The sequence below is a fragment of the Campylobacter lari genome, from assembly GCF_004357905.1.
GTDB classification, from domain to species: domain Bacteria; phylum Campylobacterota; class Campylobacteria; order Campylobacterales; family Campylobacteraceae; genus Campylobacter_D; species Campylobacter_D lari_D.
In genome coordinates this window covers 57,672-112,857 of sequence record NZ_SMTT01000007.1, presented here as the reverse complement: position 1 = coordinate 112,857, position 55,186 = coordinate 57,672, and the positions used below count along the sequence as shown (strand labels likewise).

General features: G+C 28.5%; 59 protein-coding genes, 1 tRNA gene and 1 other RNA gene (1 of these 61 running past the window's edge). 28 read left to right on the top strand and 33 right to left on the bottom strand.

Annotated features, from left to right (window positions below):
• The first annotated feature begins 61 nt into the window (after positions 1–61).
• The gene (locus tag E2O22_RS06610; protein WP_133319784.1) at positions 62–1,282 is read left to right on the top strand and encodes a DUF2920 family protein; all 1,221 of its coding nucleotides are present in this window, start codon (positions 62–64) and stop codon (positions 1,280–1,282) included.
• Positions 1,283–1,293: 11 nt separating this feature from the next.
• Here the strand turns inward: E2O22_RS06610 and E2O22_RS06605 are convergent, their stop codons facing one another.
• The 11 genes from E2O22_RS06605 to dcd are packed head-to-tail and all read right to left on the bottom strand — an operon-like array spanning position 1,294 to position 11,382.
• A complete protein-coding gene (locus E2O22_RS06605; RefSeq protein WP_133319783.1) occupies positions 1,294–1,512 on the bottom strand; it encodes an acyl carrier protein in 219 nt (72 codons plus the stop codon).
• A complete protein-coding gene (locus tag E2O22_RS06600) occupies positions 1,505–2,572 on the bottom strand; it encodes a beta-ketoacyl-ACP synthase III (protein WP_133319782.1) in 1,068 nt (355 codons plus the stop codon). Before E2O22_RS06600 ends, E2O22_RS06605 begins: the two co-directional genes overlap by 8 nt.
• Positions 2,562–4,085 carry an HAD-IIIC family phosphatase gene (locus E2O22_RS06595; RefSeq protein WP_133319781.1) on the bottom strand — a complete coding sequence of 508 codons (1,524 nt, stop codon included), beginning with the start codon at positions 4,083–4,085 and terminating at the stop codon, positions 2,562–2,564. The genes E2O22_RS06600 and E2O22_RS06595 overlap by 11 nt, the downstream gene beginning before the upstream one ends.
• 1 nt (position 4,086) lies before the next feature.
• On the bottom strand, positions 4,087–5,448 hold the full coding sequence (locus E2O22_RS06590; RefSeq protein ID WP_165955279.1) for a MaoC/PaaZ C-terminal domain-containing protein: 1,362 nt from the start codon (positions 5,446–5,448) through the stop codon (positions 4,087–4,089).
• A complete protein-coding gene (locus E2O22_RS06585; protein ID WP_133319780.1) occupies positions 5,441–5,668 on the bottom strand; it encodes an acyl carrier protein in 228 nt (75 codons plus the stop codon). Before E2O22_RS06585 ends, E2O22_RS06590 begins: the two co-directional genes overlap by 8 nt.
• A 10-nt stretch (positions 5,669–5,678) precedes the next feature.
• Positions 5,679–6,581 carry a class I SAM-dependent methyltransferase gene (locus E2O22_RS06580; protein ID WP_133319779.1) on the bottom strand — a complete coding sequence of 301 codons (903 nt, stop codon included), beginning with the start codon at positions 6,579–6,581 and terminating at the stop codon, positions 5,679–5,681.
• A gap of 18 nt (positions 6,582–6,599) precedes the next feature.
• A complete protein-coding gene (locus E2O22_RS06575; protein ID WP_133319778.1) occupies positions 6,600–7,373 on the bottom strand; it encodes an AAC(3) family N-acetyltransferase in 774 nt (257 codons plus the stop codon).
• On the bottom strand, positions 7,370–8,632 hold the full coding sequence (locus tag E2O22_RS06570; RefSeq protein WP_133319789.1) for a DUF4910 domain-containing protein: 1,263 nt from the start codon (positions 8,630–8,632) through the stop codon (positions 7,370–7,372). Before E2O22_RS06570 ends, E2O22_RS06575 begins: the two co-directional genes overlap by 4 nt.
• Positions 8,633–8,636: 4 nt before the next feature.
• Positions 8,637–9,767 (bottom strand): UDP-4-amino-4,6-dideoxy-N-acetyl-beta-L-altrosamine transaminase, encoded by a 1,131-nt coding sequence (gene pseC, locus E2O22_RS06565; RefSeq protein ID WP_133319777.1) that lies wholly within the window; start codon positions 9,765–9,767, stop codon positions 8,637–8,639.
• On the bottom strand, positions 9,764–10,771 hold the full coding sequence (gene pseB, locus E2O22_RS06560; RefSeq protein ID WP_133319776.1) for a UDP-N-acetylglucosamine 4,6-dehydratase (inverting): 1,008 nt from the start codon (positions 10,769–10,771) through the stop codon (positions 9,764–9,766). Before pseB ends, pseC begins: the two co-directional genes overlap by 4 nt.
• Before the next feature lie 50 nt (positions 10,772–10,821).
• Complete coding sequence (gene dcd, locus E2O22_RS06555; RefSeq protein ID WP_012661997.1) at positions 10,822–11,382, bottom strand: dCTP deaminase; 561 nt, start codon at positions 11,380–11,382, stop codon at positions 10,822–10,824.
• A gap of 131 nt (positions 11,383–11,513) precedes the next feature.
• On the opposite strand from dcd, the gene accB reads away from it, so the two are divergent.
• Both accB and E2O22_RS06545 read left to right on the top strand, forming a co-directional pair.
• Positions 11,514–11,963 carry an acetyl-CoA carboxylase biotin carboxyl carrier protein gene (accB, locus tag E2O22_RS06550; RefSeq protein WP_039626958.1) on the top strand — a complete coding sequence of 150 codons (450 nt, stop codon included), beginning with the start codon at positions 11,514–11,516 and terminating at the stop codon, positions 11,961–11,963.
• A gap of 1 nt (position 11,964) precedes the next feature.
• A complete protein-coding gene (locus E2O22_RS06545) occupies positions 11,965–13,296 on the top strand; it encodes an acetyl-CoA carboxylase biotin carboxylase subunit (RefSeq protein WP_039619123.1) in 1,332 nt (443 codons plus the stop codon).
• A gap of 18 nt (positions 13,297–13,314) precedes the next feature.
• Here the strand turns inward: E2O22_RS06545 and E2O22_RS06540 are convergent, their stop codons facing one another.
• Positions 13,315–14,142, bottom strand: coding sequence for a peptidylprolyl isomerase (locus E2O22_RS06540; protein ID WP_133319775.1), 828 nt, complete (start codon positions 14,140–14,142; stop codon positions 13,315–13,317).
• A 64-nt stretch (positions 14,143–14,206) separates the two neighbouring features.
• Between E2O22_RS06540 and gltX the strand changes: the two genes are divergently transcribed.
• The 4 genes from gltX (at position 14,207) to gdhA (ending at position 19,126) form a co-directional block, all read left to right on the top strand.
• Positions 14,207–15,598 (top strand): glutamate--tRNA ligase, encoded by a 1,392-nt coding sequence (gene gltX, locus E2O22_RS06535; RefSeq protein ID WP_133319774.1) that lies wholly within the window; start codon positions 14,207–14,209, stop codon positions 15,596–15,598.
• Entirely contained in the window at positions 15,598–16,833 is a 1,236-nt protein-coding gene (locus E2O22_RS06530; protein ID WP_133319773.1) for a malic enzyme-like NAD(P)-binding protein, read from the top strand. The genes gltX and E2O22_RS06530 overlap by 1 nt, the downstream gene beginning before the upstream one ends.
• A gap of 247 nt (positions 16,834–17,080) precedes the next feature.
• The gene (locus E2O22_RS06525) at positions 17,081–17,746 is read left to right on the top strand and encodes an MqnA/MqnD/SBP family protein (RefSeq protein WP_133319772.1); all 666 of its coding nucleotides are present in this window, start codon (positions 17,081–17,083) and stop codon (positions 17,744–17,746) included.
• A gap of 12 nt (positions 17,747–17,758) precedes the next feature.
• On the top strand, positions 17,759–19,126 hold the full coding sequence (gene gdhA / locus E2O22_RS06520; RefSeq protein ID WP_133319771.1) for an NADP-specific glutamate dehydrogenase: 1,368 nt from the start codon (positions 17,759–17,761) through the stop codon (positions 19,124–19,126).
• Between the two features lie 22 nt (positions 19,127–19,148).
• Here the strand turns inward: gdhA and E2O22_RS06515 are convergent, their stop codons facing one another.
• From E2O22_RS06515 to selA, 4 genes are read right to left on the bottom strand one after another with little or no spacing between them, the layout of a single operon-like run.
• On the bottom strand, positions 19,149–19,676 hold the full coding sequence (locus E2O22_RS06515; RefSeq protein ID WP_133319770.1) for a hypothetical protein: 528 nt from the start codon (positions 19,674–19,676) through the stop codon (positions 19,149–19,151).
• Positions 19,663–20,376 (bottom strand): bifunctional thiol oxidoreductase, encoded by a 714-nt coding sequence (locus tag E2O22_RS06510; protein WP_133319769.1) that lies wholly within the window; start codon positions 20,374–20,376, stop codon positions 19,663–19,665. Before E2O22_RS06510 ends, E2O22_RS06515 begins: the two co-directional genes overlap by 14 nt.
• 53 nt (positions 20,377–20,429) lie before the next feature.
• The gene (selB, locus tag E2O22_RS06505; RefSeq protein ID WP_133319768.1) at positions 20,430–22,235 is read right to left on the bottom strand and encodes a selenocysteine-specific translation elongation factor; all 1,806 of its coding nucleotides are present in this window, start codon (positions 22,233–22,235) and stop codon (positions 20,430–20,432) included.
• Complete coding sequence (gene selA / locus E2O22_RS06500) at positions 22,228–23,559, bottom strand: L-seryl-tRNA(Sec) selenium transferase (protein WP_133319767.1); 1,332 nt, start codon at positions 23,557–23,559, stop codon at positions 22,228–22,230. Before selA ends, selB begins: the two co-directional genes overlap by 8 nt.
• Positions 23,560–23,648: 89 nt before the next feature.
• On the opposite strand from selA, the gene E2O22_RS06495 reads away from it, so the two are divergent.
• On the top strand, positions 23,649–25,301 hold the full coding sequence (locus E2O22_RS06495) for a 4Fe-4S dicluster domain-containing protein (protein WP_133319766.1): 1,653 nt from the start codon (positions 23,649–23,651) through the stop codon (positions 25,299–25,301).
• Positions 25,302–25,387: 86 nt separating this feature from the next.
• Here E2O22_RS06495 and E2O22_RS06490 read toward each other — a convergent pair whose 3' ends face one another.
• Genes E2O22_RS06490 through modA form a run of 3 tightly spaced genes read right to left on the bottom strand, consistent with a single transcriptional unit; the run spans position 25,388 to position 27,368 of the window.
• Complete coding sequence (locus tag E2O22_RS06490) at positions 25,388–26,242, bottom strand: ABC transporter ATP-binding protein (RefSeq protein ID WP_133319765.1); 855 nt, start codon at positions 26,240–26,242, stop codon at positions 25,388–25,390.
• Positions 26,236–26,625 carry a hypothetical protein gene (locus tag E2O22_RS06485; protein WP_133319764.1) on the bottom strand — a complete coding sequence of 130 codons (390 nt, stop codon included), beginning with the start codon at positions 26,623–26,625 and terminating at the stop codon, positions 26,236–26,238. The genes E2O22_RS06490 and E2O22_RS06485 overlap by 7 nt, the downstream gene beginning before the upstream one ends.
• The gene (gene modA / locus E2O22_RS06480) at positions 26,622–27,368 is read right to left on the bottom strand and encodes a molybdate ABC transporter substrate-binding protein (protein ID WP_133319763.1); all 747 of its coding nucleotides are present in this window, start codon (positions 27,366–27,368) and stop codon (positions 26,622–26,624) included. The genes E2O22_RS06485 and modA overlap by 4 nt, the downstream gene beginning before the upstream one ends.
• Before the next feature lie 211 nt (positions 27,369–27,579).
• On the opposite strand from modA, the gene E2O22_RS06475 reads away from it, so the two are divergent.
• From E2O22_RS06475 to E2O22_RS06465, 3 genes are read left to right on the top strand one after another with little or no spacing between them, the layout of a single operon-like run.
• Positions 27,580–28,266, top strand: a complete 687-nt coding sequence (locus E2O22_RS06475; RefSeq protein ID WP_133319762.1) for an MlaA family lipoprotein — start codon at positions 27,580–27,582, stop codon at positions 28,264–28,266.
• Between the two features lie 9 nt (positions 28,267–28,275).
• Complete coding sequence (locus E2O22_RS06470) at positions 28,276–28,845, top strand: Tgt2/MlaC family protein (RefSeq protein ID WP_133319761.1); 570 nt, start codon at positions 28,276–28,278, stop codon at positions 28,843–28,845.
• Positions 28,845–31,274 carry an efflux RND transporter permease subunit gene (locus E2O22_RS06465; protein ID WP_133319760.1) on the top strand — a complete coding sequence of 810 codons (2,430 nt, stop codon included), beginning with the start codon at positions 28,845–28,847 and terminating at the stop codon, positions 31,272–31,274. The genes E2O22_RS06470 and E2O22_RS06465 overlap by 1 nt, the downstream gene beginning before the upstream one ends.
• A gap of 61 nt (positions 31,275–31,335) precedes the next feature.
• Here E2O22_RS06465 and rdgB read toward each other — a convergent pair whose 3' ends face one another.
• A complete protein-coding gene (gene rdgB / locus E2O22_RS06460) occupies positions 31,336–31,953 on the bottom strand; it encodes an RdgB/HAM1 family non-canonical purine NTP pyrophosphatase (RefSeq protein ID WP_133319759.1) in 618 nt (205 codons plus the stop codon).
• A gap of 76 nt (positions 31,954–32,029) precedes the next feature.
• Between rdgB and E2O22_RS06455 the strand changes: the two genes are divergently transcribed.
• Positions 32,030–33,331 (top strand): MFS transporter, encoded by a 1,302-nt coding sequence (locus E2O22_RS06455; protein WP_133319758.1) that lies wholly within the window; start codon positions 32,030–32,032, stop codon positions 33,329–33,331.
• Positions 33,332–33,337: 6 nt separating this feature from the next.
• Here the strand turns inward: E2O22_RS06455 and E2O22_RS06450 are convergent, their stop codons facing one another.
• Positions 33,338–34,381, bottom strand: a complete 1,044-nt coding sequence (locus E2O22_RS06450; protein ID WP_133319757.1) for an AI-2E family transporter — start codon at positions 34,379–34,381, stop codon at positions 33,338–33,340.
• Complete coding sequence (gene ruvB, locus E2O22_RS06445) at positions 34,371–35,381, bottom strand: Holliday junction branch migration DNA helicase RuvB (protein ID WP_039619088.1); 1,011 nt, start codon at positions 35,379–35,381, stop codon at positions 34,371–34,373. The genes E2O22_RS06450 and ruvB overlap by 11 nt, the downstream gene beginning before the upstream one ends.
• Positions 35,382–35,469: 88 nt before the next feature.
• Here ruvB and E2O22_RS06440 point away from each other — a divergent pair, with 88 nt between their 5' ends.
• Positions 35,470–35,880: a hypothetical protein gene (locus tag E2O22_RS06440; protein ID WP_039619086.1), complete on the top strand. Its 411-nt coding sequence runs from the start codon at positions 35,470–35,472 to the stop codon at positions 35,878–35,880.
• 1 nt (position 35,881) lies between these two features.
• Positions 35,882–36,240, top strand: a transfer-messenger RNA (tmRNA) gene (ssrA, locus tag E2O22_RS06435).
• 4 nt (positions 36,241–36,244) lie between these two features.
• Here the strand turns inward: ssrA and E2O22_RS06430 are convergent.
• The 3 genes from E2O22_RS06430 to E2O22_RS06420 all read right to left on the bottom strand — a co-directional run bounded on the left by E2O22_RS06430 (position 36,245) and on the right by E2O22_RS06420 (position 37,984).
• Positions 36,245–36,466, bottom strand: coding sequence for a hypothetical protein (locus E2O22_RS06430; RefSeq protein ID WP_133319756.1), 222 nt, complete (start codon positions 36,464–36,466; stop codon positions 36,245–36,247).
• Positions 36,467–36,585: 119 nt separating this feature from the next.
• Positions 36,586–37,515: a ribose-phosphate pyrophosphokinase gene (locus E2O22_RS06425; protein ID WP_039619082.1), complete on the bottom strand. Its 930-nt coding sequence runs from the start codon at positions 37,513–37,515 to the stop codon at positions 36,586–36,588.
• Between the two features lie 64 nt (positions 37,516–37,579).
• Complete coding sequence (locus E2O22_RS06420; RefSeq protein ID WP_133319755.1) at positions 37,580–37,984, bottom strand: acyl-CoA thioesterase; 405 nt, start codon at positions 37,982–37,984, stop codon at positions 37,580–37,582.
• Between the two features lie 64 nt (positions 37,985–38,048).
• On the opposite strand from E2O22_RS06420, the gene ciaB reads away from it, so the two are divergent.
• A complete protein-coding gene (gene ciaB, locus E2O22_RS06415) occupies positions 38,049–39,884 on the top strand; it encodes an invasion protein CiaB (protein ID WP_133319754.1) in 1,836 nt (611 codons plus the stop codon).
• An 18-nt stretch (positions 39,885–39,902) separates the two neighbouring features.
• Here ciaB and E2O22_RS06410 read toward each other — a convergent pair whose 3' ends face one another.
• On the bottom strand, positions 39,903–40,097 hold the full coding sequence (locus tag E2O22_RS06410) for a hypothetical protein (RefSeq protein ID WP_039668753.1): 195 nt from the start codon (positions 40,095–40,097) through the stop codon (positions 39,903–39,905).
• Positions 40,090–41,559 carry a Y-family DNA polymerase gene (locus E2O22_RS06405; protein ID WP_133319753.1) on the bottom strand — a complete coding sequence of 490 codons (1,470 nt, stop codon included), beginning with the start codon at positions 41,557–41,559 and terminating at the stop codon, positions 40,090–40,092. The genes E2O22_RS06410 and E2O22_RS06405 overlap by 8 nt, the downstream gene beginning before the upstream one ends.
• 205 nt (positions 41,560–41,764) lie before the next feature.
• On the opposite strand from E2O22_RS06405, the gene E2O22_RS06400 reads away from it, so the two are divergent.
• Positions 41,765–42,001: a hypothetical protein gene (locus tag E2O22_RS06400; protein WP_133319752.1), complete on the top strand. Its 237-nt coding sequence runs from the start codon at positions 41,765–41,767 to the stop codon at positions 41,999–42,001.
• Positions 41,982–42,263, top strand: a complete 282-nt coding sequence (locus E2O22_RS06395; RefSeq protein WP_133319751.1) for a type II toxin-antitoxin system RelE/ParE family toxin — start codon at positions 41,982–41,984, stop codon at positions 42,261–42,263. Before E2O22_RS06400 ends, E2O22_RS06395 begins: the two co-directional genes overlap by 20 nt.
• 337 nt (positions 42,264–42,600) lie before the next feature.
• Here the strand turns inward: E2O22_RS06395 and E2O22_RS06385 are convergent, their stop codons facing one another.
• Entirely contained in the window at positions 42,601–42,864 is a 264-nt protein-coding gene (locus E2O22_RS06385) for a TetR/AcrR family transcriptional regulator (RefSeq protein ID WP_243705656.1), read from the bottom strand.
• Positions 42,865–43,090: 226 nt separating this feature from the next.
• Here E2O22_RS06385 and E2O22_RS06380 point away from each other — a divergent pair, with 226 nt between their 5' ends.
• The 11 genes from E2O22_RS06380 to E2O22_RS06345 all read left to right on the top strand — a co-directional run bounded on the left by E2O22_RS06380 (position 43,091) and on the right by E2O22_RS06345 (position 51,163).
• Positions 43,091–43,462: a hypothetical protein gene (locus E2O22_RS06380; protein ID WP_133319750.1), complete on the top strand. Its 372-nt coding sequence runs from the start codon at positions 43,091–43,093 to the stop codon at positions 43,460–43,462.
• A gap of 114 nt (positions 43,463–43,576) precedes the next feature.
• Entirely contained in the window at positions 43,577–43,795 is a 219-nt protein-coding gene (locus E2O22_RS06375; protein ID WP_133319749.1) for a hypothetical protein, read from the top strand.
• A 9-nt stretch (positions 43,796–43,804) separates the two neighbouring features.
• On the top strand, positions 43,805–43,948 hold the full coding sequence (locus E2O22_RS07945) for a hypothetical protein (protein WP_165955278.1): 144 nt from the start codon (positions 43,805–43,807) through the stop codon (positions 43,946–43,948).
• A 122-nt stretch (positions 43,949–44,070) separates the two neighbouring features.
• Positions 44,071–44,211 carry a hypothetical protein gene (locus tag E2O22_RS07940; RefSeq protein ID WP_165955277.1) on the top strand — a complete coding sequence of 47 codons (141 nt, stop codon included), beginning with the start codon at positions 44,071–44,073 and terminating at the stop codon, positions 44,209–44,211.
• 11 nt (positions 44,212–44,222) lie between these two features.
• Entirely contained in the window at positions 44,223–44,354 is a 132-nt protein-coding gene (locus E2O22_RS08130; protein ID WP_263662597.1) for a hypothetical protein, read from the top strand.
• Positions 44,355–46,166: a hypothetical protein gene (locus E2O22_RS06370; protein ID WP_133319748.1), complete on the top strand. Its 1,812-nt coding sequence runs from the start codon at positions 44,355–44,357 to the stop codon at positions 46,164–46,166.
• A 9-nt stretch (positions 46,167–46,175) separates the two neighbouring features.
• Positions 46,176–46,595 (top strand): hypothetical protein, encoded by a 420-nt coding sequence (locus E2O22_RS06365; RefSeq protein WP_133319747.1) that lies wholly within the window; start codon positions 46,176–46,178, stop codon positions 46,593–46,595.
• 2 nt (positions 46,596–46,597) lie between these two features.
• Positions 46,598–47,743: a zonular occludens toxin domain-containing protein gene (locus tag E2O22_RS06360; RefSeq protein WP_133319746.1), complete on the top strand. Its 1,146-nt coding sequence runs from the start codon at positions 46,598–46,600 to the stop codon at positions 47,741–47,743.
• Positions 47,706–48,878 (top strand): type II secretion system protein GspD, encoded by a 1,173-nt coding sequence (locus E2O22_RS06355; protein ID WP_133319787.1) that lies wholly within the window; start codon positions 47,706–47,708, stop codon positions 48,876–48,878. Before E2O22_RS06360 ends, E2O22_RS06355 begins: the two co-directional genes overlap by 38 nt.
• Positions 48,879–48,897: 19 nt before the next feature.
• The gene (locus E2O22_RS06350) at positions 48,898–50,292 is read left to right on the top strand and encodes a rolling circle replication-associated protein (protein WP_165955276.1); all 1,395 of its coding nucleotides are present in this window, start codon (positions 48,898–48,900) and stop codon (positions 50,290–50,292) included.
• A complete protein-coding gene (locus tag E2O22_RS06345) occupies positions 50,282–51,163 on the top strand; it encodes a tyrosine-type recombinase/integrase (RefSeq protein ID WP_133319745.1) in 882 nt (293 codons plus the stop codon). The genes E2O22_RS06350 and E2O22_RS06345 overlap by 11 nt, the downstream gene beginning before the upstream one ends.
• A gap of 92 nt (positions 51,164–51,255) precedes the next feature.
• On the opposite strand, the gene E2O22_RS06340 is transcribed toward E2O22_RS06345, so the two are convergent.
• From E2O22_RS06340 to ftsH, 5 genes are all read right to left on the bottom strand, one after another.
• Positions 51,256–51,345: transfer RNA gene (locus E2O22_RS06340), tRNA-Ser, on the bottom strand.
• Positions 51,346–51,394: 49 nt separating this feature from the next.
• Positions 51,395–51,949, bottom strand: a complete 555-nt coding sequence (locus E2O22_RS06335; protein ID WP_133319744.1) for a hypothetical protein — start codon at positions 51,947–51,949, stop codon at positions 51,395–51,397.
• Positions 51,950–52,010: 61 nt separating this feature from the next.
• The gene (gene pssA, locus E2O22_RS06330) at positions 52,011–52,721 is read right to left on the bottom strand and encodes a CDP-diacylglycerol--serine O-phosphatidyltransferase (RefSeq protein ID WP_133319743.1); all 711 of its coding nucleotides are present in this window, start codon (positions 52,719–52,721) and stop codon (positions 52,011–52,013) included.
• The gene (locus E2O22_RS06325) at positions 52,718–53,335 is read right to left on the bottom strand and encodes a phosphatidylserine decarboxylase (protein WP_133319742.1); all 618 of its coding nucleotides are present in this window, start codon (positions 53,333–53,335) and stop codon (positions 52,718–52,720) included. The genes pssA and E2O22_RS06325 overlap by 4 nt, the downstream gene beginning before the upstream one ends.
• On the bottom strand, positions 53,335–55,186 hold the 3' portion of the coding sequence (ftsH, locus tag E2O22_RS06320; RefSeq protein ID WP_133319741.1) for an ATP-dependent zinc metalloprotease FtsH. Its footprint extends 71 nt past the window's final position; the window shows 1,852 of its 1,923 coding nt (coding positions 72–1,923); the start codon falls outside the window, past its right edge; its stop codon occupies positions 53,335–53,337. Before ftsH ends, E2O22_RS06325 begins: the two co-directional genes overlap by 1 nt.

Here is a 55,186-nt window from a genome sequence, read left to right as displayed (position 1 = left end):
GAGCTTCCTTGATTTTTTTAGTTATAATAGCATATAAATTATAATATCAAGAAAGAAAAATATGCTCATAAATGAAACTTATTTCATAGACTCTTGTGATGATGTGGAATTAAATATAAAAAGAGAAAGTAAATTAGAATATAGAATCGCTTATGATGATAGTAAGCAAATGAAAGCTATTGTTTTTATCATAGGTGGATATGGAGCAAATGCAAATATATATTTTCTAGAAAGTTATAGAAATTTTATAGCTAAAAAATTTGATGTAGTAGCTGTAAATGTATTTTATCATTGTTTTTGCCAAAGAGTTTCTGATGTGGACAAATATAGTGCTGAAATGACTTTTTTATTAGACGATATAAGAACATTTGAAAAGGCTTTCAGGGATTTTGAAATAGAATTTGAAGTGCTAGATAATACAAAAAATATAGAAAAATATTATCAAATTCTTGATCAAAAAATGAGTATATTAAAAGAACAAGGAATTTTAAATCAAGACTATAAGGTTGAGTTATCTGTGACTTTTATCCCGCCTAACAATGAGTATAATAATTTTGCCATTATGTCTGCTATCGATCATATCAATGCTTTAAAAGATATAATGAAAAATTATCCTCAATTTAAATCTTTACCTAAAATTTACGGGGGGGGGTCATACGGTGGCTTAGTGGCATTAATGTGTGCTAAAATAGCTCCTTGGTATGTTGATGGAGTGATAGATAATTCAGGTGCTGCATTGCCTCCGTTAAGATATATCATAGGAAGGGATTTAAATAAAGGTGATGCTATTTTAAACGAAGATGAGTTAAATAGTAAAGTTCATTGTTATGTGGAAACTTATTGGACACGCAAAAACCCAAACTCACCTTATTATTTTGCTGATGAAAATTATTTAATAAGAGCTTTACTTAATAAAGATCATTTGATTTTACAAGCTCAAAAGAATAAAAATATTATTTATACAAGTTATCATAGCGCTAAAGATGACTTAACTCCAGCTGATCATAAAATTTCTATGATAGAAATTTTAAAAGCCTTAAACTATGAAGTAGATTTTCATCTAATAGATGAAAAAGATATAGATGGCAAATTTATTAAAAATTTAACTCATGGCTGTGGAATTCCTGATAAGGCATTATTTAATAAAGAATTACCTATTATGCTTGAAAAATTAAAAGATAAAACATTTAGTATGAAAAAAGATAGTATATCTTATCCTTGTAAAAATAAAGTTTTTACCTTTAAAGATGAAAATGATAAATTTGTTTTAGAGATTGTTTAAGGCTTTTCACCTTAAACACCAGCTAAAGTTAAAAGATCGCTTACTTTTTCACATTTTTTAAGATCATCACCGCTAATTTGCCTGCCAAGTGAGTTTTTAAATAATACCATGATAGATACAAAAGCTAAGCTATCCCATTCATCAATATCATCTAAAATCATATCTTCTTTTAGTGTTTCATCCATATGCATAGCTTCGCTAATAGCTTCTAATAATTCTTCTTTAGTCATTTTTTTCTCCTTTATAAATTGAAATTGTATCAGTTTTAAAGTTTTTATCAAAATTTATATAAGCACTCCCCCAGGCATATCCAGCACCAAAAGCACTTAAAATGGCATTAAAATCATTTTTTTGTATTTCACAAAGTAAAGCAGGTAAAGAGCAAGCACTTAAATTAGCATATTTTGACATCAAAAAATTTGGTGCTTTAGAGCTATCAATACCCAAGTCATTTATAATAGAATCAACTAAAAATTGATTGGATTGATGTAATAAAAAATAATCCACTTTATCTTTACTTTTTTCACAAAAATCAAGCATTTCTTTTATGCTTTGACTCTCAAGATTAAGTGCTTGGTTAAAAATTTCAGCCCCATCCATGTAAAGATTATCTAAGCTCCTATGCTTATTGGTTTGAAATATTTCTTTATTGGAGCTTTTACTCTCATCAAGTTTAGCAAAAGCTCTATTGGGTATGATGAGTTTGTCAAAACCTTCTCCATTAGAATGAAGCTTAAAAAACGATTTTTCATTTGCACTGCTTATGAGTGTTGCACTTACTCCATCGCCAAAAATTGGAGCTAAATTTGCATTTAAAGGGTTTATGGTTTTGCTTAAAGTATCACCACAAATTAATAAAATATTTTTTGCATTTTGATTTTCTAAAAAAGAAAAAGCTATAAATAAGCCGTATAAATACCCCGAACACGCTTGATTTACATCAAAAGCTATGGTTTGAGGTTTTAAATTTAATCGTTTGTGAAGATAGTTTGCGCATGATGGCATAAAAAAATCAGGAGTTTGTGTAACAAAAATCACCATATCAAGCTTATTTTTATCAAAATCGAGCATTTTAAATAAATTTATACTTGCTTCATAGGCTAAATCTGTTGTGCTAATATTTTCATCAGCGATAAATCTTTCTTGTATGCCTGAAATTTTTTTCATTCTTTTTAGCATTTTGACATCATTTTGAAAAACATCTTCTAGGCAATCATCTATATTTATGCATTTATTAGGCACGCAAACGCTTATACCTGCTATTTTGGCTTTATTAAAACTAGCTTTCAATTATAAGTCCTTCGTAATTTATTATTTCTTTTTGGATTAGAGTAAAATTTTCTTTTATATTTGCATTTAAACTATATAAAAATTCTAAAAATGGCATATTTCTTTCGCCCTTTTGAAAGTATAAAATACATTCTTTTGTATTAAAATGCACATGTAATAACTCTATAGCCTTATATAGCATAATTTTTTCAAGCTTTCTTCCTAAGGCTCTGCAACTTATGCAAAGATCTTTTATGATTAAATTTGTTTCATCTTTATAAGCTAAAAAAATTGCTATAATGCCACTATCACTTAATTTATCACTCATGCTTATAGTCAAAATAGCATGTTTTTGCATAAATTCTTCACACTCTTTTAAGCTTAATCTTAAGTAATTTGATATAAATTGATTAGTTTTATTAAGTAGTTGTGAAATTCTTTCAAGTTCATCTGCGTGGTTGATATGAAATTTCAAACAAATTTGTAATTTTTCAAAATACTCTTTAGGGCTAAGCTTGCCAAGCTCTTGTCTTTGTAAATTTGCTTTAATATCAGCACTTCTTAACTCATCTTCTTTACTAAAGCTTGTTTTTAAAAGTCTAGGATAGAGCTTTAAACTATAAGCACTATTTTCATCAGCTAGTAAGGTGTTAATATAAAGGTGTGATACATTTTCAATTTCGGCTATATTATCATCAATAAATAGCACACTATCAAAAGCTATATTAAAAAAATTTACAATTTCTTTAATATTTTCGTCTTTACTTTTCCAATTAGCCTTGATCATACTAAAATCATCAAGTTGTAATAAAAAGTCTTTTCTTTGTGAAAAAAGTTTTTTTACATCTTCTTCTTCATTTTTTGAAGCAATGGCGAGTAAAAAACCTTGATTTTTTAAATTTAAAAGCTCACTTTGCAAGGCTTTATGATTGCTAGATAAAGTAAGATTTTCAATGCCATCTTCGCCTAAAATTCCTTGGTATAAGGTATTATCAAGATCTATGATGATTGCTTTTAAAGTTGGTTGTAAAAGGCTAGGTAGGATTTTTAGTCCTAGAAATTGGGCTAATTTTACACAAGCTTTATTACTAAGTCTGCTTGCATTTATTTCAAAATTACTATCATCTATGATGAGATTTTCATCTAAAAAGGGCTTTAGTATTTTGCAAATACTATATTCTTTTAAGCTTGTATCGCCAAGTAAAAGTGTGATGATAGGAGCGTTGCTAATACTTGATAGCTCTTGTATTTTTTCTTTGATAAAATCATCTACATTTTTTTTATAATTGTTTAAATCTATAAATATGATGTTTAAATCTGCTTTTTGAAAATTATCATAACTTAAACTATCATCATAAGAGCTTATGTTAAATTCAGCCTTTAATTTACTAAAGGCTAAAAATGCATTTAGTATGCTTGAAATGACTTCAAAAGAGTGATTTCTAAAAACATTAATAGTAATTTTTTTATGATGATTTTCCTTACTAAGTTTTATGAGATCATTTCTTTTTAAATTTGGTGAAAAAAGATTCATTTTAGCTCCTTATTTTAAGCAATTCAGGATATAAAAGCTCATCCACTTCTTTTAAATCTTGAGGTATCAAACTTAAAGTTTGATTTGTTTTTGCTCTTGGAAATCTTGGCATTATGACTTGTATGTTTTTAGTTTTTTCAATGTATTTTATAAACACTTCCATTGCAGCTTTTGCCATACTGTATTCTTTCATATCTAAAGGTAAATCATCAACAAAAGAAGAAGAAGAAGAAGTAAAAATTAAAATTGGATTAATATATTTTAAGATTTTATCTAATGCAAAAATATAATATTGCATAAAATTATATAACATTTTTTTATTAAATTGACTATTTTGAGAAGAAATTTTAGGTGTAGCAAAATAATATATATGAGTAGGATTGAATTTTTTAATAGTGTCTATAAAATTTTTGTTAACATTTAAAATATCAAGTGGTATAAAAGTGCAATTTGGAATTGTTTCGCTTGGATGGTTTGAATTATAGGTAGCTATAATAGTAGCGCCTCCAAGAGCTAATAATTTGGCGCATACATTTCCAAAACCACTACTTGCACCTATAATTAAAGCTTTTTGATTTGTGAAAAAATTTGTTTTTTGCAAATTAGAATATTTGACTTTTAATGACGAATAAGTTGTGTTTTTTATTAATTGAGGTCTGATAAATGCTTTAATGCTTCCTTTGCAGGGACTTAAAATGTTTATCATGTAACATTCTATGTTGTGATGTTTTTTGAAATTAAATAATAGTTTGTTATTTGTGTCACATTCTGAAAAGTCTAAATTTAAACTAGAATAAATACTATCTAAACCTGGAATTTTCATTCCAATTAAGCGCGTGCTAGCTATTAAAACAGCTATATTTCTAGAATTTAAATACGCAGAGCACAGCGGAAAAAGTTTCTTGAAAAGTTCTTTGTTGTAATCTAATTCCTCGCCATAATTTTTATTTTGTAGTAACTTGATATTATTTGGTTTATTTTTTTTAAATTTTATATGTTTTAAAAAAATACTTTCTATTTTAGTTTCATTTTCAATCTCAAATTCTATTTTTGAGAAAATTTGATTTTTATCAATGATTTCGTATTTTAACACATTGTTTTTTTGGTATTTTTTGATAATTTTAAATTTTTGATTTTTAAAAAGTGGATTTATAAAATTTGATTTAATTATTTTTATTTTAATTGTATGTTTGCGTTCTTTTTTTAAAAAAAATTCTATAGTTAGGAATAATTGGTATATTCCATATACAATTTGACCATTAAAATACGAATTTTTTGCAAATTCTTCATCAAGATGTATAGGGTTAAAATCTCCACTAGTATATGAAAAAATTTCTAAATATCTTTGGTCGACTTTATGCATTTTTTATTTTTTTTATTTCCTTAATAATCTCTTCTTGCGAATTTAATTTAACAAGAATGTCTTTATCAAATTTAACTTCAAATTCCTCCTCTAAACTCATTATGATGTCAATATGTGATAGCGAGGTCCAATTTTCACAATTTTGCATACTAAATTTTGTTTTATTATTTACTTCAATCTCTAATATATTAGATAGTATCTCATAAATTTTTTGCTCCATATATTTCCCTTTATTTTATTGTAAGTATTACTGTCATGATTATTGCGTTTTTTGTTTTTAGTGCTTTTTCTAAAGAATAATTATTCGCCATAAAATATTCACATTCTTTGATTTTCAATCCTGCTTTATTAAGTAATTCTTTAACTTCATCAGGATGAGAAAATAAATAAATATGATCAATTGCAGGAGCATTGATAGGTATAGTCGCAAAGATTTCTCCATTATCATTTAATAAGGCTTTTACATCTTTCATAAATTGTAAAGGTTGTTCAACATGTTCTAAAACCTCTCCTATTACTACCAAATCAGCTTTGTTGTTAAACTCACATTTGGTAAAATCTTTACATATAAATTCGCATTTAGTATTTATTTTGCCAAACTGATTTTCTACCATATCCTTGCTCATTTGACAACTTATAGGAGATATATCAATACCAAAATATTCTTTAAATTTTTGACTTCTTAGGGCTTTAACAAAAAACTCACCATGCCCTGGTCCTATTTCAAGATAGGTATTTTCTTGATTTTGTTTTTCATCTATATACTTAGCAAAATATCTTCTAACCTCAACATGAGCATTCCATATAAAAGAAGATATGGCAAGACCCACCATGTATTGCTTCATATAGTTTTCATTAAAATACACCATATTTTCTACTTCTGCTAAGGTGCTATATCTATATTTTCCAAATTCTATAAAATATCTAGTTTCTTCTAAAGTATCATTTAATACAACTATATAGCTTTGAGCTTGTTCTTCTAAAGTAATATTTAGTGTATCTTTGTAATAAACAATAAGCTTTTCTAAATCTTCATATTCTTCTTTAGAGAGTTGTAATCCATCTAAACATTTTTTGTGTAGTGGATTTTTTTCTTCTATTAGCTTAAATAATTCTTTTGTATTTTCTAGCATAATTTTTCCTATATAAACTTAGTTTACTAATATATTTTTATCTTTTTTTAGTTCGCTTATAATTATTCTTTCAAAATCATTTGTATTGATATATGAAATAATACCACCTCCAAATTGAATTTTGGAGAATATATTAGCATTATTTAAAATTATATTTATTTTTTCTAAATTTAATTCCGATTGTCTATCAAGATATCTTACATAGTATTGTATTTCTTTTTTGTATTCTTTTTTTTCATCTTTTATTATTCCTTGAAATATTTTAAAGTATCTATAATCTACTTTAAATTTTTCTTCTATATAGTGTATAAAAGTATGAGCCCAATCTAATCCAAAATAAATTATTTTGCCGTTGTTTTTTGTTAAAATGTCATATCCAGAATTTTCTCCAAAACAAGATAAATTTTGAGTATCAAATAATCCTTCTTTAGCTCCTTTTACAGCAAAGGAAAATATAGGATCATTAGTGCGTTTTACTCCTATTTGTTTGCGAAAATATTCATTTAAAGCACCTATTTTTGTAGGAGAATTTAATTTATCATAAACTTCATTTTTGCAAAAACTATAAGTAAATGTAGGCATGATTAAAGTACCTTCTTTACCTATAACTTCAAAAAAACAATCTAATATAGTTTGTAAAAATTCATTTCTAGGAAGCAAGGGTGTGCCAAAATTAAAAAGTTCACTATGCACACACAAAATATCGCCTTTTTTAATACCAAGTTTTTTAAAAGCTTCTATTAAATCTACATTAGAGTATTTTTTATCATTGTATTCTAAAAAATATTTCATTTTATCAATCCGTGAAATTTTAATTTTTCTATTAAATCTTTTAATTCATAAGCTTGCATGTTTAGTTTTGAGGCTATATCTAAAACATCGTTTTTACCATCACAATATGCTAAAAAATTACATGATATTGGTATATCATTGGTTGAAGAAGTATTGATAGTATGGTATAAGCCTCTTTTACCTAAATTAGGTTCGCAAAATATCGTATTTTGATAAATTTCATTAACCTCTAAATTCATAATGATTTCTTGCATAGCTTTTAAGCCACCTTGCAATCCCTCTTCACTGATGAAATTTAAGTCATCCTTGCTAGTATGATATTCTTTATACTCTAGATACTTACTTCTACAAATTCCGACTACGGGTAAATTTACTAAAGGAGAGCAGTATTGTCTCTCATCGCTTCCTCTATCTAAAAAGCTAAATTCTTTAAAATTATTTTTTTCTTTTAAGGTATGCAAAGCTACTTTATCTGCTAGGGTATTTTCACTTGGAGTGTGAATGAGTGAGTAAGCATTATCATCACCTATGCAAGAGAGTACAAATCCTGCTTTAGTGTGTTTTTGCAAATACTTTAAATGTTTACTAAGATAAACTATACTTCCTATAGTTTCAGGAGAAAAAACAAAACGATAATTATATTTTCTCTCTTTAAGTTCTAAAAGCCATTTAGCTAAAAATGTAGCTACCGCAGGACCACTTAACTCGTTATTTGCCATAGATGGATGACAAAGGTAAGTGGAAATTAAAATTTCATCTTTTGTTTCTTGCGTGCTAGGTATGAGTAAATCAGCATAGTTTAAAACCCCATTTTCATGGTGCTTTGCATCTATGAAAACTTTATATTTTCCTTCTTTTAGTTTAATTCTATCTTCATGTTTTATGCAAAAACCCCAACGCCTTTTATAATAGCTTGTCACATAAGGTATAGCATCAGGCATTTCTTCCATAGAGTAAAGATGCTCTTGTAAGCTTGCTAGATCAAGCTCTGTGTCTATGCCTGTGCTATAGTTTAACACATGAAGATTATTTTGCTTAAAATCACAAATTTTTTCTCCATCTGGAGTGATGATATAAGCATCGTTTATCTCCCATTCAGCAGGTACTTCCCAATCAAATATTTTACTCCCGCTTGCTATAGAGTGAATTTTTAATATACCCCCCCCCATAGCTTCATCAAGCATTTTTAAGCTTTGTCTAAAGCCTTTCCCGGTAATACTTCTGCATATAGGAAAAAGCTCACAAGCTAGCTCATACATACTTTTACTCACAACAAGCCTTTTTAGTTTCTTCTAAAATCTTAAATAAACTATCTTTAATAAATTGTGCTTCTTTTAAACTCATTTCTTGATGAGCAGGTATGCTAAGTTCAGCTTTATAAAAATTATCCGCATTTTCTAAGAATAAATTTCCATATAAGTTTTTATAATAACTAAACTCATAAGTAGGCTTATAATGCACTTGTATACCTATGCCCAAATTTAATAATTTTTCAAAAATAATCTCTTTTTGGCAATAAAACTCAGGAAAAAGCAAAATAGGATATAAATGTCTTGAGCTTTTTTTATAATCTTTGATTTTTATAGTGCTAAAATAAGGATTTTTTTCAAATTCTTTATCGTAAAAACTTGTGATGATTTCTCTTTTTTCTAGTATATTATCAAGTTTTTTTAGTTGATTTATACCTAAAGCACAAGCTACATCGCTTAAACGATAATTATAGCCTAGTTCAATCATATCACTATCCCAAAGCCTTTTTTTGACTATACCATGACTTCTTAAAAGCTTGATTTTTGAGATTAATTCCTCATCATTGCTAACAACCGCACCACCCTCAAAGGTTGTAATAGGTTTAACCGGATGAAAAGAAAATATGCTCAAATCTCCCATAGAACCTACTTTTTGATCTTTATAAATAGCACCTAGAGCATGACTTGCATCATCAATTAGTGGGATGTTGTATCGTTTGGCTAAGGCTAAAATTTCATCCATTTCTACACTATTTCCCGCAAAATCAACCACGCAAATTGCTCCTATATTAGAGCTATCTTGGCTCAGTCTTAAAGCAAGTTTTTTCTCATCAATATTTCCATCGCTTTTTACATCTATAAACTCAACCCTAGCACCTGCCATTAAAGCTGCATTTGCAGTTGCAGCAAAGGTAATGGGGGTTGTTAAGACAATTTTATCTTTTATATTTAAAGATAAATATGCAAGGTGTAAAGCAGAAGTAGCTGAATTTAGCACGCAAGCATATTTTACACCTACATATTCACAAAGGGCTTGTTCAAATTCTTCAACCTTTTTTCCACCGGTTAAAAAATCATCTTTTAAAGCCTCACAAACTACTTGTATGTCTTGTTCGTCAATATTTTGATGAGAATAAGTTATCATTTTTCAAGCTCTGTATGATTTATTATATTTAAAAGCTCTTCTTGGCTAATCCATGATGGATTATTATCAGAGCTATAAGAAAAGCCATTAGAAACTTTTTTACCCTTTTGTCCTTTTGCATTTATACTAAAATCAACATTAGTGTTATTAAATTGAATACTTGGGCTAATGGCATAATAATTTTCAAATTCATAAGTTAAATGACTATCATCACTTGAAATCATAATTTCATGTAGTTTTTCACCTGCTCTTATACCTATGATTTTATGAGCTAAATTAGGAGCCATAGTTTTAGCTAAATCAACGATTTTCATAGAAGGAATTTTTGGTACGAAAATTTCCCCTCCATGCATATAGGCAAAATTATTCAGCACGAAATTAACTCCATCTTCTAAGGATATCCAAAATCTTGTCATTCTCTCATCTGTGATAGGAAGTTCTTTAGCGCCTTCATTGATTAGTTTTTTAAAAAATGGTATGACAGATCCTCTTGAGCCCACTACATTACCATATCTTGTAACGCTAAATTTAGTATGAGAATTTCCTGCGATGTTGTTTGCTGCTACAAAAAGCTTATCACTTGCAAGCTTTGTAGCTCCATATAAATTAATAGGATTGCATGCTTTATCGGTTGAAAGAGCGATACATTTTTCTACATTATTTTCCAAACACGCATCGATTACATTTTGTGCTCCATGGATATTAGTTTTTATACATTCCATTGGATTATATTCTGCAATTGGCACATGTTTCATAGCAGCTGCATGAATGACAAAATCAACATCCTTCATTGCTATGCTCAATCTTTCTTTATCTCTTACATCGCCTATAAAATAACGCATACAATCATCATTAAATTCTCTTGCCATTTCAAATTGTTTTAACTCATCTCTTGAATAAATGATGATTTTTTTAGGTTTGTATTTTTGAAGTAAAGTTTTAGTATAAGTTTTTCCAAAACTTCCTGTGCCACCGGTGATTAAAATGCTTTTTCCATTAAACATATATATTTTCCTATTACTTGACTAAATTTTTATATCGGTTGAAAATAAAATTATTTTAAAATTCTTGGTAAAGTTATACCTGTTTGAGCTTGGTATTTACCCTTCTTATCAGCATATGTTACATCACAAGGTTCATCTCCTTGTAAAAATAAAACTTGAGCTATACCCTCATTAGCATAAATTTTAGCAGGTAGTGGGGTTGTGTTTGAAATTTCTATAGTGATATGTCCTTCAAAACCTGGCTCAAAAGGAGTTACATTTACTATAATGCCACATCTTGCATAAGTGCTTTTGCCAAGACAAATAGCCAAAACATCATTTGGCATTTTAAAATACTCAACTGTTCTTGCAAGCGCGAAAGAATTTGCAGGTACTATACATACATCGCCTACAAAATCTACTACATTTTCTTCTACAAAATTTTTAGGATCTACAACAGTGGAATTTACATTAGTGAAAATCTTAAATTCTCTTCCAACTCTTATATCATATCCATAGCTTGAAAGCCCATAACTAACTATACCTTTACCTATATTTGCTTCACAAAATGGCTCTATCATATTGTGCTCTAATGCCATTTTTTTGATCCAATTATCTGCTTTTAAGCCCATTTTTGTCCTTTATAATTAAAGTGAATTTTTAAATTATATCTTAAAATAAAAGTAAAAAATAAATAATTGAAGTTATTTTTAGTATTTTTATATATAATTATAAATTAAGTCTTATAAATTAAGGAGAATATATGACAAAAGAAGAAATCAAAGAACTAATGCAACTTTTTGCAGAAGCAAATATAAGCAAGATTAAAATAAAAGAACAAGATGGATTTGAAATAGAACTTGAAAGAGATATGTGTTGTGAATTACCAGCTCCAGCTCCTGTTGCTCCAGCTCCACAGCCAATTAATGTAAATGTAGTTAATGAAACTAAAGCAAGCTCAAACTCTTCTAATAAACCAACTATCAACAGCCCTATGGTAGGTACTTTTTATCAAGCTCCAAGCCCGGGTGCAGCACCTTTTGCTAAAGCAGGACAAACTATTAAAAAAGGAAGTACTATAGCAATTATTGAAGCGATGAAAATTATGAATGAAATCGAAGCCGAATATGATTGTAGGATAGTAGAAGTATTAGTTGCAGATGGTCAGCCTGTAGAATTTGGTATGCCTTTATTTGTGGTGGAGAAATTATAAAATGGAAATTAAAAAAGTTTTAATAGCAAATCGTGGAGAAATTGCATTAAGAGCTTTAAGAACTGTAAAAGAAATGGGAAAAAAAGCAATTTGTGTGTATTCTACTGCAGATAAAGATGCTTTGTATTTAAAATATGCTGATGCGAGTATTTGCATAGGAAATGCTAGAAGTTCAGAAAGCTATTTAAATATCCCAGCTATTATTAGTGCAGCTGAAATTAGCGAAGCGGATGCGATTTTTCCAGGATATGGATTTTTAAGTGAAAATCAAAATTTTGTTGAAATTTGTGCAAAACATAATATCAAATTCATAGGCCCTTCAGTAGCTGCTATGGCACTAATGAGTGATAAAAGTAAAGCAAAACAAGTAATGCAAAGAGCAGGTGTGCCTGTAATCCCAGGAAGCGATGGGGCTTTAGGTGGGGTTGAAGCAGCAAAAAAACTTGCTAAAGAAATAGGCTATCCTGTGATTTTAAAGGCAGCAGCAGGTGGTGGCGGCCGTGGTATGCGTGTAGTTGAAGATGAAAAAGATTTAGAAAAAGCTTACTGGTCAGCAGAAAGTGAAGCGATGAGTGCTTTTGGCGATGGAACTATGTATATGGAAAAATACATCCAAAACCCACGCCATATAGAAGTGCAAATCATAGGAGATAGCTTTGGAAATGTGATACATTTGGGTGAGAGAGATTGCTCTATGCAAAGACGCCATCAAAAACTTATAGAAGAATCTCCTGCAATTTTACTAGATGAAAAAACAAGAGCAAGACTTCATGAAACAGCAGTTAAAGCTGCTAAGGCTATTGATTATGAGGGTGCGGGAACTTTTGAGTTTTTAGTGGATAAAAATTTAGATTTTTATTTTATTGAAATGAATACGCGTTTGCAAGTTGAGCATTGTGTGAGTGAGATGGTAAGCGGGGTAGATATTATCGAGCTTATGATTAAAGTAGCAGAAGGGTATCCTTTACCAAAACAAGAAGAAATTAAACTTAAGGGTCATTCTATAGAATGTAGAATTACTGCTGAAGATTCTAAAACTTTCTTACCTTGCCCAGGTAAAATCACAAAATATGTAGCTCCTGCAGGACGCAATGTAAGAATGGAAAGCCATTGTTATCAAGATTATAGTGTGCCTCCATATTATGATTCTATGATTGGAAAATTAGTCGTTTGGGGAGAAGATAGAAACACAGCTATAGCTAAAATGAAAATAGCCTTGCAAGAGCTTATCGTAGGTGGGATAAAAACAACCAAAGATTTTCATTTAGCAATGATGGATAATGCAGATTTTATCAATAATAATTATGATACAAATTATCTTTCAAGACATTAATTGAAGATAGGTTTTAACCTATCTTAATTCTTCTATATGGGCATTTGCTCTTATTTTATCAAGATGATTTTTTAAGGCTTGTTCTTTTTGAGTTAGGGTATAGACATTGCTAACTTGATCTTTGATTAAATCAAATTCGATAGGATTTTTACCATATTTTTCTTTTACAAAATACACTATATAAGCGTTTTCGCCATTTAACACTGGAGTAAATTCTCCTATTTTTGTATTATTTAACAAAGCAAGTAATCTTGGATCTAAACTAGCTGCGTTTAAACTAATGGCTTTTGATTTAATTTGAGAATTTTTATACATAGGATTTTGTGCAAGCTGTTGTAAAAGTTCAGGATTAGTAGAATTATAAACAACTAAGTCTATATTTGAAAAAGTGCTAAATTTATCAAGATTGCTTTCATAAAAATGTTTTAGTGTTTCATCATCAATATTGATTTTTGCATTTTGCATTATGCTTCTATAAAGTTTTTCTCTTTCAAGATCTTTTCTAACTTTGTTTTTAAAAACTTCAAAATTTAAACCATCTTTTTCTATCTTTGCTTGCAAACCATTAATGTCAGTTTTATTGCCTTTTGCTATTTGGGCTAATTTTTCATTAAGTTCAAAAGTGCTTACATAAATTCCTAGCTTTTTAGCTTCACTTTGTTGAACTTTATCATCTACTAAAAATGCTATAGCTTTTTGTTTGTCATTAGTTTTTAATTCTTTCATAGTTTGTTCTATATCATAAAGAGTAATAGGTTGATTTTCTACTACCATTGCTACACCACCAAGGGTTTGAGCATATAAAATATTTGCAGCAAAACAACAAGATATTAAAAATTTTCTCATATAAAACCTTTATTTAAGTGTAAATATAGCATTATAACAATAAAAATTTAAAAAAGGTAAAAATATGCAAGAAATCACAACGCGTTTTGCTCCTTCTCCAACAGGATATTTGCACATAGGAGGGCTTAGAACAGCTTTATATAATTATCTTTATGCAAGAAAAAATAAGGGTAAATTTTTATTGCGTATTGAAGATACGGATTTAAAAAGAAATTCACAAGAAGCTACGCAAGCTATTATAGAAGCATTTAAATGGTGTGGGCTTGATTATGATGGGATGATTGAGTATCAATCCCAAAGATTTGATATTTATAAAAAATACATTCAAAAATTACTAGATGAGGGTAAGGCTTATTATTGTTATATGAGCAAAGAAGAGCTTGATGAGTTAAGAGCTAAGCAAGAAGTAGCTAAAGAGCGTCCAAAATATGATGGTAGATATAGAGATTTTAAAGGAACTCCCCCAAGTGGTATTGAGCCTGTGGTGCGTGTAAAAGCACCACAAAGTGGAGAGATTAAATTTATAGATGGCATTAAAGGCGAGGTTAGTTTTAAGGCTGAAGATATTTTAGATGATTTTGTAATTGCAAGAAGCGATGGTAGCCCAATTTATAATTTAACCGTTGTAATTGATGATGCACTAATGGGTGTGAGTGATGTTATAAGAGGAGATGATCATTTATCAAATACTCCAAAACAAATTGTCCTTTATGAAGCACTAGGCTTTAAAATACCTAAATTTTATCATGTAGCTATGATACATGGTGAAGATGGTAAGAAACTTTCTAAGCGTCATGGAGCAACTGATGTGATGGAATATAAAAATATGGGGATTTTACCTCAAGCCCTGCTTAATTTCTTAGTGCGTCTTGGTTGGAGTCATGGCGATGATGAAATTTTTTCTTTAGAAAGTATGCAAGAGCTTTTTGATCCAAATCATATTAACAAAAGTGCTTCTTGCTATAATTTTAAAAAATTAGAATGGCTTAATGCTCATTATATTAAAACTTTACCTTTTGAAGAAATCAATAGACAATTAAAAGATTTAGGATTTGATTTAAGTCAGTATAAAAAAGCAGGCTTTTTACTAGATATGTTAAGAGAGAGAGCTAAAACCTTACATGATATTATTAGTGGGGCTAAAGTGTTACTAAATGACCCAAAAGAATATGATCAAAAGGCTGTAGATAAATTTCTCAATGTTACAAATTTAACTTATTTGGAAAAATACGCTATGGTTTTAAATGAGCAAAAAAATGCTTGTGAATTTGAAGAATTAACTAATCAATTCTTAGAAGAAAATAATCTTAAGTTAAAAGACCTAGCTCAAGCTATACGCATCGCACTCACAGGAAACTCGGTTAGTCCTAGTATATTTGAAGTATTGGAATTTTTAGGAGTGCAAAAGGCTAAACTTAGGATAAAAAATTTACTAAATTATATGAAGGAAAAATAATGAATTTAAAAGAAGAGGCTTTAGAATATCACTTAGGTGGTAAAGTAGATATTGTTGCTAGAAAGCCTATGGATAGTGCACATGATTTATCTTTGGCGTATTCTCCTGGGGTTGCTGAACCTTGTATTGAGATAGCAAAAGATGAAACTTTAGCTTATAAATACACTAATAAAGCTAATTTAGTTGCTATAGTAAGCGATGGTAGTGCAGTTTTAGGGCTTGGCAATATAGGAGCGAGTGCAAGCAAACCTGTTATGGAAGGAAAAGCTTGTTTGTTTAAAAAATTTGCTAATGTTAATGCTTATGATTTAGAAATTAATGCTCATAGTATAGATGAAATTGTTACCTTTTGTAAAGCTATAGCACCTACTTTTGGAGGAATTAATTTAGAAGATATTTCAGCACCAAAATGTTTTGAAATAGAAGCCGCTTTGCAAGATCTTGGAATTCCTGTAATGCATGATGATCAACATGGAACTGCGATCATTTCTACAGCAGGATTAATGAATGCTATGGAAATTAGTGGTAAAAAATTTGAAGATATTAAAGTAGTGGTAAGTGGTGCAGGTGCAGCAGGTATTGCAAGTGCTAGAATGTATAGAAATTTAGGGGTTAAAAATATCGTTTTAGTAGATAGTAAAGGTGTGATTAATACTCAAAGAGATGATTTAAATAAATACAAACTAGAATTTGTAAGCGATACCAAAGATAGCACTTTAAGAGAAGCTTTAAAAGGTGCTGATGTATTTTTGGGTTTGAGTGCACCTAAGATTTTAGATGACGAGATGATTTTAAGTATGGCAAAAGATCCCGTGATTTTTGCATTAGCTAATCCTGTACCTGAAGTAATGCCAGAAGATGTTAAAAGAGTTAGGAACGATGCTATAGTTGGAACAGGTAGAAGTGATTATCCAAATCAAATTAATAATGTTTTAGGTTTTCCTTTTATCTTTAGAGGAGCTTTAGATGTAAAGGCAACTAAAATTACTGAAAATATGAAAATAGCAGCCGCAAAAGCTTTGGCTGATTTAGCTAAGCTTGAAGTAACTGATGAGGTAAAACAAGCTTATGGAGTAGAAGAGCTTAGTTTTGGTAGAGATTATGTGATACCAAAACCATTTGATAGCAGAGTAAAAGCTGTAGTTAGTGCTGCGGTAGCAAAAGCTGCGGTTGAAGATGGAGTAGCTTTGATAAATAATTTTGATTATCAGAGATATTTTGATAGTTTAAAATAATTTTTTATAAATTAAGTTTTATTTAAAATAATTTTTTATTATAAAACTTAATTTTATCTATTTTTTATTGTTTATATGAGTTATAAAAACATATTTTTTAAAAATCATTTAAAAAATATGTTTTAAATGTTACTTTTTTTCTTTTTAAATTATATAAATTTGATATTACTAGTGTTTTTAATAAAATTAATTTATATTTAAGATATTTTTTAATAGGATATTTTTACTTAATCATAGAAAGGTCGAGATGATTTTTGGTAAGATAGATTATCTTAATTTACTCCCTTTACATATCTATCTTAAAAAATCAGCTTTTCCTAGCTATGTTAAGCAAACTACAGAATACAAAAAAGGGGTTCCTAGTAAGCTAAATCGCCATTTGTATTTTAGACGCATTGATGCAGCGATTATCTCAAGTGTTGAAAGTCGTAGAAAAAAATACAAAACCTTAAATGTGGGGATTTGCGCAAGCAAAAAGGTAAAAAGCGTTTTAGTGAAAAAACAATCTGAAAGCAAAGAAGATGCAAGCTCTGCAACTTCTAATGCTCTTGCAAAAGTTTTAAAGCAAAAAGGGGAGGTTATCATCGGTGATAAGGCTTTAAAACTTTATTTGCAAAATCCAAAAGATTATATTGATTTATGCGAATTATGGTATGAAAAGACAAAACTACCTTTTGTTTTTGCTCGATTTTCTTGTATTAAAAATTTTTCTATTTATAAAAAAATGATGAAAAATTTCACAAAAAGTAAAATTTTCATTCCGCAATATATTTTGCTAGATTATTCTAAGTCAAGAAATCTTTCTCAAAAAGAAATTAGTGCATATTTAAAGCTAATTTACTACAAAATAGGAACAAAGGAGCAAAAGGCGCTAAAAAAATTTTTAGCCAATGCAAACAGCAAGATACTATAAAAAGGACAATTTATGAGTATAGCTAAACAATATATCAATGAAACCTTAGAAAAAATTCAAGCAACTTCCCCAAGACAACCTATCTTTTTTCAAGCAGCAACTGAGGTGTTAAATTCTTTAGAACCTTTACTTGAATCTAACAAAACTTATCAAGATCATGCTATATTAGAGCGTATTGTTATGCCTGAAAAAACGACTATTTTTAGAGTAGTATATATTGATGATGCAGGTAAAGCTCAAACGCATTTTGGTTATAGAGTACAGTTTAATTCTAGTTTAGGACCTTATAAAGGTGGGATCAGATTTCATCCTAGTGTAGATTTAGATGTTTTGAAATTTTTAGGTTTTGAACAAATTTTCAAAAATTCTCTAACAGGTTTAATGATAGGGGGAGCTAAAGGAGGAGCAAATTTTGACCCTAAAGGCAAAAGCGAAGCAGAAATTATGCGTTTTTGTCAAGCTTTTATGGCCGAGCTTTCAAAAATCATAGGTGCAAGCACTGATGTGCCAGCAGGCGATATAGGGGTTGGTGCTAGAGAAATTGGATATATGTTTGGAGCTTATAAGAAAATTAGCTCTAATTTTGATGGAACTTTAACGGGAAAGAAAATTCCATGGGGTGGAAGTTTAGTAAGAACAGAAGCAACAGGGTATGGCTGCGTGTATTTTACTCAAGAAATGCTAGCAAAATACAACAATGCATTAGAAGGAAAAGAGTGTGTAGTTTCAGGTAGTGGAAATGTGGCAATTTATACCATAGAAAAATTACATCAACTTGGTGCAAAAGCAATCACAATAAGCGATAGCGATGGATTTGTTTATGATAAAGATGGGATAGATTTAGATTTATTAAAAGAAATTAAAGAAGTAAAAAGAGCTAGAGTGAGTGATTATGCAGCGCTTAAAAAAGGTGCTGTTTTTACTCCAAAAAGCGCGTATAAACAAGGTTGTAATGGAGTATGGAGTATACCTTGTGATATAGCTTTTCCAAGTGCTACGCAAAATGAATTAAATTTAGAAGATATTAAAACCTTATATCACAATGGTTGTCGTATGGTAGCAGAGGGAGCTAATATGCCAAGCACACTTGAAGCGATCGATTTTATGTTAAATCAAAAAGACTTTTTATTTGCGCCAGCTAAGGCTGCTAATGCAGGTGGTGTAGCGACTTCTCAACTTGAAATGCAACAAAATGCAAGTATGTGTCAATGGAGCTTTGAGGAGGTTGATGCAAAATTACATAAGATTATGAAAAATATTTTTGAAAATTCATACGAGTGTGCAAAAGCTTATAATCATGAAGGAAATTTAGTAGTAGGTTCAAACATAGCAGGCTTTAAAAAAGTAGCTGATGCGATGATTGATCATGGTTATATTTAAAAAGATGGCTTAAATGCCATCTTTAGTGTATATAAAAAAAGCTTGTTATTTGATTAGCGATTTTTTCTTCTAAAGACTCTTTGGCTCTGTCTATATTACCAAGATAGGCAGTTCTTGCTAAAAGCGAGGTGCTTTGAGTAGAGTTTTTGGAGCTAATTTGTAAATTAACTTGCAAAAGATAGTAATTTTCTACTTCCATTTCAAAAACATCATCTATTTTATCAAAGTCATTATAAAAAAATCTCGCATTAGAAGCGCGTAATCTTTGTGCGTAAGAAAATTTCTTAAAATCTACTATATTGATATAAATTTTATAATCACTTTGAACATTATTTAAAACTAAGCCTAAATTTTGTAATTTTTGAGCGAGCTTGGCTTCTAAATTTGTGTTTAATTTTGAAGGATTATTGATGTGTAAAGAAAAACTTTGATTTTTATTAGCATGCAGGAAAATACCTTCATTATTTGTTTGGATAAAAGTTTGCATAGGGCCTGTGCAAGCACTTAAAAATAGTGCAAACACAAGCAAGAAAAAATTATTTTTGAGCATCGATTATAGTTGGCACAGCACGAAGACCAAGTTTAGAGTATTTTGCGAAAGTTTCTCTTACTGCTTTAACCTCAGCTTCACTAGGTTTTTTATAATCTTTTAAATTTTTATCATAATATTTTTTCATGATAGCGATTTTTTGTGCATCATCTTTAGCATTTTTACTTTTTTTGTAAATTAATGCAGATTTTTCAAAAGCACTAGTATCATGGATAGGGGTTAAGATAAATTTAACCTGATGAGTTTTTAGTGTTTCTTCTATTTTATCTAAATGCATTCTACAATATGGACATTCAGGATCGCTAAAAACATAAAGTAAAGGTTTGTTTTTATCGCCTAAAGAAATAAACATTTTTTCTTTTTTAAGTTCAACTAGAGCTTTTTTTGAAAATTCAGCTTGTTGTTTTTCCATGAGTTTTGCTTGATAAACTTGAGAGTAAAATTCACCTTTTTTTACATCAATTACTTCAGTTGTGATGATATTATCTTGAGTGAAAACGATTTCTTGGAAATTTTTACCACTAATTTCAAAATTAACTATCACAGCTTCAAAGTTAGTATCAGGAATTTTTTCTCTACTAGAAACACTAATGTTTGCATTTGATAAATTTGGATTTTTCTTAAAAAAATTAATAATTTCTTCATTGCTTGCAGCAAATAAAGAGCTAGCAAGGGTTAAGAGAGCTAAAGATTTTTTCATCATTTTCCTTTGTTTTAAAATTTTTGCACATTATAAAATGTAATCTTTAACACTTAGATTTTTAATATTCTTTTTTCCTCTATTTTTTTAACTTGAGGATAGTTTTTATCAAGATATTCTAAATAAGCTATGGCATATTTTCTTGAAATTTGAAAATGATTTTTAACAAAAGCTACATCTAAATGATGATTTTGCAAAAGTTTTAAAAACTCTTGCATGAGATTTTCAAGAGTATTTTTTTCTATAAAAAGATTATGTGCTAATCTTTTGACTTTATTTTCTTTGGTGAGTTTTTTTAAGATAAGATCCCCATTTTTCCTATCAAGCTCTAAATATTCATAAAGATTATAAGGTGCAGTAGGTTTTATACCTTCTTTTTTTAAAATTTCATAAAGCTCACAATGAGCCTTTTCTTGTAATTTTTCAAAATCTTGTCCTTTTAAAAACCATATGCCATCTTTAAAATCTAATTTTTCTTGCATTTGCTTGAGTGTATAAGCGCAAAAGCTCTCACTTGCCCAGCTAAGCCTTAAGGCGATAGAATGAGGCGAGATTAAAGCATAAGGATTTTTAGAGAAAATAAAATCAATAAATTCTTTCAAAGTTTGCATAGCATTTAAATCATATACATTTAAAGCTTGCTCATCGACAAAAACATGATTTAAGCTTTTTGCTAGGTTTAGGGCTTGCTCATGAGTGAGTTTAAAGCGTTGATAGCTTGAAAGTAATCCAAAGCCAAGTTTGTGAGTTTGTTTTAAAAACTCAAATACCTTTTTTAAATCTTTTTGTTCTAAAAGTGCTAAATACTTAGCTTTTATATCTTTTTTTAAAGGCTCACTTACCGCATTAAGAACCACACCACCGCTTTTAATACGCCCATTTTCAAGCAAGATGAATTTATCATCAAAACACAAAGGTAGGTTTTTATCAAACTCTAAGCTAATATAAGTTCTATCTTCAAATTCTTTGATTACACTAATTTTTGCATTAAGCTTTTTTGAGCCACTACAAAATTCTAAAATACTCCCGTGTTTAATCTCTGTATTAAAAACAACTCCATCGATACTTTTAAAACTTTTAAAAACACCTTTTTTACTTAATATATAGCCTTTTTTTAACTCATGATAATCACAATTTAAACTCAAAGCAACTCTATTATAAGCTTTTGCTTCTAAAACATTTTCTTCATGAATTTGTATGTTTTTTACAATGATATCTTTTTGATTTTCAAGGCAAAATATTTTTTCATTTTTGCTTATTTTTCCTTCATTTAAACTCCCTGTTACTACCGTTCCTATACCTTTTAGAGAAAAAACCCTATCAATGTAGTATCTAAAAATCAAATTTTCATCATTTTCTTTAGGCTTTAAACTAAGTAGATAGTTTTTTAAATTTAATATACTTTGCTCATCATAAATGCTAGTTGGAAAAACTTTTAAGATATTGATTTTAAAGGCTTTTAATTCTTTTAAAAGCTCTGCTTGCTTTTGTACTAAATCCTTGCATAAATCAACCTTACTCAAAATAAGCACTACATCTTTTACGCCTAAAAATTCCAAAACCCTTAAATGCTCTATACTTTGAGCCTTTAAACCCTCGTTTATATCTATGACAAACATACACACTCTAAAGCCAAAAGCACCACTTATCATAGTTTTAATTAAACTTTCATGCCCAGGCACATCGATAAAAGCAATATTTAAATTTTCACTTTTTAAATTTGAAAAACTAAGATTAATCGTAATGCCTTTTTCTTGCTCTTCTTTTAAATTATCACCTTCAAAACCATTTAAAGCTTTAATAAGCGAAGTTTTACCATGGTCAATATGCCCAGCAGTGCCTATGATGATACTATGCATGAAATACCTCTTTAATAATGCTTATTATTTTGTTTAAATCTTTTTCTAAAATACTTCTAAAATCTAGCACAAAATGCCCATTTTCAACACGGCCGATTACGCCTTTTTTTCTAAATTTTTCTTGTAAAAGCAAAGCTTTCTCATCAAAACTTAACACAAAAGTATCTAAGCTTTTATCAGGCATAGAGCCACCACCTACTAAACTTTTAGAAGCTTTTAACTCACATTTTATAGGAATTTTTTCTTTGACAAAGAGAGCCTTTTTTTCTACGGTTTTTAAATCATCATTTAAAAGTTTTAGTGTAGGGATTTTTTCATATTCTTTTTCTAAGTATGCTTTAGCAGTTTCATTTAAAAAAGCTAGAGTGATTTTATCAACCCTTAGCATTCTTAGAAGTTGATTTTTCTTTAATTGTTGAATGTATTTTTTCTTTCCAAGTATAATGCCTGCTTGAGTAGAGCCAAAAAGCTTATCGCCACTAAAACTTAAAATATCACAATGTTTTAAAAGCTCTTTTACACTTGGCTCATTTTTACTAAGTTGTTTATTAATCTTTTCACACCATCCAGCGCCCAAATCATAATAAGATATGAGTTTTTTCTTTTTTGCTAAAGCATGAATTTCACTTAAGCTTACTTCTTCGAAAAATCCTTTAAAAGCAAAATTAGAACGATGAGTTTTTAAAATCATCTTAGTATTTTCATTGATAGCTTTTTCATAATCATATAAATGAGTTTTATTAGTCGTGCCTATTTCTTTTAGTTTAACTCCAGCTGCTAGCATAACTTCAGGAATTCTAAAATTTCCCCCAATCTCAACTAGCTCACTTCTTGAAGTAATAACTTCCTCATTTTTTGCTAAGGTATTTAAGATTAAAAATACAGCTGAAGCGTTATTATTAACAATCAAGCAATCTTCACAATCAAATAATATTTTTAAATTTGCACTAAGTGCGTTATACCTTGAGCCTCTTTTACCACTTTGCATGTTAAACTCTAAATTTGAATAAGAACAGATGATTTCTTTAGTTCTTTCAAAAATACTCTCATCAATAATGCTACGACCAAGATTAGTATGTATGATAACTCCACTAGCATTGATCAAACTTTGACTTTGCATGTTTAAAAACTCATCAATACTTTGGGCAATTTTACTTAGCAAATCTTGCAAGCTAAAATTTAAATTTTCATTTTTACTCAGTTCTTTTTTACAATTTGAAACAACTATTTTTGCAAAATGAGATCTTAAATACAAAGGGTAGTTAGCCAAGTTTTCATCGTTTATGAGTGTGTTTATGGGTGGAAAATTTCTAAATTTGTTCATCTTAAACCTTAAGAATAAATTAGTAAAATTATAACTTTTTTATAATGAAATTTATATAATTAAGATTAAAAAAATTAAAAGAGAGTGTTATGAAAGATTTTGTATTTTTAGAAAATGAAGATTTAATTCCTTTAAGTGATGATATTAGCATAGTTCAAAAAGCCTGTAATGAAGAAGTTTTTATAGGAAATTCAAAGCTTTTAAATCCTGAAGTTTATGCACCTGAGATTAATTTTTACCTTAAAAACTCACAAGATGATGTGCTTAAAAAAGCCAAAACTATTGAGTCCTTATATAAGATTAGATCTAAAGTTTATGATTTAGGGCTTGATTTAGAATATACCAAAGAAGTGGGTAAAAATGTAATTATTGTAAGCAATGAGGATCAAAATGAGCTTATTGAAAGCTTAAAAAAACAAGAATACAAGGTTTTAAAACTAAGTAATGAGCAATGTTTGGGTGTTTTGGGTTGTGTAGGTGAGCTTTGCGTGATAGCTTTAAAAGATAATGAGCAAGTAGAGATTGATTGTGATTTTTTCTTATATGATGTAAAAAAAGAAAGTTTTGATCAACAAAGTGGTTGCTATGATTTAACTACTTTAAGTCAAGAAGAACTTATAAAACTTTTAAATTCTAATTCTCCAAAATATAAATTTAGAAATTATATTAGTTATGATGATAGCATTTGTCAATACCATGAAAGAAGAAGTATTCATTGTGGAAAATGTGCTGAAATTTGTCCTAGTGTGGCTATTTTAAAAGATGATGAGCAAAGAAAATTAGAATTTTCTCATGTGGATTGTTTAAGCTGTGGTGATTGTGTGGGGATTTGTCCTAGTGGAGCGCTTGATTATGCACCTATGCCACGCAATAGCTTTTATGAAATTTTAAAATTTTATGAAGATAAAATCATTTTAATAATCCCTGAGAAAATGTCTATAGAAAATTTAAATATCACTTTAAAAGAAGATGTAATGCCTTTTATGATTAAAGGCGAAAACTATCTTGATCAAGCACATTTTTTAGCTATGCTTCAAACAAGTGGTGCGAGTGTGATTTTTTATAGTGATGGCTTATCGCAAGGTGCTTTAGAAGTGATAGCTTTGATGAATGAAATTTTTCAAAGAAAATTTAAACAAAATGCAATTTTTCTAGCTAAAGATGAAAAAGAACTTTTAGAGGCTATAAATCAAGCTCATTTTATAGAAAATCTCAAATTTATTTCTTATAATCCTGCGCTTTTAAAAAGAGAAGATTTTGCTATAAGATTAAGAGAGCTTATAAAGGAAGAAAATTTAGGCAATATCCCAAGCAAAGAATGGATACGCTATGGAAAAATCACCATTAATGCAGACACCTGTACTTTATGTCTTTCTTGTGTGGGAGCTTGTAATGTAGGAGCTTTAGTGGCTGATACTAAAGATAATTCTTTGAAATTTAACGCAAGTTTATGTACTACCTGTGGGTATTGTGAGGCAAGTTGTGCTGAAAAAGATACTTTAATGCTTCAAAGAAGTGGGATAGATTTGGAAAAAGAGTATTTTTCTTTTATGGTTTTAGCTCAAGATGAACTTTTTGCTTGTGTAGAGTGTGGAAAAGAATTCGCTACTAAAAAGGCCATTGAAAAAATCGCTAGCATTATGAAGCCAAGATTTATGGGTGATGAAGCTAAGATAAAAACACTATATTGCTGTGCTGAATGTAAAGCAAAAGTAATGATACAAAGTATGAATGTGCTTTAAGCCAAAAGGCTTAAGCACTAAGTTTTAGCTTGTATTAAAAATTTTATATAATTTTTTAATATACAAGTTAATTTAAATTATAGTTTTTAAACTTTGCTTAAATTTAGCGCAAAAGCTTTTTGACTCAAAAGCACTTCATCATTTTCTTTAAAATCTTTAGCTTCTAAAGGGCTTAGTGCTACTTGGCTGATTTGATTACCTATGGCAAGTATGGCTATAAATATGCTATCTTGTTTTTGTAGTTTTAAAATGCGTGCTTTTATAGCAAATTTTTGTGAGCCTTGTGTCTTTAAAAAAACTTCATTAGGCGAGCCTTCTTTGATAATGACTCCATTTTCTAAAACAATGACTTTATTAGCCAGTTTATAAACTTCACTTACATCATGGCTGATTAAAATAGTAGTGATTTTATAAGTTTTATGTATATTTAAAAGATAATCATGCAAGTGTAGTTTTATCTCATTATCTAAGGCACTAAATGGCTCATCTAAAAGTAAAAGTTTAGGTTTTTGCATAATGGCTCTTGCTAAAGCTATGCGTTGTTTTTGTCCCCCGCTTAGTTCTAAAATATGACTTTTTTTGTGTTTGCTTAAATCTAAAAGTTCTAAAAGTTCATTAGCAAATTTTAGATCTTTTTTAGCAAAAAGTAAGTTTTGCTCTACATTCATATTTTCAAATAAAGCATAATCTTGAAAAACAAAGCCAAGTTTTCTTTTTTGTGGGCTTAGAAAGTTTTTATCATCAAAAAATATCGTATTATTAAAAGTGCAAATCCCTTGTGCTTTTTCAAAACCTGCTAAAATTCTTAAAAGCGTAGTTTTACCACTGCCACTTTTTCCAAAAATAGCACAAAATTCTCCTTCTTTGACTTCAAATTTAACCTTAAGTTTAAATTCTTTTTCTTTATTTTTAAAGATTTTTTCAAAGTCAAGTTTTAACATAAATACTCTTTGATAAATAAAGCGCTAGGATGTACATAAGCAAATACAAAATCATTTTTTTGATAATTTTGCTCTAAAAACTCATGGGTGCTAATTTGAGCTTCGAAAGTGCAAATTTCATTTTCTAATCTTACGATAGTGATGATTTGTCCTTGAAAAATATCAATGATTTTTGCATAAAAGGTATTTAAAAATGAATTTTCTAAATTTTTTTTACTAAGTAAGCATTCGCTACTTTTAAAAGCTAGTAAAACTTCTTGATCAATGCTTGCTTTTTCATCAAGTTCTAAAGCAAGCATATATAATTTATGTTTTTTTATAAGAAATTCTACCCAGTTTATATTTTCATGATTTTTTATAGTATTTATTTTAGCTTTAATCATGGGATATTATAACCATAAGCTTTGAAAATTTCCTTAGCCTTTTTGCTTAAAATAAAATCATAAAATTTCTTAGCTTTGGCATTATCTTTACCATAAGAAGTGATAACAATGCCTTGATTGATTGGCTCATAAAGTTTTGGATCGATTAAAATATAATTTTTTCCTTCTTGGAGTTTATAAGATTTTAGCGTATCTTCATATAAAGCACTTGCTGCTATAAAACCCACATCGGCTGCTTTTAATGTTTGAGTAAGTGCTTCTCCTATGGATTTTGCCTCGATGATTTTAGTTTTTGTTTGCTCATAAATTTTAGCATTTTGTAAAGTTTCTATACTAGCTTGACCATAGGGAGCAGCTTTGGGATTAGCTATGGTGATGATTTTTACCTTTTCTTCTTTAAGCGTGTCTAATCCTTTGCTTAAATCCATTCTAACACTTAGTAAAGCTAAAGCTCCTTGAACATAAATAACAGGTTTTGTACTAGCAAAATTATCATCATACAAGCTTTGTGCAAATTTCATATTTGCAGCCATAAATATATCAAATGGCGCACCATTTTTAATTTGTGAGACTAAATTTCCACTAGCGCCTAAGCTTACATTGATACTAATATCAGGGTTTTCTTTTTGAAATTCTTTTTGCAAGGCTTTAAAAGCGTAAGCTACATTTGCAGCTGCAGCGATATTTACATCAGCACTATAGCCAAAAATACACAAAAAAAGTAGGGTAAAAATTTTTTTCATTTTTTATCCTTTTAGTAGTAAATTTTGAAAAAATTATAGCTTATTTTTAAAAGCAAAAATAAATTTGTGTTTTTTGCATATTTTCTAAGACTTATTTCATAAGCAAATAAAAATTACTAATTTTTTTTAAAGAATATTTTTAATGTAAAAATTTATTTTAATTTTTGTATAATATAAGATTTCAATTTATGAAATTTTAAAAGGAAAAAGCTTGTTAAAATACATACTAACTTTGTGTTTATTTTTTAACACTTTGATTTTAGCAAATGACTTTGAAGATTTTGAACAAGAATATCAAAAAAAAGAAGTCAAAGATAGCTTTTATACCTACAATAAAGCTATGAGTAAATTTAATTATGATCTTTATACTTATTTTTTAAGACCAGTTGTGCTTTCTTATAAAAGCATTACTCCAAGTTTTATAAGAACAGGTGTAAAAAATGCTTTTGATACCACAAGATCACCTTTTAGATTTATTAATCATCTTTTAAGTTTAGAATTTAGAAAAGCTGGTGAGGAATTTGGAAGATTTTGTGTGAATGTGATTTTTGGATTTGGTTTGTTAGATAGTGCGAGTAAAACTCCTTTAAAAAGTTATGAAGCTGATTTTGGAACGACTTTGGGTAAATGGGGAGTAGGTAGTGGACCACACTTAGTGCTTCCACTTTTAGGTCCTTATAATGTAAGAGATGCTTTAGCTTTGCCTGTAAATTGGTTTATGGTGCCTGAGGGGTATATTGAGAATTTTTGGGTTGGTGTGGGTGTAAATGCTGCATTAAAACTCAATGAATTAAGTTTTGAGTATGAAAAAATAGATGATATTTACCAAAATAGTGTAGATTATTACATTTTTATACGCGATGCGTATGAACAAAGACGCCAAGAACTCATCAAATAAGGAGATAAAATGAAAAAAATCATAGCTTTGTTTTTTAGCGTAGTATTTGCTTTTGCTTTAAATTTGCAAGATATTTCTAAAACCATGCAAGAAAAAATTGATGAGAGCTTAAAAATTCTAGATCAAAATAAAAACGATAAAGCTAAAACAGCGGAAAAAATCTTTGCTTTATTTGATGGTGTTTTTGATTATGAACTTATGGCTAAACTTAGTCTTTCTACAAGATATGAAAAATTAAGTGAAAATGAAAAAAATGAATTTAACAAAGCTTTTGAAAAAAACCTTAAAAAAAGTTTCACAGATAAGCTTGCTTTGTATGATTCTCAAAAATTAAAAGTGATTAATTTAGAAGAAAAAAATAAAAGAGCCTTTTTAAAAACTTCTATGATAGTAGATGGTAAAGAAAATTTTGTAATCTTTAAATTTTATGATAAAAATAATGATTGGCAAATTTATGATGTGGATATTTTTGGTATAAGTATTATACAAACTTATCGCTCACAATTTAAAGATGTCTTACAAAATGGTGATTTTAAAACCTTGCTTGAAAAGCTTTCTAGTGTTGATTTTTCTAAATAATGCTAAGTAAAATTTTAAAAATCTTTCTTAATTTCCCAAAGCTAACTTTGGGGATTACTTTAATCTTTTGTATATTTTTTAGTTTTTTTGCTAAAAATTTAAGTGTTGATGCAAGTGCTGAAAGCTTGCTTTTAGAGCATGATGAGGGTTTGAAACTATATAGAGAAGTTTCAGCGCGTTACGGCAATGATAATTTTTTAATGCTTGCTTTTGCTCCTAAAAATAAAGATATTTTTGCTAAAGAAAATTTAGAAACTATCAAAAACTTAACCCTTGATTTAGAAAAAATCAATGGAGTGCAAAAGGTATTTTCTATCACTAATGCGCCTTTACTTGCAAGTTCTAAAGGTAAAGAATTAAAAGAGCTTATCCAAAATATACCTAATATTTTTAGTCAAGATGTGGATATTAATCTAGCTAAAAAAGAAATTTTAAATCAACCCTTTTATAAAAATAATATCATCTCAAAAGATGGAAAAACAACGGGAATTTTGATTTATCTAGCACCTGATCTTGTTTATAATGACTTGATTAATTCAAGGGATAATGCGCAAAATGAAAATGAAAAAGAGCATTTTAGAGCTTTGATTAAAAAGCACCAAGAAAGCTCAAGGGAATTTAGTGCAAAAAGATTAGAAGAAATTACTAAAATAGTATCTAAATATAGTCAAAATGGAGACTTTTTACACCTTGGTGGTGTTGAAATGATCGCTAATGATATGATTAATTATGTAAAAAGTGATTTAAAAATTTATGGACTTAGTTTAATAGGGCTTTTATTTATAGCACTTTGGTGGTTTTTTGGCTCTTTGCGTTTAGTGTTTTTGGCTTTGGGAATTTGTGTGGTTTCACTTTTTACTTCAAGCGGGATTTTCGCGCTTTTGGGCTTTGATATTACTGTGGTGTCTTCAAACTATGTAGCTTTGGTACTCATTATCACTGTTTCTGTTGTGATACACTTAATCGTGCATTTTATAGAAAATTTACACAAACACCCAAAAGCTAGCGTTTATAAGCTTTTACTCTCAACCTTACTTGATAAAGCAAGTCCTAGTTTTTTTGCTATTTTAACCACGGTTGTTGGGTTTTTAAGTTTTGTTTTTTCAGATATTGAGCCTATTATCAAACTCGGTATTATGATGAGCCTTGGCATCAGTGTGAGTTTGATTTTAGCTTATATTTATTTTGCAAGTATTTTGGTATTAATGCCGCGTTTAAATTTTAAAGAGCTTAATCAAAATTCGTTGAAATTTTTAAGTTTTTGTGCAAATGTAAGTTTACAACATAGAAAATTTATCTATGGTATAAGTTTATTTTGTGTAGCTTTTGCTTTGTATGGAATTTTACAAATTAAAGTAGAAAATAGTTTTGTGAGTTATTTTAAAGATAGTTCTAGGATTAAACAAGGTTTGTTGATTATAGATAAAGAGCTAGGTGGAACTATGCCTTTAGATGTGATTGTCAAATTTAAGCAAAATCCAAAACAAAATGAAAGCTTAGATGAGTTTGAACAAGAATTTGATGATTTAGCCAAAGATGATAGGTATTTTTTTAGTAGTGAAAAAACAAGAATAGCTGCTAAGGTTCATGAGTTTTTAAGTAAGCAAAAATATGTAGGCTCTGTGCTTAGCTTGCAAAGTTTGCTAGAGCTTGGAAAAAGCATTAATGATGGTAAGACTTTAGATGATTTTGCTCTAGCGTTTTTATATGAAAATTTAGATGAGAATTTTAAAAAGCAAGTTTTAACCCCTTTTGTTAGTGTAGAAAATAATGAGTTGCGATTTAGCGTGCGTATGCTAGATAGTGATCCAAATTTAAGACGCGATGCTTTTTTAAAACAGCTTGAAAAAGACTTAAATGAGCTTTTGCAAAATGATAATGTAGAGATTAAAATCAGTGGTATTATGCCTTTGTATAATAATATGCTTCAAAGTCTTTTTTCATCACAATTTGACACTTTAGCCTTTGTGGTACTTGTGATTTTTGCTTTGTTTGTGGTGATTTTTAGAAGTTTTGTTTATGCTTTTGTGGCAATTTTGGCCAATCTCATACCTTTAGCTTTGGTGTTTGGCTTAATGGGTGTTTTAAATATACCACTTGATATTATGAGTATTACCATAGCTGCTATTTGTATAGGAATAGGAGTTGATGATATGATTCATTATATTCATCGTTTTAAAGAAGAATTAAAACATAAAAGCTTAGAAGAGGCTATAAAAGCTTCACATATAGGTATAGGAAGTGCGATTTATTATACTAGTGTTACGATTATTCTAGGTTTTTTAGTGATGATTAGCAGTAATTTTATCCCGACGATTTATTTTGGTTTGCTTACGGTTTTGGCTATGAGTTTGCTTTTATTTGGTTCGCTTTTTTTATTACCAAGTTTTATTTTAACTTATCATTATTTTAAAACAAAATTAAAATAAAGTAAAATCCAAATCACATAAACACCAAAAGCAATAAGCATATATTTTATAAATTGTTTCATTAATACTCCATTTTTTCTAATGCTCTTAAGATATAAGTAGCAAACATTAGCGCTTGTGAGCGGTGTGAAATTTTTAATTTTACTTGCTCATCTAATTCACCTAAGGTTTTATCAAAACCTTTTGGGATAAATAAAGGATCATATCCAAAGCCATTATTACCTCTTGGAGTATCAATAGTAAGGCCATGCATATATCCATGCGTGCTAAAATGTCCATATTTTGAGCTTATGGCTATGGCTGCAGTGTAAAAAGCTTTGCTTTGATGTAGATTTTTTTCATGTAAAGCTTGGATGAGCTTGTTTCTATTGGCCTCATCAGTGCCTTCTTGAGAGTATCTTGCAGAAAAAATCCCTGGTGCATTGTCTAAAGCCTCTACGCTTATGCCACTATCATCACTTAAGGTGATAAATTCATTTTGTTTTTTGCCTAAAGCATTAAAAATAGCTTTAGATTTTATCAAAGCATTTTCTTTAAAACTTATGCCATCTTCGATGATTTCAAAAGGAGTGATGATTTCATTTAAGGCATAAATTTCATAAGAAGTTAAAATTTTTTTGATTTCTTCTACTTTGTGTGCATTAGAAGTTGCTAGAATGATTTTTAATTTTTTCTTCATAAATTACTCTTTTTGTTTTGACTTTAAAAAAAGTTTATCAAAATCATAGTAAAATTATCCTTTATAAGGAGAAAAGATGTTAAAAACTGTTTTACCTTTGTCTTTTATTGTAGGAACTAGATTTTTTGGATTGTTTATAGTTTTGCCAGTTTTAAGTTTATATGCTTTAAATTTAAAAGGAGCCAATGAGTTTTTAGTAGGGCTTTTAGTAGGTGTGTATGCTCTAACTCAAATGGCATTGCAAGTTCCTTTTGGTATGATTTCAGATAAAATAGGGCGTAAAAAAACTATGATAATAGGACTTGTGGTGTTTATCATAGGTTCTTTGGTGTGTTCATATGCTGATGATATTTATACGATGATGTTTGGAAGGCTTTTACAAGGTGCAGGAGCCATAGGAGCAGTAGCTACTGCTATGATAAGTGATTTTATCAATGAAGAAAATCGTGGCAAGGCTATGGCTATCATGGGTTCGTTTATAGGACTTTCTTTTGCAGCTTCTTTAGTGCTTTCTCCTTTAATGAGTGCTAAATTTGGACTTTCTAGTTTGTTTGATTTAAGTGCCATTTTAAGTCTAATTTGTATCGTGCTTTTATTTAGCGTTGTGCCAAAAGAACACACAATAGTGCATGAAAATACTAAAACTCCATTAAAAAAACTTCTAAAAGAAAAAAACTTAGCTTTGATGAATCTTACTAATTGTATGCAAAAAATGCTTATGAGTATTGCGTTTTTAAGTATTCCTTTGGTTTTGGTACATGAGTTTAATTATCCAAGTGAGAATTTATGGCATGTTTATGTTAGCTCTATGGTGCTTGGGTTTTTAGCTATGGGTTTATCAGGATCTTTGGGAGAAAAAAGAGGCTTAAGTAAAGAGATATTGCTTTTAGGTGTGGCGTTTTTTATCATTGCTTATATTATATTTGCTTTTTCGCATAATGCTTTAGTGTTTATGGTGGGTGTTGTAGTGTTTTTTATAGGATTTAATCTACATGAGCCTATTATGCAAAGCTGTGCGAGTAAATTTGCTAAGGTAAATGAAAAAGGCGCAGCTTTGGGTGTGTTTAATGCTTTTGGCTATTTTGGAAGCTTTTTAGGTGGTGTCGTTGGAGGGTATTTTTTACACCATTTTAGTTTAGTTACTCTTGCTTTTATTTTGATAGCTTTGTCTGTAATTTGGTTTGTGTTGCTTTTGTTTTTACAAAGTCCGGCAGATTTTAAAAATGTCTATTTATCTTTAGAAACAAAACATGATTTAAATATGATTAAAGGCATAAATGGAGTTTTAGATGTGTATAAAAACTCTAAATTTTTAGTGATTAAATACAATAAAAAACTTACAAGCGAAGAAGAAATTTTAGCGATTATTGAAAAATAATCGCTTTTATACAAAATGCTTTTCTTTTAAAATCACATATAATTTTAAAGTAGAAATAAAGAAAGTTAAAATAGCAGGTCCAAGGATAATACCCCAAAAGCCAAAACTTGAAATTCCTGCTATCATCGCAAAGAAAATTAAAAGTTCGTTAATTTGTGTTGGAATTTGAACAAGTTTTTCATTGATCCATTTAATGATATAGGGTTTTACTAAAGTATCTGCGATAAAAGATATCATTACCACGCTATAAATGAAAATCACTAAAGCACCGCTTAGATTATTATTTGCAAATTCATATAAAGAGACAGGCACATAAACTAAGGCCCCACCTACCACAGGGATTAAAGAGCTAAAGCAAAATAATATTCCCATTAAAATCGCATCATAACCATAAAATTTAGTAATGATAGCAAAAAGCACTCCTTGTAAAATGGCATTTAGTACCATAGAATAAAACACAACAGACATTACATTACTCACTTCACTTAAAATGCCTTGAGTTTCTTCTTTTTTCATAGGCACTATGCTTTTTATATAGCCAATGAGTTGGGCTCCATAAAGATTAGCAAAGAAATAAAATACGCAAATTAATACCATGTCAGTTAGAAATTTAGTGCCAAATTTAGTTGCGCTTGAAAGATAGGTTAAAACATTTTTAGAGATAGAATTTAAGTCAATACTTGCTAATGCTTCTTTGATTTTGGGTTCTATAAAGCTTAAAGATTCTGGTAGGTGCAAAGAATAATTTTTAAAATATTCTATGGTATTGTGAAAATAGCTTATATCAAAACCTTTTGCAGCCTTTGCTAGTTCTATAATAGCATATACAAAAGGGATAAAAAATAAAGCTAGCATAAAAGCAGTAGTAGCTGCTGCAGCAACGACTTTTTTACCTTTGAAAATACTTAAAAATTTAACATTAACATTGGAAGTAGAAACAGCCATTAAACTTGCTATGGCTATATTCATCAAAAAAGGTTTAAACAAAAAAAGTACCCAAAATAAAATGATCAAAATAAAACTAATCAAGAAAAAATTACTACTTTTCATCAAATAAACCTTTGTTATATTTTAATTTTAAAACATCAAAGCTTTTTAAGCTTGCAATGCGACCTTTGGCTGTTCTTTCTATATAGCCATTTGCTAGTAAATATGGCTCTATCACATCTTCTATGGTATTTTCATCCTCACTTAATGCTGCAGCTATACTAGAAAGTCCTATAGGTTTTCTTTTAGCTTCAGTTAAAAGCTCTAAATACCGCAAATCCATCGCGTCAAAACCAAGCTCATTTACCCCTAAAGAATCAAGCGCTTCTTTAGCTCTTTTTTCGCTAATGATTTCTTCATCATTTACATCAGCAAAGTCTCTTACACGCTTAAGCAATCTTAATGCTATTCTTGGGGTTGAGCGACTGCGTTTGGCTATTTCTAAAGAAGCTTTTTTTTCACAAGTTTTATTAAGCTTTAGAGCTGCTTTTTCTAAAATGATAGCAAGCTCTTCATTTTTATAAAATTCCAAGCGAAATTGCATACCAAAGCGATCGCGTAAAGGATTACTTAGCATACCTGCTCTTGTAGTAGCACCTATTAAAGTAAATTTGGGCAAATCGATTTTTATCGTTTGTGCAGCAGGACCACTACCGATGATAATATCAAGACGAAAATCCTCCATAGCAGGGTAAAGCACTTCTTCTATGGCGGGACTTAAGCGATGAATTTCATCGATAAATAAAATATCTCCTTCGCTAAGATTAGTTAAAATCGCAGCTAAATCCCCGCTTTTTTCTATCATGGGTGCAGCGGTAGTTTTGATATTTGCATTCATTTCATATGAGATAATGTTTGCTAAAGTTGTCTTACCAAGTCCTGCAGGCCCACTAAAAAGGATATGATCTAGACATTCATTTCTTTTTTTAGCAGCTTTGATAAAAATTTCTAAATTTTTTTTAATATTTTCTTGTCCTATGTAGCCATCAAAATTTGAAGGTCTAAGACTTGTTTCATAAGTTTCATCAGGGGAGAATTTTTCAATCTCTACGATTCTATCCATATTTTTTCCATTTTATTTTGCTAAGAAATTTTAATTTTATCTAAAATTTGCTAAAATAAACATTTAAACTTAGATTATAGAAGTTTTTATGGGAATTTTAGAGCAATTAGAGTTAGATTACGAGCTTGAAGAAATCGAGCGTTTTTTGTATTTTTTTAGAAGTCTTTGCGATGTTTTAGAGCCTTTGATAGTAAAGCTAAGCAGCGATAGCTCAAAATATAAAGAAGCTTTAAAAGACTTAGAACAAAATATTCACAATGTAGTTTGGGCTGCTAAAAGATTAAATTTAGATGAGATTGCAAATTTTTGCACATTTTGTGAGGAAATTATGCAAGAAGCAGCTAAATTCGATGGGCCTGCTAGCGATGAATTTGTGGATTGGATGTTTTTAGTGGGTGAGCAGCTTGATAGATATTGCAGTGATTATGAAAAAAATGCTTCTTTTTTAAGCGTATTTAACCCTCAAATTGCAAATGTTCCTGATAAAATTTCTAAATAACGGGGACGACTTGGCTTCGACAGGAGTAGAGTGGCCTTGGTGGCATGTCGCTTTGAGCAAAGCGTATAAAGCTCAAATTAAAATTAAACGCAAACAACGTTAAATTTGCTCCTGCTTACGCTAAAGCTGCGTAAGTTCAGTTGAGCCTGAATTTTAAGTGATACTATCTAGCTTAGGATTTGGTCATTTTCGATAGTGTAGATTGAAATTTGACAAGTTTTGATTGAAGTTAAAGTCTTAGTCTAGCTTGAAATTTTGGAAGGTGAGTTTGGCTAGATGAAATTTTCACCTTTGCTAAGCATGTAGATGCCGTGGTTGTTTTATTTTTGGACAGGGGTTCAATTCCCCTCGTCTCCACCAGTAATTAGTTTTTATTAACTAGTGCATCTCTTATATCTATGACAAGATAAATCACAAAAAAGCTTAAAAATATCGCAACTAAAGATCCAATAAGTGTTACTAGACCTACTATAAATCCTAGAGTAAACATCAGCGCAATAGAATAAATAATCGCTATAATAAAGCTTAATGCAGCTGCTATATCTAGCAAAGTTCTACCAAATTTTATGATTAAATTTTTAATCATAATAACTCCTTAATTAATAATAATTTATTAATTATATCAAAATATATTTTTAATTAACATAAAATTGTAGAATTATTTGAAGTTTAGATTTTCTTTGCAAGGCTATCCTTGCAAAGAATTTATACAAATAAAGAATTCACACTTTCATTATGATAAACTCTGCGTATTACCTCGCCAAAAATAGGTGCTACGCTTAGGACTTTGATTTTATCCATTTGTTGTTTTAAAGGTATAGTGTCAGTTACTACTAGCTCATCAAGCGCATCTTTGGCTATTCTTTCATAAGCTACGCCACTAAGCACAGGGTGGGTACAGCAAGCTATAACTGACTTTGCACCTTTGCTTTTAAATACTTCAGCAGCTTTTACTATGGTTCCTGCTGTATCGATAATATCATCTACCAAAATTACTTCTTTATCTTTTACATCACCGATGACATTCATTACTTCGCTTTCATTAGCCTTTTCGCGTCTTTTATCTACTATAACTATATCAAGTCCTAAAGCTTTTGCTACGCTCCTAGCTCTTGCTATACCGCCTATATCAGGACTTGCGATGATAGGGTTTTTATAGTTTTTATTTTTAATATAATCATTAAAAATAATACTCCCATAAAGATTATCCACAGGTATATCAAAAAAGCCTTGAATTTGTCCAGCATGTAAGTCTATGGTAGCTACTCTATCTACCCCTGCTGATTCTATAAGATTTGCTACTAATTTTGCAGTAATAGGCACCCTAGGACTTGCTTTTCTATCTTGTCTAGCGTAACCAAAATAAGGGATGATAGCTGTGATAGAGCTTGCACTTGAGCGACGCAGAGCATCTGTCATGATTAAAAGTTCCATTAGATTATCATTTGTTGGAGCACAAGTACTTTGAATGATAAATACATCTTTACCACGCACGCTTTCATCTATTTGAATGCTAATTTCACCATCACTAAAACGCTTCACACCCGCATTGCTTAGAGGCAGTGAAAGGTATTTTGAGATTTTTTTAGCAAATTCCTCATTTGCTGAACCAGAAAATATTTTATATCCGCGCATATATAAGCCTTAGAAAGTTTTCTGTGATGATATAAAATTTTTTTTGAAAATACAATAAAACATATCAAAAGCCGTGCAATCTTTTTAAATCCGCATCAATAGGAAGTTTATTTCCGTCTTTATCTACACTTACATAAGTTACCACAGCTGAAGTTACATGCATGCAATATACACGGCCATAATCATTGGCTCTTTGGGTAACTACTTCTACTTCTACGGTGATAGAAGTATTACCTGCTTTGATGATTTTTGCATAGCAAGATACCAAATCACCTACGAAAATTGGTTCTTTAAAAATGATCTTATCCACTGCTACAGTTACTACTCTTTGCGGAGAAAGCTCCCTTGCTGCAATGGCTCCAGCTAGATCAATTTGTGACATGATCCAACCACCAAAGATATTACCAGCGGGGTTTGTATTGCTTGGCATAGCTATAACTCTTAGTTTAGGTTCTCCCATATCTTTCATACATTCTCCTTGTGTTTTGAAAAAAACATTATAATTAAGTTTTAAAAATAAAGAAAGGTAAAAAATGAATGATTTTAAGCAAATAGCAAAAATTGTGAAAAATAGGAAACAAAATATCAATAGTCTTTATAATATACTTCAAACTAATCAAAGTCATCCTTTGATAGATAGAGCTTTAGAACTAGCTAATCTTGAAAATGAAAAAAGCAATGTTTTAGCAATGTTGCGTCGTTTGGTGGATTTAAAAGAGGAAATTTTAGTCCAAGAACTTGAGAAAAAAGGTTTAAATGAAGAAGAAATTTCTCAAATAAAATATAAAGTTTTTTCTTTGGTAAGAGCCTTTTATGAGGTAGAACATCAAGATTTAATAGATGAGATTAAGAGTAAAAATTTACTTGATGAGTTTTATTTGGCTTTAGTTCAAGGAGTGCATAATATAGGCGTAGTTATGAATTCTTTTGAGCTTGTTTGGAGCAAGCAAATTTTAGATACAAATAATAAAATCTTAAAAGAACAATTTCCAAATTTAAGCGATGCTTTGGAGTTTTTAAAACAAAATGAGCTTTATCAGCTTAATCAAGATGGTGAAATTTGTGAAAGAAGTTATGGAGCTTTAGTTAAAATAGGAACACTTTGGAGATTTTTACCTTATGCAAAAGCTTTTGAAAATGAAGTTTTAAAGCTTGAATATGAATTTGATAAACTTTTAGAAAAACTAAGAAATTGTGTGCTAGATGATGAAAAAAATGCTTATATTGATTATATAGAAAAATTAAAATTTGCATTTTGTGAAAAAGATAATAATGAAGTAGTTAAAAAATGGCAAGAAGCAGAGCTTGCGTGGATGGAAGTAAAATGTCCATTACAAGTTGGCCATCCTTTAGAATACTATGAGGACTCTTATACACATGCAGTAGCACTTGAGTGGGATATACGCTTAGAAGATGTGAGTGATTTTAATGGGAGCGAGTTTAAAGATAAAATCAAAGAAAGCTTTGCGATGGTGTATGCAAATTTAGATGAAGAAGATGAAGCTTTGTTTGATGAAGTGAATTTTAATCTTGAAAAAACTCAGCTTTATATTTGTATGCCTATGATTTTTTATGGAGCAGAGCTTAAGGGGCTTTTTTCCGCTCAAGTAGTGCCAAATGATGAGTATGTAAGCAATATAGCAGGTAAAAAGATCTTTGCTTTTTTAAATTATGTTTATGAAAATGCTAAAACCAAGCCTTTTATGAAGCTTTCTTCTATGGTATTTGAAAAAGAATTTTTAGATTATGGTAGAGAAATTTTATTTTACAATGAAAAATTATGGAAAAGAATTTATGAAGTTTCTACCATAGGTCATGAGTTTGGGCATATTTTCTTTGTGGCAAATGATAGTGAAAAGAAAATGAATGAAAGTGGCGTGTTTAAAAATATAGAAGAGTTTAAAGCTACTGCGGGTGGGCTTGTGAATTTCTTTTTACATGAAGAAGATGATTTAAAGCTTCCTGTATTTTATGAGCTTATTAAAAGGGCTATAGGATTGATTGCTTGGCAAAGAGTAGAGGAGGTTAAGCCTTATTATACAGAAGGTTTGATTCATTTGTCATTGCTGTTTAAATCAGGGGTGTTATCTTTTGCAAATGAGAAATTAAACATTAAATTTGATGAGGAAGCTTACGAGAGTTTTAAGGCTGTGTTTATGCAAAATTATTATAAGCTAGCAAGACATTATATGTTAAAAGAAGATGCTAAAAATTATTTAGATGAATTTTGTGTTTTAGAAGATGAGGTATTTTTACCACTTGATGAAGAGTGTAAAGAATTTGTAAAATACTATTATGAATTACACAAACTTTATGGCAATGAAATCGATGAAAGTGGAGAGTTTGAAAAATACTCTAATGCAAAATAAAATTTTATCAAGAAGAACTTAGCTTTCTTCTTGATATTTACTATTTTCTAATGCTTTTTCCATATCTTTTTGCGTTTTTAAAATAGCTTTACTAAAGCCATTTAGTACTGAAAATGGAGCAAATTGTGCCGCTCTTTTTTCTCTTGACATTGGTGGAAATTGTTTTGATTTTTGATATTTTATATCTATTATATCTTTATAATCATCATGCATTATGACCTCCTATTAAAGAAGTAATTTCTTTAGTCTCATCATCCAAGCTTGAAGCTTTTAAAATAGCTTTTTTACCAAATTTTTGCATGATTTGAAGTCTTGCTTTTTGGAGCTTTTCTTCTTTTTCAAGTTGATTTTTTTCTTGTGAAATTGTGTTAAAATCACTAAATAAATTTAATTCTTGGAAATTTTCTTGAGCTTTATCTGTGATATTATTTAAACTTAGGCTGATTTTTCTAATACTTAAGTTTTTATCACTGATTTTATAAAAAAGTTCTAAGGTTTTTTTGTTGATGATTTTTAAAGAATGGGTAAAATTTTCTAAATTCATACTTCCGTGAGCATTTTTAGGTATAGCTCTTCCGTAATTATCTTTAGTGATAGCTCCTTTATAAGAACCTAAAAAACTTGAATTTTCTAAATTGCTTTTATCATATTGTATATCTAGTGTGATATGGTTTGTTTTAAGGTTATTTTGTATAAGTTCAAGTACTAAATGATCTACAAGTTCTTTTAAAACCTTTATTGCTTGATTATTATCATATGCAAAAGGTAAAACTTTAGCCATGATTTTAGAGTGATTTTGTGATTTGTAATTTTTAATATCTTTCATTGTGCAAGTTTCAACGCCCCATGCATGATCGATCAAAAGTTCAGCATTAACACCAAAGTGTTTATAAAGCAAGTCTTCATGTTTTAAAGAAAATCTTGCAAGATCTCCCATAGTATAAATGTTTAAATCTGCAAGTTTTAAGGCAATACCTTTACCTATACGCCAAAAATCTTTTAAAGGTTTATGCTGCCACAATTTATATCTATATAATTTTTCATCTAAAAAGGCTATAAGCAAGCCATTTTCATCTACTTTTTGTCTTTTAGCAAGTATATCCATAGCAATTTTAGCTAAGTATAAATTTGTGCCTATGCCTGCTGTTGCGGTGATTTTACTTGTGTGTGAAATATCAAGTAAAACCTTAGTAAGTAGCTCATAAGCTGATAGTTTGTATTTTTCAAGATAAGAACTAAGATCGATAAAAACTTCATCAATAGAGTATATATGAATATCTTTAGCATCAAAATACTTCAAATAAATGCTGTATATTTTTGTGCTAAATTCTATATAAGTAGCCATTCTGGGCTTAGCAATAATGTAGTCTAATTCTAAATTTAAATCATTTTCAAGTTCCAATATATTAAAACTTTTAGCTTTAAAGTGGTGTTTTTGAGCTTGTTTTAGTCTTTCTTGGTTGATTAAATGGATTTTTTGTTTAAACTCAAAAAGTCTTAATCTACCAGGTATATTGTAAGTTTTTAATGCAGGTGAAACTGCTAGTATGATGGTTTTGTCCGTTCTTGTTTTATCTGCTACAATAAGATTAGTTGTTAAAGGATCTAAATTTCTTAAAACACATTCAGCTGAAGCGTAAAAAGATTTCAAGTCAATAGAAGCGTAAATTTGCATAGTATGTGAAGCTTGCCTTTAGATTTATTAAGTTTTGATGATATTAATTATAACAATAAAAATTACTAAAATAGATGAAATAAAATGAAATTTATAAGGTGGCGGACAGAGAGGGATTTGAACCCTAATAAATATTGATTTTTTCATAAAAATATTTTATTATGTTTTTTTGTTATAATTTTCAAAAAAAAGAAAGGATTGTTATATGTATTTAGAGCTTTCAAGAGAATCAGAACATTTTTTAACTAATTATTGTAAAGATAACAATTTAAGTCAAAAAGAAGTTTTAGAACTCGCTTTAACCTATTTAGAGCATAAGATAAGAATAGAAGATTATAAAAAAGATATAGAACTTTATAAACAAGGAAAATTAAAAACATATACTTCTGATGAAGTTTTTTCAAAAGTTAGGTCTAAAATAAATGCAGATCATACAAACTGATCGTTTTTTAAATGAATTAGGGGTAATATCTGATTTTATTTCATTAGATAGTGTAAAACAAGCTAATTTATTTTTAGATAAATTAGAACAAAGTATTCATAATCTTTCTTTTATGCCTTATAAAAATAGAAAATCTTTATCTTTTGATGATGAAAATATAAGAGATTTAATTTTTAAAGGTTATGTTATCCCTTATTTAATTGATACAAACAAAGATCAAATTATAATACTTGGTATTTATAAAAGTAACATTTTCTTTTAAATTTTTATTTTTTATTTTATTTTTTATAAAAATAATAAATAAATATACTATAATTTATAATCGTAATTAATTACAAAAGCTATTTTTTAGAATCTTGATTGCTTTCTTTTATTTCTTTTTTAAATCAAGATTCTTTTACTCATTCTATTTCTTTTTTTAATATTCTAGCTTCTATATCAGCAATATAGAATTTTTTTCATTTTCGTTTAATTTCTCAAAAAGTTCTAATAACTTGCTTTCCATTGGATTATTTTCTTTTTTGGAATAATAACTAATTACTGCTTTGTATAATTCTGGGTTGTTTTTTCCCAATTATAAAGTGTTTTAATATCTTTTTTTATTCATTTTCTTTTAATTTTCTTTTTAATATTTTTGTTTTCATTTCTGATAGATAATATTCTTTTTCTAAATCTGTAAGATTTTCATATAATTTTTGTAATTCTTCTAATTTTGAATTTCTTTCATTTTCTTTATTTATTGAATTAACTATGAAATTATACAACTTTGGTCTTGTTTTTTCCCAATTATAGAGTGTTCTTATTTCTATGTCTAGTTTTTCTGATATTTCTTTTTTATTGATTTTATTTTGAATTTCTTTCATTTTTAAGCTACTTTTTATTTTTTATATGAAATAATTTCTAAAATATATTTGAAATAATTTCATATTTAATTATTTTTAATTTTACTAAATTTTTTTAAATTTTTCAAAAGCTGAAAAGTCAAATTATTAGAATTTAATTTTTGAGCTTTTGCTCTGCTCCCTTTTTTCTTAACACCTTGAAAGGGAGTTTTTTTAAAGGTGTTAATTTTTTTTGAAAGGTGTAAAAATGGAAATTGTAAGTCAAGATTATTTAATTAATTATAGTCTTTCAAATGGTCTTGTTAGATCTGTTGCTGAAGGTTCTTTTGATGGTAGGACTTATTCTGCTAGTGTTAGAATAGAATCATCTAATGTTTATGATGTTTTAAATGAAAAAACCGGCGTTTTGGATACTATTAAAAAAGAACTTATCTTTCGTATTATTTGCCCTGATAATTTAACCGCTGGTCAAGTTCTCTCATTTATCCGCAATAAGTTTAAAAATAAAGAAATTATTGTTATTGACGGTGGTATTCCTGATAATAATGGAGTTGTTAGAGTGAATAATCCAATAGAACATTTTTTAGGTGTCGAGTTTAAAAAATCCGATAAAAAATAATTTTTTTGAAGTATTTAAAATATTTTAAATACTTCTTTTTGAATTTTCTTATATTTTTTGGTGTTGAAAATATAAGAGAATTTAAATTCTCTAATAAAAATATAAGGAATTGTTATGTTAAAGAAAATTTCTAAACATAAAATGTTAGCTTCTGCTTTTGGTGTTGCATCTTTTGCATCTTTTGCTTCGGCTGCTGTTACTGTTAGCGAAGCTGGTGTTATGAGTGGTTCTCTTGATATGGCTCCCTTTTTTGGTGGTGTTGCTATTGTCATCGCTGCTATTGGGACTATAGTTGCTGTTAAAGCCGGTATAAAAATGCTTAAGTCAATTTAAGGTTTTTTTATGGGTTTTGGTTTTAGCAATGTATTTGATGTAGGTAAATTAATTCTTTTTGCTAATTCGCTTATCGCTTTACTTATAGCAACTTTTTTTATTGCTAAATCTGTATTAATTTCAATTAAAATCTTAAATGATGTTGTTGATTAGTTTTTTTTGCACTATTTTTTTAAAAAAAATAGTGCCTAGCGCCGACAATTCAACTTAAAGGCTTTTTAAAAACTTCTCGGCGATGTGTAACACTTTCAAAGCCTATTTTAAAGGATTTTTTTATGAAACTTGAATTACCTTTGGAAGTTTTATATATTTTGGGTCAGCAAAACTATAATTTTTTAATGAGTTTAACAGGTATTCTTTGTGGTTTTTCTCTTTTGCTTCTTGTGGTGCTTTTGATAGCTTCTTTTAAGTCTTAAAAGGTGTTTTTATGAGTGGTATTCTTAACATAACAGGCGTTGTTAGTTTTGATTTCTTTTTTAGTATTTTCATATATTTTATTGTTGGTATAACTCCTATTTTGCTTATTTTGGTTTTATTTGTTAGTCGTTGGATGAAGTAAATGCGTTTTTTAATTTCTTTGTTATTTTTTCTTGATTTTTCTTTTGCTTTTTGGCCTGTGTATTATTCTCCTTCGGATTGGCTAAATCGTTCTTTTCCTAAAAATTTTATTGGTAATGCACATTTTAGTGCTAATTTTGCTTTTAGTGAGATTGGTTTTGTAGTCAGTGAGCGTGGAGCACTCTATTTTAACTCATCTAAGGAGTTAGATCCTGATTATCAAGATTTTACTGTAGCTGATTCAAGATATCCATATTCTGACTATTTTTATGATAAGTATGATTTTAAAGTTCCAGATACTGCATTTTATGAAGTTCATGTTATTAATGATAATTATATTTACGGAAAATTATTTATAGATGATGTTCATTTCGGTGGTGGTGAAATTGGTATTTTACTTAGTTTTGGAAAGCCAAATACCCTGAAAGAGATTGATAATAGTTGTTTGCGTCCTTTAGATTCTATTTTTGATTATGAAGAAGGTTATATATACACCGACGGCGGTGATAATTACTATAATTCTCCTTTTATCATGAACAGTGAAGATGAAGGTTGCGAAGGCTCTTATAATGGAGAATATGTTAATATTGAATTGCAAAGAGGTTTACAAGTTCAGAAATTTTATCAAACTTTTTATAAAAAAATTCATGAACCTTGTGAAGATAATTATATTTTTAAAATTGATGATAGCGTTAATTCTGTTACTTGCGTTCCTTGCCAACCTGGTGAAATAGCTGATAGTTTTAAAAATAAATGTGTTTCTTTGATTGATAAAGAAAGTATATCTAATCCCTATTCTTATGCTAAAGCTCAGTGTTTTGAAAATGGTGGTTTAAAATACATTGATAGCGTTCTTGGTATTTCTAATGGTGGTAAAGGTTATAATTGTGTTAGTATTTGTGCTGATGAAACTACTTATATAAATTATAATTGCCCTAATATTATTGATTTTTCTAAAGATAATTTTACTCCTTCTTGTATTGAGCATCATTGTAGTTTTATTTCAAATGAAAATACTAGTTCTAATAATATACCTTTTCATAAACCTTCTACCCCATCTTCTAGTGGTTCTGAAATTAGTATTTCTAAAGATAATGATAATATTTGTTTTGATGGTAATAGTTGTTTTAAAGCTGATGATAATACTGATGTAAAAGACAATAAAATCTGTATTAATGGTAAGTGTTCTTCTATTAATAAAGGATCAGGCTTTAGTAAAAATAATACTATTTGTATTGATAATAATTGTTTTCATTTTGGTCATAGTGATGAAAGAACTTCTATTAAGGATAATAATAAGTTATGTATTGGTAGTAATTGTTCTTCTATAAAACCTTCTAATCCTGTTGGAAATGGTTCTAATAATAGTAATAGCTCTAATCCTGTTGGAAATGGTTCTAATAATGGAAATGGTTCTAATGGCGATAATGTTTGTAAAGATAATAATTGCGGTTCTTATGATGGATCTGATTTTGGTAGCTATAATAGTTTTATTGATTCTTTAAAATCAGATTTTTTATCTTTTTCTGATGATTTGAATAATCAATATAAGTCTTTTTCTAATTCTATAAATGATTTTATATCTGTTGTTGAAAGTGGTTTTAAATCTATAGATTTTCCAATACAGACAAATACTTGTCCTTTAACTTTTGATTTTGATTATATAGATGGTAAAAATGAAATAAAAATTGATTTTTGTGAATTTACAAGTAAATTATCAGGTGTTTTCTATGTTTTCTTTTATTGCCTTTTTTTCTTATTTTTTATCAGGGTTATTTGGCGTTTTTCTCTTAAGTTTTTAATTAATCTTTAAAGGAATAATATGTTTCAAATTATTGTAGCTACGCTTGCTTTTTTTGGTGATTTTTTTAAAAGATATGTTATTGAAGCTAGTTTAAGAATTTCTAGTTTTGTTACGATCATTGCTATAAATTCTTTATTTTTTTTGGCTTTTTTTGCTGGTCTTTTATCGTTTGCAAAAATTATAATTTTTGTTTTTAATGAAATAAATAATTTTTTTGAATATATCAATTCTTTATTTTTAAGTTCAGATGATATATTTTTAAATGTTTTGTCTGTATTTTCATCTCTTGGATTTTTTAAGGCTTTTAATGATGTTTTTTCTGTTTTTTCTCCTATTTTAATTAGTGTTTTTGTTTTAATTTTTTCTAAACTTCTTTGGTCTGTTCTTTTTCATATTAGAAATTCTGTTTTAGCTGTAATTATTTCTATTAAGGAGTAAAAATGGCTATTACTTATATTGTTGGCAATCCTGGAAGTGGTAAAACTTATTTTGCGGTAAATAAGCTATATGAATATTTTGTTGAGCCTACTTTAAAGAATAAAAAAATATTAGGTTTTGAAATTAAAAGAAAAATTAAGACTTTTGATTATCTTTATTGCTATACTAATATAAATGGCTTAAAATTTGATATTAGCAATAAGCTTTTAAAGTTTGATTTTGATGTTTTTTATTTGTATCTATCAGAACTTTATAATTTATATTCTAATAGTGCTAATGATGATGAAATAAATATTAAAGCCAATGAATTGAAATTATTTAAATCAATGTTTATTATTGATGAGATACACAATGTTTTTAAAAATAAAGATGATAAAATTTTAATTTGGTGGTTAACATATCATCGTCATATACATCAAGAAATTATTTTAATCACTCAAGATTTAAGTTTAGTTTCTAATGAATATAAAAGAGTTGCTGAGTTTTTTTATAAAGCTTTAGATAGTGGTAAAAGAATAAGTAAAAATTCTTTTAGATACGCTCAATTTTCATCTTATAAAATGTATGGCAAAGATTTAGTTTTTAGATTTTCTTTAAAAGCTAATCAAGAAGTTTTTAATCTTTATCAGTCTGGGAAATCTAGCTCTAATAAATCTTTTTTTACTAAAATTTTTATTTTTGCTTTTATTTCTTTTTTTCTTTTAATTTTATTTTTCTATATTTTTTTAAATTATTTTAATACTAATTCAAATGATATACCTAAAATTAATTCTGATGAAAATAACTTAACTTTTAACTTTGATAATAATTCTTCATTTCCTTTATTTAAAACAAGTAATTATTTAAATGATTTTTCTGATAATGTTAAAGATTTTAATTCTACTTTTGTTTATAAGGTTAATTGTATTCAACTTGAATGTAATATTGTTGATAAGGATGATAATTCTTTTTTTAGTATTCCTAGAGATTATTTTGATGAAATTCTTAATTTTTACAATCCTGTTTTTATTCATAAAACAAAAATTTTTAAGGGATATTCTTATTTTTTAGTCTTTAAAATTGAAGTTTTTGATAATCTTAAGAAAGGTGTTAAAAAAAATGATAAATCTAATGAAAAAACAACTAGTTTTAATTCTTTTAAGTTTTAGTTTTTTATTTGGTCATACTTTTTCAAATAATATATTTGAATATGCTGAGTTAGCTTCCACTTATAATAATGTTGATATTTTGGTAAGTTCTAATATTAATCCTGATAAATATATTTTTTATACTAATAAAAATTTTCCTAATATTACTTTAGATGTTTTTGAAAGTGCTTTAAAGCTTCAAAATCTAAAGCTTGCTTTTACCGGATCTTTTTATTATGTGTATGAAAATAATTTTAAAGATAATAATTTAAGTTATTTAAAAAATAAAAATAATAATAAGAATTTAAGATATATAAGACTTAATAAAAATTCTTATGATGATATATCTTCTCTTTTAAATATTTATGATATTAATTCTACCTATATTTATCGTTCTAATTCTATTTCTTTTTTAAGTGATGATTTTATATATTCTAAGTTAAAAAGTGCTATTAATGATATTGATGGTTTTGATTTAAAACAATTAAAGTTTAAAATCACTATCTTAGAAACTAATCTTGATAATTTAAAAGATATGGGTTCTACCTTAAAAGCTCGTTTAAAAAATAATTCTATCAATAATTTTAATTTCTATGTTAATTTAATTACTATTCCTTATTCAACTGAAAATAATATTATTGAAGTTGATAAAAAGAGTTTTTATTCAACTCTTAGCTTTTTAGAAAATAAAGGTATTACCAAAATCGTTTCTAATCCTTTTTTGGTCGCTAGATCTAATTCTGAAGTGTTTTTTAGTTCTGTTCAAAATATTCCATTTTTAAAATCTACTACACAAGTTTCTAATACTGAAGTTGCTCAAAATTCAAGTTATGATTATAAAGATGTAGGATTACAAGTTAGGTTAAAACCTTTAATTATAGGTGATTTAGTTGATTTTGATTTACATTTAATTGTTGAAGATTTAATATCAAATAATAATCTAACTCCTATTACTTCTAAAAAAGAATTAAAATCATCTTATACACTTAAGCGGGGCGATTTATTGGTTTTAAGTGGAATTAATAAGCAAACTAATATTAATTATGAATCTGGTATTCCATTATTAAAAGATATTTGGCTTCTTGGTTATTTATTTAAGATAGAAAGAAATCAAGTTAGTAATACTGTCTTAACTCTCTCAATAGAAATATTATAAATTATATAAAGGTGTTGCAATGGAAAATAATTTATTTAATCAATCAATAAATTACAATCTAAAAAAAGATGGCATTATGAGCGACGCAGTCGCACATAATGACAGCTCTTGTCAATTTAATAAAAAACTCTTACCTTTAAGTTATGGACTAAGTTTAAAAGATTTAGAGCTGTGTAATTTAAAATTAGATAATCAAAGAAATTATCTTTCTAATAGATTTTATACTTCTTTTACCGGTGAAATAAAATCTTTTTTAGATTTGTCATATTCTGCTAATTTTGGTAAAAAATATTATGCTGAGCTTGTTAATCGTTGTAATGTTATTTCAAGCTTACAATTTGATTACGATCTAATGCCTGTTTTTTTGACTATTACTCTTAATGGTTGTTTTAGAAATGCTTTAAAAGGCGATTTTACTTCTTTTAAACCATTTGATAGAAAATATCTTGATTATTCTTTAAATTATAAAATAAATATTAATGAAGCTTTTACAATTAAAGATTTAATTAAACTATTAAATTATCAATGGAATTTATTTATTATGAGAATTCATAGAAAATATAAAGGTTTAAAAAAGCTTTATATCAGGTGCTTTGAACCGCATAAAAAGGACGGAGTTCCACATATTCACGCTTTAATTTATATTCCTAAATATGCGTTTAATTATACTTTTGAAATATATAAAAAAATATTCTATGCACCTCAAAACTTAAAACAAGGCAATAAACTTACAAAAGAACAAGTTTTAAATGGTGAAATTAATGGTTTTCAATGGTCTTTAAATAATCCTACCGGCTATGTTATGAAATATATTTATAAAACTTTTATTAATTTCAATGATAGACATGATTTAGATTTTTTAAGTGCGTGGTATGTTAAGCATAAAGTAAGAAGATTTTTAACTTCTAAAACTCCTGTTCCATTATGGATATATAGAAAAATTAATTTTTTTAAAAAAGATTTTTATAATTTATTTGATTTTATAAATAATGATGATTGTATCTGTGAATGGAGTTTTGATAAGCAATATTTTTGTTTTATGAATGATAAGGAAACTATAGAGTATGATAATTGTAAATTAATTTATAAATTTATGGGAAGAATTGTATATCAGTATGAAAAAGAAAAACATCCTAAATTATATAAAAGATATAAAAAAATATCATTCAAAAAAAGAGAAAATACAGGCATTCTCTCTGTAATGAGAAATAATAAACATCCATTAAGTGATTATGCACTTATGAAATTAATTCAAAGCGATGATTTTAAATATTGTGGTATTGATGGAAAAATTTTATATCATGTGAATTTAGCTATTGAACGCGGGCTTATTGATGCTAAAAAAATAAAAATAAATGATATTGATGATTTAGAAGATTATTTGATTGAAAAAGGTTATAAATATGTCTTTTAAATCATATTCTGAATTATTTTTGAAAATTTCTCAAAATAACTATAAAGTTTCAACACATTATAAAGTTAATGGTATTATTAAAAATCGTCTTTCTTATTTTTTTGAATATGATATAAGTGAAATTAAACCATCCATTATAAAAAACTGGATAAGCAATATTAATGATGTAAGTATTAAGTCAAAAAAGCATTATTTAGGTATTTTAAGTCAGATATTTGATTTAGCTTTAGACGATGAAATAATTTTAAAAAATCCAACAAAGAATATAAAACTTCCAAAACATCAAAAAAAACGCATTAAGCCATTTTCTAAAGATGAAGTTCTAAAAATTATTGATTTTAGTAAAAAATATAATGATAAATTTCAAATATTTTTAAAATTAGGTTTTTTTACTGGTATGAGAACTGGTGAGATTTTGGCATTAAAAATAAATGATATAGATTTTAAAGCTAAAACTATAAATATAAACTCTACTCGGTCGCGATTTGGAGAAAGCACTCCTAAAACTTTTTATAGCATTCGAAAAATACCTTTATTTAATGTTATTTATAGTGATTTATATGAGTATGTTCATAAATACAAAAATAATACTTATCTTTTGGAAACTCAGTATTCAGATCCTTATAAAGATGATTATGTTTTTAGTCGAAATTATTGGAAAATAATTTTAAAAGATTTAAATTTAGAATATAGACGACTTTATTCAATGCGTCATACATTTGCAACTAATGCACTTTTATCAAAGTCTTTAAGTCCTATTGAGTTAAGTAAAATCTTAGGTCATTCAAATTGTGAAATGGTTTATAAAGTTTATGTTTCTTATATAAATAATTTAGAAAAGAATATTGATTTTGATATAAATATTTATTAAAAATAATAGTTATAATAAATAATTATAATATTAAGTATTATTTTTTTATTTCTTTCATACCCTTTTATTATGGAAAAATAGTATTCAGATAGTGGCGGACAGAGAGGGATTTGAACCCTCGAGACCCGTTAAGATCTGCACCCTTAGCAGGGGTGTGGTTTCAGCCACTCACCCATCTGTCCGTATTAAAAGGGAAAGTATATCTTATTGTTTATAAGATATACCTTAAATTTATACACTGAAATAAGCTATGATTAAAGTTATAATAAAACCAGCACCTAAAACTGCTATTTGTTTACCTCTATCTTTGCGTATAGCTATAATAGTGATTAAAAGTCCTGAAATATAAAGTATTATCATAGCAAGTGCAAAAGCTAACCCAAGTACAGAAAAGTACCACATACCTTTATCTTTATGAAGCAAAATCATATTTCCAAGCAAGCTTCTATCTTTTGTTGTAATTTCATAGTCATTCTCATCTAATTTTATAATACTTGCTATATAATTTATAGTCCCAAGTTCTATGCCATCGCCTTTTTTGTTGAGTTTTGGTTCCAAAGATGAAGGAATTTTTAAGTTGTTTTTCTTTAAAAAATCAATTAAAAATTCAGCTTCAGCACCCTCTTGAATAATAGCTTGAACTTTGTAATTTTGAATTTTAGCTCCACTTTCTCCATCAAAACCAGCTATATAAGCAAAACCTGTGATTGCATATAAAAATGCAAGTGGTAAGAAAAATAAACTAATGTAAATGTGAATTTGTCTGAATAATTTGTTTTTATTCATTTTTACTCCTTTTTGAAAAATAATTAAAAGTATATTGATAGAAAATGAAGTGAAAGTAAAATTAATATTTTTTAAATTTACGAGCTAGGGTAAAAAAACTACGAACAATCCCATAAAGCACATATAAACTAGCAATAATCAATGCACTTTCTAAAAAATACAGATAAAGCATAGAAAATAAAATTACTAAAAGGATTAACACCTTCAAAACATTTGCTCTTTTTAGATCGATTTTCTTAAAACTTGGATACCTTATGTTGCTTACCATTAAAAAGGCTAGAAGCATTTGGATACATATTATTATTAAAGAAAAATCATGTAAAAAATCATAATATAAATAAGCACTTACCCATAAAGCACTTACAACTGCTGCTGTTGGTATAGGTAGACCTATAAAAACCGATGGTTCATAAGTTCCTGTTGTGACATTAAATCTTGCCAAGCGTATAGCGCCAAAAACTACAAATAAACCAGCTATTAATGAGCCAAAACGACCATATTCATAACCTATGCTCATATAAAAAAGCATAGCAGGTGCTACACCAAAGGCTATTAAATCAGCTAGTGAGTCAAACTCAACTCCAAATTTAGAAGTAGAGTTGGTAGCTCTTGCAACGCGTCCATCTAAACCATCGCAAATTAATGATAAAATGATATAAATTAATGCTTTATCAAAGTTTTGATTAATAGAAGCAATCACTGAAATAATACCTAAAAATATGGAAGCGGCTGTAAAAAGATTAGGTAAAATATAAATTAGTTTAAAATTCATGGATTTAAATACCCTATTAATGTACCAATGCGTACTTTATCATTTTCATTTACGCAAATTCTAGTGTCTTTTGGAAGTAATAAACTCACACTGCCATCAAACATAAAACCTATATTTTGTCCATGGTTTAAATGATGGCCAAAATCATCAATATGAGCTTTTCTATTTAATGCTCCAAAAATAACGCGTAATGCCCATTGTTTGCTCTTGGAATTAGCTAAAAATAACATTCTTTCACCCATTAAATTTGTATTTTTCATAAATGGACATAAAAAAAGTCCATGCCTTATTCTAGTTTCTTCTATATTCATATCAAGCGGAGCTATGATATTTCCTTGGGAAAAAATATTATTGATAATTTGCACTTCTATACACTCGCCAAGCTCTTTATATGAGCTTGTTTTGATACATTTGATTTTTCCTTCTATGGGAGCTATAATGGTGTTTGGATCTGCTATATAATCAATTTTTTTAGTTCTAAAAAGATAAATAAAAAATATAAAAATACACCATAAAAGCCAAGAAAATCCCCATATAAATTGAAATATTGCAAAAACTATAGCTAGAACTATAAGCAAACTCCAACCAGTTTTTGCAATAAAATTTGTTTTCATTAGTCTTCCTTAGTAGCTTCTTGCTCTTTTTCTTCTAGGCGTGTTGGAAGATTATTTTCTTCTTCATAGTTTTTAATAATCTCTCTTACTTTGGCACCATCAATAGTTTCTTCTTCATAGAGTGCTTGTACCATCACCTCTATAGCACCGCTATAGGTTTTTAAAATTTCTTTTACACCCGCATAGCGTTCATCCAATGTTTTCTTTACATACTCATCTAAATCTTGAGCCATTTTATCAGAATAATCTTTTACAGTTTGCCCACCACTTAAGAAAGTATTTCTTTGCTTTTCAAGTACCATTAAGCCAGCAATTTCACTCATACCATACATAGAAATCATAGCTTTGATAATATCAGTTGCACGCTCAAGGTCATTGCTTGCGCCTGTTGAAATTTCTTTAATGAAAATTTCTTCAGCCGCGCGTCCTCCTAAAAGCACATCAACTTCAGCTAAAAGTTCATGTTTTTGCATTAAAAATTTATTTTCTTCAGGGGTATTGAGTGTATATCCTAAAGCTGCTAAACCACGAGGAATAACAGAAACTTTACTTACTTTTTTAGCACCTTTTGTAGTTTCAGCTATTAAAGCATGGCCGCACTCATGATAAGTTACGATTTTTTTCTCTTTATCATTAATTCTGCGTGATTTTTTCTCAAGTCCTGCTATGGCTCTTTCTACTGCCTCTACCAAGTCTTTTTGTTCCACATGTTTTTTAGAATCTCTACCTGCAAGCAAAGCTGCTTCATTAATGATATTTGCCAAATCAGCACCCGCAAGACCTGCTGTTAATCTTGCAATATCTTCTACTTTTACTTCAGGTGAAATTTTAACATCTTTCATATGGACTTTTAAAATATCACATCTACCTTTAAAATCAGGCTTATCTACCAAAACTTGCCTATCAAAACGCCCCGGTCTAAGTAGTGCTGCATCAAGTACTTCAGGGCGATTTGTCGCTGCTAGAACAATTACTGGTGAGCTTTCGGTACCAAAACCATCCATTTCAGCTAGAAGTTGATTTAAAGTTTGCTCTCTTTCATCATTTCCGCCCATCATACCGCTTGCTGCACGTGATTTACCTATAGCATCGATTTCATCTATAAATACAATAGCTGGAGCTTCTTTTTTAGCATTTTCAAACAAATCTCTAACCCTGCTAGCACCAACACCAACAAACATTTCTATAAAAGATGAACCTGATACGCTAAAAAATGGCACATCAGCTTCGCCTGCTACTGCTTTTGCAAGCAAAGTTTTACCTGTACCTGGAGGGCCAACAAGCAAAAGTCCTTTTGGAATTTTTGCTCCAAGATTAATGTATCTTTCAGGATATTTTAGAAAATCAACAATTTCTTTAACTTCTTCTTTTGCTTCTTCAACACCTGCAACATCATTAAATTTAACCTTCGGTTTTTCTGAATTTACAAGTTTTTTAGAACTTCCTATACCAAGTATAGATCCACCCATATTTTTTTGCATACGAGAAGCTAAAAACATCCATATACCAAAGAAAATAAATACTGGCAAAACCCAAGAAAGTAAGATATCTATAAACCAATTGCTTTCATTAAAAGCACCATAGGAAACGCCTTTTGAGTCAAGCAAAGGAACAAAAGTAGCATCATTTGGAACTTTTTTGGTAATATATACCATATTTCCTGCTTTAGATACAGCTTTTATAGTAGTTTGACCTATATTAACTTGGGCAATTTGATTATTTTCAATTAAAGTTTTTAATTCAGAATAAGTAACTTTTTTAGTGTTTTCTCCGCCCATAATACCCATGCTACCATCATCTGAAAATCCTTTAAATAAAAGAATCATCACAATGGCAAAAATAGCAAAAATA

What these genes read in the sequence shown, in the direction of transcription:
- E2O22_RS06380 (WP_133319750.1), top strand. Translation starts at nt 43,091, where the DNA reads ATGGAAATTGTAAGTCAAGATTATTTAATTAATTATAGTCTTTCAAAT.
- E2O22_RS06325 (WP_133319742.1), bottom strand. Translation starts at nt 53,335, where the DNA reads ATGAAAACAAATTTTATTGCAAAAACTGGTTGGAGTTTGCTTATAGTT.
- E2O22_RS06350 (WP_165955276.1), top strand. Translation starts at nt 48,898, where the DNA reads ATGGAAAATAATTTATTTAATCAATCAATAAATTACAATCTAAAAAAA.
- dcd (WP_012661997.1), bottom strand. Translation starts at nt 11,382, where the DNA reads ATGGGCTTAAAAGCAGATAATTGGATCAAAAAAATGGCATTAGAGCAC.
- pssA (WP_133319743.1), bottom strand. Translation starts at nt 52,721, where the DNA reads ATGAATTTTAAACTAATTTATATTTTACCTAATCTTTTTACAGCCGCT.
- E2O22_RS06410 (WP_039668753.1), bottom strand. Translation starts at nt 40,097, where the DNA reads ATGCATGATGATTATAAAGATATAATAGATATAAAATATCAAAAATCA.
- E2O22_RS06365 (WP_133319747.1), top strand. Translation starts at nt 46,176, where the DNA reads ATGTTTCAAATTATTGTAGCTACGCTTGCTTTTTTTGGTGATTTTTTT.
- accB (WP_039626958.1), top strand. Translation starts at nt 11,514, where the DNA reads ATGACAAAAGAAGAAATCAAAGAACTAATGCAACTTTTTGCAGAAGCA.
- E2O22_RS06385 (WP_243705656.1), bottom strand. Translation starts at nt 42,864, where the DNA reads ATGAAAGAAATTCAAAATAAAATCAATAAAAAAGAAATATCAGAAAAA.
- E2O22_RS06465 (WP_133319760.1), top strand. Translation starts at nt 28,845, where the DNA reads ATGCTAAGTAAAATTTTAAAAATCTTTCTTAATTTCCCAAAGCTAACT.
- E2O22_RS06405 (WP_133319753.1), bottom strand. Translation starts at nt 41,559, where the DNA reads ATGCAAATTTACGCTTCTATTGACTTGAAATCTTTTTACGCTTCAGCT.
- gltX (WP_133319774.1), top strand. Translation starts at nt 14,207, where the DNA reads ATGCAAGAAATCACAACGCGTTTTGCTCCTTCTCCAACAGGATATTTG.
- selA (WP_133319767.1), bottom strand. Translation starts at nt 23,559, where the DNA reads ATGAACAAATTTAGAAATTTTCCACCCATAAACACACTCATAAACGAT.
- E2O22_RS08130 (WP_263662597.1), top strand. Translation starts at nt 44,223, where the DNA reads ATGAGTGGTATTCTTAACATAACAGGCGTTGTTAGTTTTGATTTCTTT.
- E2O22_RS06425 (WP_039619082.1), bottom strand. Translation starts at nt 37,515, where the DNA reads ATGCGCGGATATAAAATATTTTCTGGTTCAGCAAATGAGGAATTTGCT.
- E2O22_RS06440 (WP_039619086.1), top strand. Translation starts at nt 35,470, where the DNA reads ATGGGAATTTTAGAGCAATTAGAGTTAGATTACGAGCTTGAAGAAATC.
- E2O22_RS06545 (WP_039619123.1), top strand. Translation starts at nt 11,965, where the DNA reads ATGGAAATTAAAAAAGTTTTAATAGCAAATCGTGGAGAAATTGCATTA.
- E2O22_RS07945 (WP_165955278.1), top strand. Translation starts at nt 43,805, where the DNA reads ATGGGTTTTGGTTTTAGCAATGTATTTGATGTAGGTAAATTAATTCTT.
- E2O22_RS06495 (WP_133319766.1), top strand. Translation starts at nt 23,649, where the DNA reads ATGAAAGATTTTGTATTTTTAGAAAATGAAGATTTAATTCCTTTAAGT.
- gdhA (WP_133319771.1), top strand. Translation starts at nt 17,759, where the DNA reads ATGAGTATAGCTAAACAATATATCAATGAAACCTTAGAAAAAATTCAA.
- E2O22_RS06430 (WP_133319756.1), bottom strand. Translation starts at nt 36,466, where the DNA reads ATGATTAAAAATTTAATCATAAAATTTGGTAGAACTTTGCTAGATATA.
- E2O22_RS06355 (WP_133319787.1), top strand. Translation starts at nt 47,706, where the DNA reads ATGAAAAAACAACTAGTTTTAATTCTTTTAAGTTTTAGTTTTTTATTT.
- E2O22_RS06370 (WP_133319748.1), top strand. Translation starts at nt 44,355, where the DNA reads ATGCGTTTTTTAATTTCTTTGTTATTTTTTCTTGATTTTTCTTTTGCT.
- E2O22_RS06395 (WP_133319751.1), top strand. Translation starts at nt 41,982, where the DNA reads ATGCAGATCATACAAACTGATCGTTTTTTAAATGAATTAGGGGTAATA.
- E2O22_RS06485 (WP_133319764.1), bottom strand. Translation starts at nt 26,625, where the DNA reads ATGATTAAAGCTAAAATAAATACTATAAAAAATCATGAAAATATAAAC.
- E2O22_RS06400 (WP_133319752.1), top strand. Translation starts at nt 41,765, where the DNA reads ATGTATTTAGAGCTTTCAAGAGAATCAGAACATTTTTTAACTAATTAT.
- E2O22_RS06470 (WP_133319761.1), top strand. Translation starts at nt 28,276, where the DNA reads ATGAAAAAAATCATAGCTTTGTTTTTTAGCGTAGTATTTGCTTTTGCT.
- E2O22_RS06585 (WP_133319780.1), bottom strand. Translation starts at nt 5,668, where the DNA reads ATGGAGCAAAAAATTTATGAGATACTATCTAATATATTAGAGATTGAA.
- E2O22_RS06375 (WP_133319749.1), top strand. Translation starts at nt 43,577, where the DNA reads ATGTTAAAGAAAATTTCTAAACATAAAATGTTAGCTTCTGCTTTTGGT.
- E2O22_RS06335 (WP_133319744.1), bottom strand. Translation starts at nt 51,949, where the DNA reads ATGAATAAAAACAAATTATTCAGACAAATTCACATTTACATTAGTTTA.
- ruvB (WP_039619088.1), bottom strand. Translation starts at nt 35,381, where the DNA reads ATGGATAGAATCGTAGAGATTGAAAAATTCTCCCCTGATGAAACTTAT.
- E2O22_RS06595 (WP_133319781.1), bottom strand. Translation starts at nt 4,085, where the DNA reads ATGAATCTTTTTTCACCAAATTTAAAAAGAAATGATCTCATAAAACTT.
- E2O22_RS06605 (WP_133319783.1), bottom strand. Translation starts at nt 1,512, where the DNA reads ATGACTAAAGAAGAATTATTAGAAGCTATTAGCGAAGCTATGCATATG.
- E2O22_RS06360 (WP_133319746.1), top strand. Translation starts at nt 46,598, where the DNA reads ATGGCTATTACTTATATTGTTGGCAATCCTGGAAGTGGTAAAACTTAT.
- pseC (WP_133319777.1), bottom strand. Translation starts at nt 9,767, where the DNA reads ATGATAACTTATTCTCATCAAAATATTGACGAACAAGACATACAAGTA.
- E2O22_RS06450 (WP_133319757.1), bottom strand. Translation starts at nt 34,381, where the DNA reads ATGAAAAGTAGTAATTTTTTCTTGATTAGTTTTATTTTGATCATTTTA.
- E2O22_RS06590 (WP_165955279.1), bottom strand. Translation starts at nt 5,448, where the DNA reads ATGCATAAAGTCGACCAAAGATATTTAGAAATTTTTTCATATACTAGT.
- selB (WP_133319768.1), bottom strand. Translation starts at nt 22,235, where the DNA reads ATGCATAGTATCATCATAGGCACTGCTGGGCATATTGACCATGGTAAA.
- E2O22_RS06580 (WP_133319779.1), bottom strand. Translation starts at nt 6,581, where the DNA reads ATGCTAGAAAATACAAAAGAATTATTTAAGCTAATAGAAGAAAAAAAT.
- ciaB (WP_133319754.1), top strand. Translation starts at nt 38,049, where the DNA reads ATGAATGATTTTAAGCAAATAGCAAAAATTGTGAAAAATAGGAAACAA.
- E2O22_RS06575 (WP_133319778.1), bottom strand. Translation starts at nt 7,373, where the DNA reads ATGAAATATTTTTTAGAATACAATGATAAAAAATACTCTAATGTAGAT.
- E2O22_RS06570 (WP_133319789.1), bottom strand. Translation starts at nt 8,632, where the DNA reads ATGTATGAGCTAGCTTGTGAGCTTTTTCCTATATGCAGAAGTATTACC.
- E2O22_RS07940 (WP_165955277.1), top strand. Translation starts at nt 44,071, where the DNA reads ATGAAACTTGAATTACCTTTGGAAGTTTTATATATTTTGGGTCAGCAA.
- E2O22_RS06490 (WP_133319765.1), bottom strand. Translation starts at nt 26,242, where the DNA reads ATGTTAAAACTTGACTTTGAAAAAATCTTTAAAAATAAAGAAAAAGAA.
- E2O22_RS06540 (WP_133319775.1), bottom strand. Translation starts at nt 14,142, where the DNA reads ATGAGAAAATTTTTAATATCTTGTTGTTTTGCTGCAAATATTTTATAT.
- E2O22_RS06525 (WP_133319772.1), top strand. Translation starts at nt 17,081, where the DNA reads ATGATTTTTGGTAAGATAGATTATCTTAATTTACTCCCTTTACATATC.
- E2O22_RS06510 (WP_133319769.1), bottom strand. Translation starts at nt 20,376, where the DNA reads ATGAAAAAATCTTTAGCTCTCTTAACCCTTGCTAGCTCTTTATTTGCT.
- E2O22_RS06515 (WP_133319770.1), bottom strand. Translation starts at nt 19,676, where the DNA reads ATGCTCAAAAATAATTTTTTCTTGCTTGTGTTTGCACTATTTTTAAGT.
- pseB (WP_133319776.1), bottom strand. Translation starts at nt 10,771, where the DNA reads ATGTTTAATGGAAAAAGCATTTTAATCACCGGTGGCACAGGAAGTTTT.
- E2O22_RS06345 (WP_133319745.1), top strand. Translation starts at nt 50,282, where the DNA reads ATGTCTTTTAAATCATATTCTGAATTATTTTTGAAAATTTCTCAAAAT.
- E2O22_RS06455 (WP_133319758.1), top strand. Translation starts at nt 32,030, where the DNA reads ATGTTAAAAACTGTTTTACCTTTGTCTTTTATTGTAGGAACTAGATTT.
- rdgB (WP_133319759.1), bottom strand. Translation starts at nt 31,953, where the DNA reads ATGAAGAAAAAATTAAAAATCATTCTAGCAACTTCTAATGCACACAAA.
- E2O22_RS06610 (WP_133319784.1), top strand. Translation starts at nt 62, where the DNA reads ATGCTCATAAATGAAACTTATTTCATAGACTCTTGTGATGATGTGGAA.
- E2O22_RS06420 (WP_133319755.1), bottom strand. Translation starts at nt 37,984, where the DNA reads ATGAAAGATATGGGAGAACCTAAACTAAGAGTTATAGCTATGCCAAGC.
- E2O22_RS06530 (WP_133319773.1), top strand. Translation starts at nt 15,598, where the DNA reads ATGAATTTAAAAGAAGAGGCTTTAGAATATCACTTAGGTGGTAAAGTA.
- modA (WP_133319763.1), bottom strand. Translation starts at nt 27,368, where the DNA reads ATGAAAAAAATTTTTACCCTACTTTTTTTGTGTATTTTTGGCTATAGT.